Here is a 57671-nt window from a genome sequence, read left to right as displayed (position 1 = left end):
TCGTGATTCCCCGGTGTTCCAGTGCACGCCGTACCACAGTTTGATTCAGAATTTTCGCTGCGATTCGGGCATTCGGTTCGCCAGAGTGTCCCCCACAGGCGCCGCAGTCCAGGCCGGCTTTGAGAGGATTGTTTTCTGTTTGGCTGCCATGTCCGCAAAATACCACCAGTCGAGAAAAGTTCTCCGTCAAACCCAGATTCTTTAACATCGATTCGGCTAAGTCAGTCAGCTCAGTTATTGTGATTCCCTGCTGATTCAAACCATTCAAACTGGGTTCCAGTACCTCAAAGTTCTCGCGGAATAATCTCTGGGGATCGGCGTCTGAAGGTTTTGAAGTGGAACCGACGGATCGTTGCCAGAGTTTCAGTCCATAGAGTAAACCGGTCGTTTCTACAAACGGGAAGCAGCCCACGGCTGAGGTACGCAGGTTTTTCCAGAGTTTTCGCAATGATCTGGACAGGCCGCGTTGCTTGACGAGATGCGACTTCAAATCTGGATCTGCAGACTGAACATCTTCGTAAATCTGTATTTGAGGTTTTAATAAGACGGGGACCTGACTGTCTCCTGACTGATCTCCCAGTCGCACGAATTCGATCGGCAGGCCAAAAAATCCAGCAAATCCGAATGTTTCAATGTGGGAAGAGACTGATTCCAGTTGCCGCCGAATTCGCTCTGATCGGACATCGATGCAGAAAACCATCTGTGCTAATTTCCGTTCTGCTGGAACCGTTGAAAAATGAGTTGCTTGTTCGGAGTGTTGTGTGATGTCAGATGAGGCTGATGGAATCGCAACGCAATTGAGCAGTCGATCCCGGAACGCGATTTCAGAAGCACGTAACAGCGTATATCGCAAGAACTCGTTGTCTTGTGCGTCAGCAGATAACTTAAATGAAATCGGCTGGTGACTGGCGAAATCGCGCCAGTCCACTTCGAATGCCTGCGATTTTGAAAGTGCGGCATCGTAAGCGAGACGCATTGCCATTAGACCCGCCAGATCGTTACACAATGGATCTTCGGTTTCCGATTCTTCAGACTGATATTTGACCCAGGCGCTCCAGCCGGGGATGGAAAAGGCCTGACAAAGCAAATAGGTTTCCCACAGGGCGGGCGGAACATGCAAACATTGCAATGAAGCAATCATTGAGGCTTCAGCCGTGTGGGGAAGCTCCGAGACATAACTGCAGAAACCAGTCAGTCCGTGGAATTCCATATTTCGATCATGGACCGCCGCGGAACGCCAGGACTGGTACAAGGTCATCTCTTTCCAGGGGCTACCCCAGACGGCTTCTCCCTGGTCGTAGTGCATTGCACAATATTTAGAGATCTCATCACAGATCTTTTCGGACCAGTTCCCCTGAGTTTGATGATCCAGCATCTCAGACAAAGTGCGAACGGGTCTGTCCTGTTTCTGCTTCATCTGGTCAGTGTGACTGACTGGTTTCTCCAGGCTATGCAACAATTCTACAATTTCCTCTGCAGAGGGGATGGGGTGAGTGCTCAGATTGGTGCTCTCTAATTCCTCGACTGCAGATTGGATCTGTTTAACCCCGAATTGTCCTGAACGGAATTCTTCAGCATAGTGTTCCAGAGGCATCAGGTTTTCGCAGTCGGAGAAAATTCGTAAATAATTTCGTGCATTCAAGAATGAACGTTCAGAAATCCCGTGATAGGGATTCACTGCCACATAATCTTTTAAAGGCGAGACTGGCGAAATCACCTGAGAGACGACTTTGAGTGCTTCGGAAATCTGTTCTATCAGATATCCCTGTTCGGGAATGAATTGGTTGATTAGATCAGGCGAAGAAAAGTACCGCGACTCGGATTGCATTTGTGACATTGTTTTACTCTTTCTAAAGGTTTGCTTTAATGAGCGATCAACAAACAGGTCTCGAACTGGTTTATTCCCGGGTCAGGTTCTCGAAACGTTGCCTGAGCAGCGCCTCAACATAGAACCCGTTGAGGGCATGGATGTAGAGCTTGTTGATCCATGCGGGCTTTTGGGCTTGTGAGATCTTGCGCTGTAACAGCGACATGCTGCTGAATCCGACCACGATCAGAGCAGCAGCCGCCCAGGCTAGATAAGCGGAACTGGAAGTGCTTTGGTTCAGTCCTACAATTTTGTCGATCGCGACGAAACTGAGACTGTAGGCCAGGCAGAGTACCAGGGAGATGCCAGCGGTTCGAAGCAGCAGGGAACGATTGTTTGATTGTAAAGCCTGTCGCATCCAACCCAGCAGCGCGAGGCATATAATGAACCCCAGTAGAATGCCACCTGGTTTTGTGAGCGGGTTGATACCGAAGAGCGCCAAGCTCGCGCAGTAAACCATGACAATACAGACACCGGTTATCAAGAGTTTGCTTGAGGATACCTTCTCTTGGTGATGGTTTGCCTGATTCCAACCTGAAGCTTTGTTTTGATCGAGCACGCTACCACTATTCAGAAACGCATGCGCTTTGTAGAGCGAATGAGCCAGAATATGCAGCATGGCAGCGGAAAAAGCACCCAGGCCACATTGCAGCATCATGAATCCCATCTGCGCAATGGTGGAATAAGCCAGGTTTTTCTTGATACTGGTTTGCGTCAGCATCACGGTGGCAGCAAAACAGGTTGTGACCGTTCCCACCACAGCCAGACCAGCCATGGCGGTAGGATTCAAGAAAAGCAGGGGGCTGGTACGGATCATGAGAAAGCCTCCCGCATTCACGATTCCCGCATGCATCAAAGCCGAGACGGGAGTTGGTGTATCCAGTGTTTGTGGCAACCAGGTATGGAATGGGAATTGAGCGGATTTGGATATGGCTCCGAGTACCAGTAGCGAGACCGCCCACATGATCCGGGGAGAATCGAACCCGGACTGGTACTTGATGGATGCGAAGATCTCGGAAAAATTGAGAGTCTGAAATTCCTGGTAAATCAGTATTGTAGCGCCGATCAGGGCAATGTCACCAATGCGACTCACCGTGAATTTCGTCCATGCAGCCCGTTGAGCCGCTGGTCGATTTCTGTAAAATAGAAGCAGTTGGTGAAGCCCTAAACTGGAGATCGCCCAGGCAACGATGAACAGCAGCAAATTTCCCGAAATCACCATCAGGGAGACTGCTCCTACCGTAAAACCGGTCCAGCGGAAATAGTTGCCCTGTTCGGGTTCACCATCCAGGTATCGGATCGAAAAACGGCTGATGATCCAGCCGACAAAGCTGACCAGTGAGTACATCAAGCAAGAGGCACCGTCAAACATGACGAGGTTGAGATTGGTGAGTTTGACGGTTTCGGGTAGATTGTCCAGACGAGCGTCAAAAAATACCTGTGAGGAGTAGAGCAGAACAAAGAGAGTCGCGAGCAGGCATTGAATGCCTGTGACTAAGGTTGTCATTTGACAAAGTTGATTGCCCCGCGTGTTCGCCGCTTTTCTTGGAATTAACCCAAACATCAGCAGAAGGCAAGCAGGAAGGATCAAGATCAAACCAATTTCACCAGACATTGTATGATCTCCAGTTCATTAAAATAGAGTCGTGAAAACAGATACGTGTATTTAATAACGCGTATAATGATACACGAATTATATGTCGTCAATAGTTTTTCGTCATTTATTTTGAAATTCTTGAGGTCGCTTCCAGGAATGTGCGCGGAAGGAACCTGAATCGTAGCGTTTGAGAGGCGTAATTATTTTCGTGAATTTGATTTCATCTCAGGATCGGATACACTATAAAGGACTAAGATGCTCTTTTGCTCTAAATGCATTGATAGTATGAAGTAAGGCACGTGCCTTGCTTTTCGGGACGGGTAACAAATCGATGAAAAAAGCGTCAAAAAACAAACGCGGGAGTGGTTCCGACAGAGTCAGAGCCGGAAAACAGCAAGGGAAAGACGCGATGCGCGACGCGAAATCAGAAACAGCTGTCAGTCCTGCGACGGATTCCGGAAACCGTTGGACCTTCCTGACCAATCATGCACACGTTCTAATCGTGTTGCATCGCGAACCCTCGATTGTGTTGCGGGAAGTCGCTTTAAAAGTCGGCATAACAGAGCGTGCCGTCCAGCGGATCATCCAGGACCTGGAAGAAGAGGGGTTCGTTAAACGAGAGAAAATCGGTCGTCGGAACCACTACGAAGTCCTGACTGAGCAGCCGTTGCGGCATCCGATCGAAAAGCACAAATCGATTGGTGACCTGTTGAATCTGGTTTCGGAATAAGTGCTTGGGGGCTCTGAACTCTACTGATCCCGAGCCGGTTATCCAAACAATTCCATGATCGGCTTGCCCGTTGTCAGGGTACGTAAGAGCCCCGTGGGGTCTTGCGGATTACTGATCGGGATGTCCAGAGCGTGGTAGATTGTCGCTGCCAGTTCTTCGGGGCGGACGGGGTTGTGCGTGGGATATTGACCGTACTTGTTGGATTTGCCGTATACGTTCCCCCCTTTAATGCCGGCTCCCGCCAGAATGGATGAGAAACAGCGCGGCCAGTGCTGACGACCCGGCGGGTCTTGCTTGAGCACGTTGGGGGTGCGGCCGAATTCGCCGGTGACCACAACAAGTGTGTTGTCCAACATGCCGCGGTCCTTCAGGTCGGAGAGCAGGGCGGCCAGCGCCTGATCCAGGCGCGGCAGGCAGAATCCCATGCCGTAAGAACCGTTACCGAAGGCATTGCCCATCCCCATGTTGCCGCCGTGCATGTCCCAGCTGCTGCTCGGAGGGCCTTTCTTATCGTACTCTGCCTGTCCGGTCCAGCCGTTGACGGTCACAAACCGGACGCCCGATTCCACCATCCGCCTTGCTAAAAGCAGATTCTGACCGAGCGGATGCATGCCATATTTTTCGCGAACTTTAACCGGCTCTTCCTCCATGTTAAACGCTCTGCGCCCTTCGGCGCGCGTTAACGCTTCGTAGGTCTTCTCGCGCAGGTCCGACCAGTCTTTCATATTCTGGTTCTGGTCCAGACGTTTGGATTCCAGGTGACGCAGAACTGATTTGCGTTGTTCGAGTCGCTGCTCGTCATAAGGGGCATAAATTTCGGGCGGCTTGAAGTCTTTCATCGCGGGATGGTTGTTTGCCGCACCGACAAACACGGGAGCAAATGCCGAACCCAGGTAACCGCCAATTCCAATATTGGGCGCACAAAACACAGGTGGACCCACGCATTTGATCAGCCAGGCATTGGAGACGAAGTTGCGTTTGCTCGGCCTTATTTTGGAGACGATGGAACCGAGGTACGGTTGCTCGTTCGCCATGCCCTGTTGCACGCGTTTATTTGACTGGCCGCTAAGCAGATTGTGCATCGCATCGAAGTGATTGCTGATCGCGCCCGGATGCGACATCGAATTGATGAGCGTGAACTCGTCGGTCAGCTTGGCCAGCTTGGTATGCATCTCATTGATCCGCATGCCCGGCACTTTGGTGGCAATCGGCATGTAGGGCCCGCGGTATTCCAGCGGCGCTTCCGGCTTCATATCCCAGGTATCCAGGTGGCTCGGCCCGCCACACAGCAGGACAAAGATGCAAGACTTCTCCGCACGGACTGCGTTGCCCGAGGCGTCTACTTTGTCGCTCCCCATCACCACGCCCGGCATGCCAAGACTGAGAGTACCCAGGCCGCTCGCAATAAGGGCCTGCCTGCGGTTCATTTCCAATTCGTTCATGCGCAATCTCACTGAAAATCGTATAAACCTAATTTGATGTGTGGATTATACCATTTTCTACAGAGTTGCAACACTATTTTCCCTGTTCCGACAGAGATTGTCAGGAACTGAGATCGTTTGAGAATATAGGGGAGCTAATCTTTTTATTGATCCTCTAATTATTATCGTGAAGATGCAGCTTTGGTTCATTGTCTCCTGTAATCCGAATCAAGCGGTCCGGGTTCTGGTACTGGGCGACAAGGTACCTGGTCAGATCGACTTGCATCTCTCTCATCGTAGCCAGGTAACGACTTTGTTCTTCATTCGTTGCCCGCTGATGTTCAAGTTCAATCTGATTGACGCGGCGTTTTGTCTCTTCCTCGGCGATGTCTAATTCCTCCTGTTGATGAATCTGCTCATCATGTTCCAGTCGCTGCAGGTGAATGTTATGCGTGGTTTGTTGCGCTTCCATCTCCTGCCGTTTTTCTGCGCGGATGGCTTCTCGTGCCAGTTGCACATCGGCCAGTTCCTGGGCTTGAATTTCCGTCTCGGCATCCAGCTTCAGTCGGGTCCGGGCTTCGATCGCGCTATCGTGCATCGACTGCAGTGTCTCTCCAGCCGTGTAACCGCGGTACACGACTTTATTGATCTGATAGCCGATCCGTTGTGCTCTGGTCAGCAGATTCCGATAGGACTCCAGTTCGTTCAGGTTCTCAGTATCCTGCTTGAAGACTTCAAAGGAACGGGCACCCACAAAATCAACCACATCGGCAGTCACCGCATTGATAAAGTCGGCAATAGGGTCATGGGTCTGATCCAGCATCGTTTCGATGTCGGCCAGTTCGAAAAAGATCATCAGTTTGACCGTTAACAACGCATCATCGGACGTCCGAACATCGTCGACCAGGTAATACGTCTGATCTGGAATCACCCTCAATTTGTGAAACTTTAACGCTCGTGGCACTTTGTGAGACGGATACTCCGGATCTGCGCCGTGCCAGCGAAAATCATGCAGCCACTCGTTTTCAGAGGGAACGAATAACATCGGCCCCCGTTCCACGCGTCGCTGAACTTCACTTCCGTTACGTCGATAGACCACGATCGCTTCGTGAGAATCGAGTTCCAGTGCGTCTTTGATGTCAATCGATAAATGATTGACCGGGTCGTACCAGGCCGAGACGGGCCCTCTCAGGTGCTCGCAGTGACCGTCAGTGAATTCGATGGAGAGGTACTGGTCGGCACCCGCGCAATACTGCCGCAGGGGTTCAATCGTCTTACGAAACAGAATCAGGCGACGGGGACCATCGACGTAAGCTACTTGTCCTTTCACATTCCAGACTGCAACACGATCACCCTGCCGAACGGTTTTAATGGTAATCATTGAATTTCTCCCGTTATTGAGGTGTGGTTCATCTGTCGCGCCCGCATTACAAAGTGTTAATCATACACTTATGGTAGTGTTGTGAAGACACTAAGTCAACCAGGTTTTTAGAAAAGAAGAAATATTTGTGGCCAGGGGTGGCAGCAGAGGTAAGGCGGTGTGTTCGAATGCGTGTTTCAACTCGGCTCAATGTTGGATCAATTGCAGGGGTTGCTTGATTCGCTAAGTTTTCTCTCTTAACAAAAAGTCATAGTCAGGGAGAGCCATCCTATTCAGCAACGGCGTTCCTTTTTTAAATTCTGCTGGTCCCTCAGATTTTCATATATCTATTTAGACAATTTTGCTATAATACATTTTCAATAGAAGTGAACCTGTCTTTTTATCCCCTGTTCTTGGGGTCTTATTTATTTTCATTTCTTGAGAGGAGGCTGTTATGTCTGCGTCTGCTTCTCACCGCTCGGTCTTTAGTTACCTCTACAACCACAATCCGTTCTATGTTATTAGTGCGGTATTGATGTTGTTTGCCGTGCGGTCCGCTTACGGAACCATTGAGATCGGTTCCATCAACTGTTGGATCATGATGGGAGTGCTCGCCGGGTATACCCTGTTACTGGCGGGGATTGGCGTGCTGATTGTGCGCTGGGGCAAGGTCTGGGAAGATGCCCGCTCGATTCTGCTGATCCTGCTGCTGTTGTTTCTCGGGGTTTCGGTCAGTATGGATGATCTGTTTTCCCGGATCACCCCCCAAGAGGGAATGACCCTGATGATTGCCGGCTTTCTGTTTTCGGCGATTGTCTCCGAAGCCGTCTTATGGGGGACAGGTATCCGATTCGGAGCCCGTTATCGGATTCCCTATCACCTGTTTCTGGCGTTGTTTTATTTCGCGCCCTGGTGGTGTTCGCCTGAAATGCATCCGCGGTCGGCTGCGTCACTGGAATGGACGCTGTTTCTATTCCCGGTCGCTGCTTCTGTCCTGTTTTTGTGTCTGTTGCCTGCCATACGAGGCGGCGTCAGTTATGTCAAAGGGAACGGAACGCCCTGGGGCTGGCCTCTGTTTCCCTGGATTGCCTTTGGCGTGATCGCCGCCTGCGTCAGTCTGCGCTCGTTTGCCCTGTGCCTTACCTTCGGACCGGCGGGACCGATGTGGATCAAGGCGGGAAGTGGCCCACCACTGATTTCCTTTGATACGTTATGGGGCTTCTACTTTTTGATTCCGCTCGGGTTCGTCTTACTCCTGCTGTTGCTGGAAGGAAGTCTGGTGACACGGAATAAAAAGTTTCAGCTCGGCGTGATTCGCTTTTCTCCCTTGTTACTGTTGCTGGCGATGCCGGCGGTCACGGGGCGGGTTCACCTGAATTTTCTGTTTAAAGTGACGGATTCTATTGGCTCGCCTATCTGGATCACACTCTGGTTGCTGGTGGGCTTTTATCTCTGGGCGGCAGTGCGTCGTGTGCCGGGTGCCGTCGGGGCAGGGCTGGCAGCAGTGGCGCTCCTCTCGATCGTCGGCCCCCAGACGCTAGGGACGCGAACACTCATCGATCCTACACCCTGGCCTTTGCTTCTGGATGGAGTCCTGCTGCTGGGATTGGGGCTTCGCAAACGTTCCTCGGGAATCTGCACCGCGGGTATCGTTGCGGCGACAGTGGGGATCTGGCTCGTGATTCCGGAGACGATTCTGTTTGAGTACCGCTTCACAGTCTGTTTTCATTTGTTGTGGATCGCGGCACTGGTGCTGGGACTGACGATGAAGGATCCATTCAGCCGGGTTTTGCAATGTGCAAGTGCGCTGTTGATTCCGCTGGTCTCGGTGGTTGTGATCTGGAGTACGCGTGCGGTCGAAATTCCGTTCATCTGGCGGCTTTCTTACGTTGCGTCCTGGGCCGTCGGCTGTCTGTTAATCGCCCGCATCTGGTCCCTGCGCTGGTTCTGGTATTCCTTTACGGGTACGACGAGCATCTTAGTTTATACCAGTGCGGCGTACGGATTCCGGCTGGCGACCAAAGTCCTCAGCCCCGCGGCGGTGACCGCCTTTGTCTGGTCGGTGGCCGCACTCCTGATCGCCTTCCTGATCAGCGCCCACAAAGCCCGCTGGCTGCCGGAGTATGCCTGGTTATTACCCCGAAAAGAGACGCCGCCGGAAACAGATTTACTGCCGCCTGTAGCGGAGGAGTCTTCTGGAGAAGAGGAGTGATGTAAGTCCGAAGTGTTCAAATCAAGGGGCAGGTCTGGATGATCCCAGGCCTGCCCTCGATGATATTTCTGGGAAATGCGTTATGAGCTACATTCTTGACTCGATGTTTGTTTTGACATCTTGGTTTTTCCTGTATATGGCGTATTGCCAGCTTAAAGATTTAAAAAGCAATGAGTTTTGGCCTCTCCTATCTCGGTCAATATTATGTAGTAGTTTTGTCATCTCCCTTCTGCTTGTTCCCTGGTTTATCATTGAGGATTATGATCAAACTTTTCATCATCAATCCGTTGAGAGTATCATATTGACATACATAGGGGTATTTATCTTGTTCGAGTTTTTGTTTGTTACTTTCTTTGTTGTATCAAAAGAAAGTAAAACATAGTTTTGTCTTTGATGACCAAAACAAAGTTGGAGATTTACACGTGCGTTGTTGGGTAGTGTTATCGCTTTTGATTTTTGCAAATCTCAGTTGCAATTCTGAGCCAGGCACTAGCATTGCTGAGGGTAATCGGCCTCCCAACTCGACCGAAGAGGATTTCTTGTCTACCCGTTCTCCATCCAGCGAAGGAGAAGATTCCTCTCTCAAGAGTGCTGACGAAGTCATAGACCTGATTGAATCATCGACGAATGAGGAGACCGAAAAGCTACCGCCACCAATTCCCTTTGACCCACCACTGACGGCTATGGAAATCAATGGCATTCTCCAGCAATGTCTGGAACAGATTTTGACCTCCGCCGACTTCAAGAGACAGAGAGAATTCTATGGCACACCAGGCAGCAAGGACGTTCAGCTTGTGAACAGCAGTAAAACACCCTGGCCTGCGAACTTTCATCCGAAAGTGAAAGGCTACGATCTCCGTTTTGCGAAATCAAATTCCGTTGATTTGGACGGTAATCGGATACTGGGGATTCGACTCGATAAATTGGACGTTGTTGCACCGAATGCCGGTTTATTCGATGGGAATATCGTGCTTGCTTTGTCGAATGTGGGGGGGACGAAAAATGGGGCCGTGAATGGCGGTTGCTTCCTTAATTTTACTGTGCATCGTCAAGGTGATAACTATGTTGCAGCATTCTCCAGTTCGTTTGATCCGTAATACTGCGAGAGTTTTGTTATTTCCGTCATAAAGGATGTTGAGGGAACTGGTCTGGAGAAAATTGGAACTGTTTCCTGTTGTATGATTATGCTCAAGCAGCAATGTGAGCAATGCAATACCCCTTACGGCGATCTTCATCGCGCTGGCGAGGATCGTCTGTTTGCCTGCAAAGATTGCGGGCGCGAGGCGTGTGAGCGGTGTGTCGAACATGAACCTTCAGGACCACAGACCTGGTTTCTTCGCTGCTCCCATTGTCGTGGATATTCGCTCGAACAACGGAATCTGTCAGAACGCTTCAGTAGCTATTCCAGCCTGTCTGAACTCAAAGAATCACGGTATGCGATAGCGATGTTATTTGTGCCAAAGTCTGTGTACTCCAAACGGAATGAAACACTGATTCGAGAAGCAATTCCCGGACTGCAAGAGTTCAATCCATCCTTCTTCCTGCTAAACGAAAACGAGACTTCCATACGCAATGCAATCTCGGGCTGGTTCCCGTCAATCGGCAACCCGAGAGAAGCAACCGGCAATGGTGCTGTGATTTGGTTTAACGCTGGTCAACCGGTCTCTATATTGCACGGCGGACCCTACTTGACAGAGCTTGAAATTCTCGAACGTTCGCGAACCGACTGGTTCTGATGGATATAAAGGGGACTTGTCTCAAAAACTCTGGACCTGACCGTTTTGATATGATTCGACAGTATAAAGCATTCAGTTTGTGTCATCTTGGATGAATATTTATGCTACCAATGGAATAAAGGCATGAAATGATGTGGATAAAAGCATGTTGTTATCTGGTTGTTATTTCGATCGGCTTCTATGCCAATCCGCAGAATTCGCATAGGGAGTATACACAAGAAGAAAAAGCTGTTTTGTCTGAACTATGCGGTACAGTGTCTCTGGATATGATTAAGTCGGACGAAGTCAAAAAAGAGGAGCTCTGTTTTTTTTCGCATGGTCTCAAGAATGACAAGTTTGTACCGTTTAAAAAAAGCATCCTCAAACACCTGACGAAGCAAGGAGTAAAAGCATACCCATCGTCAGCAATGGACATGTCCCGCATCTGGGAGACAGATAAAACTGGCAAAAAACGAAAAAAGCAGGAAACTGCATATGTGCTAGATGGGACAAGCCTGGAGGGCAGACTCTACGTCATCAAATTTAAGAGCTTTGATGAAAACACAGCCAGTTTCACTGCCTATCGATTAAAGGGAAGCGACATGTTTGAGCGTCGTTATAAACTGAAGAAAACCGGCAATTCCTGGGGAATTCAGTCAAAGGTCCCGGTAATATATTAAAAAATGTTTTTTTGGGGTATTGGGGGGGCTTGTCTTGATAAACCTGGACCTGACTTCCTCTGGTATATTTTCGTGATTTGTGACGGGACGGCGTATGAATCTTTATCTCAAAAATATTTTCTTGCTTCTTTTTATGATAGTGGGGGCAGCCCTGTTAACGACCCTTTATAGCGGGTTCGCGATCTGGCAGTATTTTGATTCGCAAGCACGATTCAATTTCGCAGTCAGCTTTACCATCGTGACTAATCTGTTGATTTTAGCGAAACATCGTTCCGAGAGATTTCGAAGTAGTCCAAAGGATCATTCAGAATCTCGTAAAAAGAAGATTGAGTAGAAAAAGAAACCCGTCGCTTAATCTTCCTGTTCCACTTGAATACCTCCGTTCCAGAAATGTCCTGGCTCTTTAGACCAGTCGACAGCATGCAGATCAACCGCGAGTTGCATGAATCGGTCGCGCGAAATCTCTTGCCATTCGTGGACACATTCTTTTCTCTGGTCACTGGAAAACTTCTTGAACGGTCCTTTTTCGTAAATGCCTCCTTGAAGGCTTTCGCACTTTTCACAGAAATGGTAAGCCTGGACGACATATCCGTCACGTTCGGGCGGGCGATCTAATTTTGAAACACAAGACGAAACCAGCGTGACGCAGACCACTACGGATAACACGGATTTGCAGAGTTTCATAACGTAGCCTTACGAGAGGGTTATTCACCCAACGGTTTTGTATCCAACTTCGTGCTGCGAAATCTCGAAACCATTTGTGAGAGCAGTACATTTCATATTTTCGAGATTGTCTACGAGTTGGGATAAATTGACAAGATGGAAATAGGGCGTTGGCTGAATATCAAACTTTCCAAGAGATATATCAATCTATGGTCAATTAGGTCTATCTGTTCCAATCGGTCTGCTCATCGTGTAGTTTATAAATAGAACTTAGAAACGCATCCCGCCCTGCCAGAGAAGACCTGCTGAGGAAAATACCATGCGAAAACTCTTGCTGATCCTGATCTGCTGCTTGCTCCTGACGCCACTATCAGAGCTTTCTGCAGCAACAGAGAAACCGAGCCGGCCCAACGTTGTGATCATCCTCGCTGACGACATGGGCTACGGTGATGTGACTGCGCTCAACAAAGACAGTCGTATTCCGACGCCGCATCTGGATCAGCTGGCGCGGCAGAGTCTGGTGTTTACTGATGCCCATGCCGCAGGTTCGTATTGTGTGCCTTCCCGCTACGGTTTGCTCACCGGTCGTTATATGTGGCGGACCCGGTTGGGGTCGGGGGGTAACCTCGCGAACTTCGCCGGCACGCTGATTGAACCGGGACGCAAGACGATCGCGGACTTGCTTGAAACAGCCGGCTATCAGACCGCGCTGGTCGGAAAATGGCATCAGGGGCTCGACTGGAAGCTGCACGATGAAAGCGAACGGGAACAGATTCGCGTCGATCCCAATTACCAGAATTTCCAGAACATCGACTTCGCTTCTTCTGCGCTAAAAGGGCCGAAAGATTATGGGTTCGCCTACTCCTTCGGCACCGCCGGTTCCGCGGAGATGAACCCGGCCGCGTTCATCGAGAACAATCGCGTGACCGTGATTCCCACGCTCACTTCTGCGCAGGCAAAGAAAAAGCACGGCGAATGGTTTGGCCGGGATGATAACATCGTCGCCGAGGGCTACACGATGGATCGTCTCGTTCCGACACTTTCGAACAAGGCCTGTGAATTCGTCGAATCTGCGGCCCGCAAGCACCCCGATCAGCCGTTCTTTTTGTATTACGCGATGACCACACCGCACAATCCGATTGTGCCCAACAAACCATTCATCGGTAAAAGCCGCGCCGGCACGTATGGCGATTTCGTCGTCGAACTCGATCACCACGTCGGCCGGCTACTCAAGAAACTCGACGAACTCGGCATCGCAGAGAACACACTGGTGATCTTCACCAGCGACAATGGCCCCGTTGATCGGACCAAGGGCTATCGACAACGTTGGGTCCGCGGCGATACACAAATCTACGGTCACGACAGCAACGGCCCCTGTACTGGCTGGAAGGGGGGCCTCGAAGAAGGGGGGCACCGTGTGCCCTTTCTCGTTCGCTGGCCGAAAACAATCAAGGCGGGCGAACAGTGTTCGACTACGATTGTCTTCAACGATGTCCTACCCACACTGGCCGAGCTGTTAAACGTCCCGCTGGACGACAACACCGCAGAAGATGGGGAGAGTTTCTATCAGGCATTGACGGGCGCATCGCGGCCCGTTTCGTTTCACAAAGCGATCGTCCACAATCACCACAACGGCACCTTCGCGCTCCGCCAGGGACCATTCAAGCTGACCGTTCGCGGCCCGAAAACCATTGCTGAGGTTCTGAATGACAGTGTCCCCGTGACATACAAATTGTACAACCTGGATCAGGACATCGAAGAAACGACGGACGTTTCCGGTAAGCATCCACAGCAGATCAAAGAAATGCATGCCTTGCTCAAACAATACGTGAAGGAAGGTCGCAGCAACGGCGGGTGACCTTCTTTCTTATAAGTTTGTTTGAATGTATGCTGCAAATTGCGATAATATCAGTTTTAAGAAAAACGGTTTGATCAAATTAGAATCTGATTGGAATAGCGGATGATGCACGACGAAGCATACCTGATGTCAAGGCGCGCCTCCATTGCGATTGCAGCTGGTACTTTATATATGGGATTTCGTTACTTTTATAATATGAGCAAGTCTGGTGAAGAGAATCAAACGTCGAGATTTGAAGCGCCGCCGGAATCAGTCAATGGGTGCCAATTGATGATGGAACGGCTGAAGCCTTTACTACCCTGCATGGAGTGCTGCGGGCCAGATTATCCTCGAGACGCATGGAACCACAGTTGCATTCATCCACACACGGCAGCGTATTCCTGTGGTTGTTTGTATGTTCCCGGTAATCCGAATCAGCATGACCACGACGCGAACGAAGTTGCACTTTGTGAGGCGTTGTCTCTTGAAATGGCCGCGATTCTTAAAGGTGTGTCTGTCAATCTATCGGAGGGGGCCAGCAACTTTGACCCCTTGTTTTTTACTGCGAATCGGAGTGCGCTGAAACACAAGGTCGTATCCGCGGAACTCATCCGTTCTGCTTTTAACGGTGCGATCTATCCCAGTGCAAAAATCAGCGTTGCGAAATTGGAGGAAAACTGCCCGCTTTGGGAATCATTTGTCTGGTCAGATGGTGAAATATTAGAGCCGGAATTTGAAGAAAATATTTCAAAATGGCGAATATTAATCAACTGGTTTAAAACCCAAACGCAACTGCATTCCCCCGTTTTTGTAGAAGTGGGTGATGGTAACAAACTCAGCGAGATGAATTTTGGTTGTGTGTTTCCTCGACTTGTCGTTGCCTTAACAAACACTGGTAGTCTTGTTGGTGTCTGTGCACACGCTGTTCAAACTTAACAGACCTGAGAAATCCTTGTTTCAGCGTCAGATTTGGGGTGATTATTTTTAAAGTCAAAGATTATCACATGCTTTATGATTGTAATTGGTCTATTTCGATAACGGGGGCTACTCCTTCTAGCGTCTGCTGTTTCGTAGGGTTAGCACATGAATGAATCTGAGATACGTGAATTAGAAATCGCGACGGAATGTCAGCTTCCGTCAGCCTATCGTGAGATACTGCTTCATTATCCACAACGGCTCACCACGCTTGCAGCCAAACTCGATGACGATGAACCTGCGGAGTTATTTCATTCAATGGAATCGCTATTCAGGGCGAATGTAAACGATGCTGAATACACGAAGTCGATCTTTCCTAAGTCTTTTTTTGTTATCGGCGAATCGGGATGTGGTGACTACTATGCAATTGACACAGCCAGTGCTGATGCTCCCGTCTATATGGGGGGGCCGCACGAAGGTGAGTATCCGCAAGACGCTGAGGGAAAGTCACTGCCCATTGATGAATCAATTCGAGCGTATGTAGATGACCTCATCACGCAATTTGAGGGCCATGTTGCTGATCTGGATAATGATACGGTTTATTCTCTACCCGGTAAGCTGAGACTGTATCTGAGTATCTGTTTGAGTGTGCTGCTTGCTCCTGTTGTCCTCTTGTTGATGTTGCTTTCAATCATTCTGGCAGGGCCTTTCTCGCTGTTGATGCGATTGTGGGAAAGATGCTGTCCATCGCGGGAATGACTTGGACCCATCAGCGAATTTGACAGGTAACGAACTTCATATTCTTTCTTATTCAAGGGGGGAGCCCTTTCCAGTTTGTACTCTCATCTCCTTGCCGGCTTAGCACAGGCATGCTAAATTGCAGTTTCAGAATGATTATCTCTCACCCTCTAGATGCCGAGTCATATGATGCAGCTCGATCCTTTTCACCTTGCGTTTCAAGTGCGTGACATTGCTGAAGCCCGGGCCTTTTATGGCGGCCTGCTGGGCTGCAGCGAGGGCCGGAGTGCCGAGACCTGGGTCGACTTCAATTTCTTTGGACATCAGGTGGTTTGTCACTTGAATCCGGCGATTGGTCCGGAAGGATCGGTGGCCGCACACGTCAATCCCGTCGACGGGCACGGCGTTCCCGTCCCACACTTTGGCGTGGTGCTGACGATGGATCGCTGGCAGGCTCTGGCAGATCGATTGCGTGAGAACAAGATCGAATTCGTCATCGAACCTTACATTCGCTTTGTGGGGCAACCAGGAGAGCAGGCCACGATGTTCTTTCTCGATCCCAGCGGCAACGCGCTGGAATTCAAAGCCTTTCGCGACGTTGAAGGCCAGTTGTTCGCGACGTGAGCCCACGAATGGGCAGCATTGTTGAATTACCAGTAGTGAATGAAATATGTCCTGTAAAAGTAGGGGTAGCCCTATGTGGCTACCCGTGGTATCGACGTTATTGGTGTTTTGATGTGTGGCGTTTTTTCAGTGCCTTTCCAGGAGTAATTCGAGTAGGGACGTCACGAGGCGGACCCGCAATGAGGCAAGGGCTATTCATATCATCCAAGATCCTGAAATTTGCAAACCAGTTCTCCCGATCTCTAGTCAGGCCGGGGATTCAATTGTAAATTTGTCCGGTGATACAGATTCATTGATTCTTTTAAGAGACACGATCATGAAACGATTAACGGAAAAACAAAAGCGGATTCTGAGTTTCATCCGCGTCTTCCAATTCAAAGTTGGCTGCGCGCCGACCGTACGAGAAATCGGTCAGACGTTCGGGATCAAATCGACAAACGGCGTCTCATGCCATCTCAAGGCGATCGAGGCGAAAGGCAGAATCAAACGGAATGAATTCATGCCTCGGGGCATCGAAGTTCTGGACAATCTCCGCATCCGCTTTTGTGGCGAAGTGCATTAGCAGGCGCGAGGGCGATATCAGGGGGCGGTATCAGGGTCTGACTCCTATTCGTTTTCCATAAGTGAATGAAATATGTCCTGCAAAAAGTAGGGGTAGCCCCATGTGGCTACCCGTGATGTCGATGTTGTTTGTGTTTTTGTGTACGACTTTATTTCCGATTCCATTCTGGGGCGATCTAAAAATGAACGTCGCCAGGCGGGCAGGCACACAGGCACTGCCCCTACGAAAATAATTGCTTCATCTCGTTTGACGAATTTGCTCGCGTTCCGAACCATTTTGATTTACTGATGTCAATATCACAGGTGTCCCCAGCGGCGAACTACCTGCCTGTTCTGTTAGAAATGATTCCTACTCGTTAAAGGCATTGTTTGATGAAGATCCGACCGGCGGAAGTATCTGATCTGGATGAAATTACCGTCATTTATAACGAAGCGATTTTAACGACAACGGCGACCTTTGACCTGGAGCCGCAAACGCGCGAGGAGCGGCTTGAGTGGTTCGAAAGTCATGACGAACGGTTTCCGATCCTGGTGACAGAAGTGGAGGGACATGTAGCAGGCTGGGCCTCTCTTTCCCGCTGGCGGCTCCGCCGGGCCTACGATCGTACGGCGGAAACGTCGTTTTATGTCAAAGAGGAATATCGGGGGCAAGGGATCGGACGTCAGCTGAAGCAGGCGATTATTGAAGAAGCCCGCCGTCTGGGATTTCACACGCTGATTGCGGGCGTGGCACAGGGGAGCGAAGCCAGCCTGCATTTGAATGAAAGTTTCGGCTTCGAAGTCGTGGGCACATTCAAGGAAGTCGGGAACAAATTTGGTAAAATGTTGGACGTGACCTATCTGCAGAAAATGCTGGACTGACGATATGGGCGCCGACTGTTTTAATCCCCTGGGACATGAATTTTGAAGAGATATTATATGAGTCGTCAAATTACAATCGGATATCAAGAAGCAAACAGAAAAGAAATAACCGATATTGAGATACAGGCTCCTTACTTCTTGTTTGGTACACAGCAAACAAGCAAACGTTTTTGGTCGCTTCCAGATTGGGAAAGGATAGGCATAAAACACCTCTCGGAATTGGGCGAGTCAGACCCCATCTATTTCATCGGTTGGGATATGATGGCCGACTTATCGAATGAAATCGGATTGCTTCAGGACAATCTTGATACAATCGAGTTTTATCCAGAAATCAAAGCAGAATGGCTCGCACATTTAATCTATTGCTATCATCTTCTCGTGATGACGGCGCCGCGTACCTCGATTCCAAGTCTAGGAATTGGCTAGATGGATACCTTGAAGGTCGAACGAATGTAAATGGGGTGAAATTCGAAGACTGTCCCTTGTTTAGTTTTGATGAGAAGATCATCGATGAGTCGTATTATTTTTCTGATTCGAATACTGTGGACCTCTCCGAATACACTGCTCGGTCTGCTGATCGGCAGCGTGGGCCTGTGCTTCGGCGGCCGCGCACGCCTTCGCGGTCGAGCCATCGAGTTTTATGACGGCGGCACCAGGTGGTTCCTGCACCGACTGCCGCACGGGCAATTCACCCTTGCACTGACGCTGGGTCACACGATCCTGGGGCAGACGGATGCCTCGCTGGATATTTCACGCGATCATGAAACTGTCCATATCAGGCAGTATGAGCGCTGGGGCCCCTTTTTTCTGCCGGCCTACTTTCTTTCGTCCCTCTACATGTGGTTCGTCGGCCGTCGGTTCTATCGCGATAATCCCTTCGAACGCGAAGCCTATGACGCCGACGGTGGGGAACATGATTCGTGATTCCCCACAGGCAATAGGCAAAGGTCAGAGAAAGCAGACGATTTATAAACAACAGACCTGGCTAAATCATCGTAGGGGCCGACCCATGTCTCGGCCCGCCTGATGAGGTTCAATTTATAATTCGGTTGAGAGTGGGGTTAGAGTAATCTTCGCACGCTAGCCCAGAAACGACCCTGCCACTACGGGTGGCCACATAGGGCCGCACCCTACAACAACACGAGTTGGGAATCTTTTGCTGTTATTGTACCAGCACCGTCGGACAAGCCGAGCGGTGGCACACGGCAGCTTTCTCCTGTGTTCTGTGTGGGGTATCTCGAATATAAGTAGGGGATACCTTGGTCAGATTATTTCGTGTGGTTTTGTGTTTTTCGTGGTAGAAAAAAATCTGGTGTGGCACTGTTGGCTTGCCAACAGTGAAGCAGTGATTGCCCAATCGAATTAACTTTCAGTCCAGCTTTAACTGAACCCGCCGTGTCGTGCGATCTTTCACCGGTTCGCCTACCTGAATCACCACTGATTTCGCTTTACCCTTCGCCTCCGCATAATTCGGCACCCCTGGTGGGTAGATCGCTTCGACCGATTTGACCTTCGCGGCTTTCCCGTTCACTTGCAGGTTGCCAAACGTCACGGTCAGCTTCGGAATATCAGCGACCGGCTTGCGCGGGCCGTAGACTTCGACAAAGCTGGCGATTTTGGGGGCGAGTTTCAACTGGTCCCCTTTGAACCGCAGGGCACCAATGAAAATGTTTTCATCCTTACTGTGCGAATACACGAACGCACCAACCCACGTATACGGCTTGCCGTCGATGGCCTCTTGATCCATGCGAATGATCTTGTAGGTATAGGTTCCCTTGCTCCATTGGTAGGGGCGGCGGATGCTGACAAAATCCCCCTCATGCCCGGAGCTCTGGTAGAAGCCCCCCTGCGCGGGCCGAATCGCCGCGTGACTCCGTTCGCCCCACATCGACATCAACAGGCCGGGACCGATCTTGCGGAGTTGTCTGTTATCCCGCGTGTAGCCATCCGTTTGTGTCTGGATTCCGCCATAAAAGGGCGTTTTGCTGAGATGCCCAATCCCAATCGGCGCGATATACAGCAATTTCGTCGCGGGCACATCATCGCTGATGGTGACATCCACGCTGTAACTTTCGAACGCGGTTTCCTCGCCCAGATCCCACCACAGATCGACCAGATGCCACGGCATCGGCGCGTATTGTGTTTCATCCGCTGAGAGGGGGAAACTCGTTAAGCAGGTGGCTAACAGGAACAGGCTTAGATGAATTGATTTGTTTCCGATCACGAAAGAAACCTTCCTACGCCAAGATTGTGATGATGACTGAACTTCAATGCTACTCTTAAATGTTTTATGAGATCTAATCCATGCCTCGCTTGAGAGGAACGGTAAAATGTCAAAGTCGAAGCAATGGTCATGTTACTTTTTTACCTTCCAGCCAACAATTGACAATTTGCGGCACGTGGTCTACCGCTGTGCCTTTGATCCAACGAAAACCATATGGCTTATCCTCGATATCCAGGCTCACTAATATCTTTTCCGCATGATAGTGTGCCTCGTTTAGCAAGCCAGCAGCCGGGTAGACTGTGAGTGAGGTTCCAATTACCAGAACTTTCCCAGCATTTTTTATATGCTTTGCCGATAGCTCATAGTTTTGGATTGCTTCTCCAAACCAGACGATATGAGGCCTTAGCTGAGAACCTTTCTCGCAAACATCTCCCAGCTTAATTTCGTTACCACCAATTTCATAGATCAGTGAGGGATCTGTTGTGCTGCGGGCTTTTACTAACTCCCCGTGAACATGAATCACATTTGATGATCCACCTCTTTCGTGTAAGTCATCCACATTTTGTGTGATCACGACCACATCATATTTCTTTTCTAATTCTGCAATCGCTTGATGTGCTGCGTTGGGGGATGCTGCAACGGCTGTTTTTCGACGCTCGTTATAGAAATCTAAAACCAGCTGAGGATTCGATTCCCATGCTTCTGGTGAAGCAACTTCGGTGATGGAATATCGGTTCCAAAGCCCGTTCATATCTCTGAACGTGGGCAACCCGCTCTCTGCACTGACTCCGGCGCCCGTCAGAACGACGATTTTATTGTGATCCATCGATTCAGACATCATTTTCACTTTTCAACATAACATGTAATTTACGCGCACAAACACCATATCCATTTGAGATCTGACAAGCCAGTAAGCGAAACGGTTCATTGAAATGATGTGAAAAAGTGGTTGGTATTCGGTTCGTGATTTTTCAGGCTTGCTTAGGATGATCACTCGCATTTCAGAAAATTATGGTTTTCATGGAGAACTCATGGTATCTCCCCAAACGGGGCTGGCTCAAACTGAACGCCGGGCAGTTTACCTGATCCTCACCACCAGCTCGATTGTCACCACCCGTTCAGCCGTTTCCTGATACAGTCTTGGCTGGCGTTCTCTTTGCAAAATCCAGTTGACGTTTGCCAAGCAGGACGTAACTTTCTCGTAAGGCTTATCCCTCCTCAGGGCCTGCGGGGAGTGAGGGCCGTTGATTACGGATCGTGTTGTTGATTTGAGGATGTTTGGATGCATAAAGTCATTCAAGAGACGCTGGATATTCTTGATAACTGGAGCAGTCGGCTGGAAGGGCACTGCGCTCAGAAACGGGGCGAAGAACGTACGGATTATCGTCAGCTGGTGAGTCTGTACATTCCCCGGTCAGAACTGTATGGGGGAGAGGATGATGTCCTGGAGATGATTGTCGTCACCGCTCGGAATTTATCGCGCAGCGGATTGAGCTTTATTCATTCCAAAAACCTGCGATCAGAAAACATCATTGTGGGGCTGGGGCAGGACAAGAAAGATCGGATCTATCTGAAATGCAAGATTGTCCGTCGGCGTCAGGTCCATAACGAATTGTGGGAATTCGGCGTGCAGTTTACCGGCCGTGCGATTATGTAACGAGGCGGGAATGAGTTGGAAGACAGATCAGGGGCTGATTTCTTAGATCGCTCTTAGATGGGGCAGGGGATCTTGTGATGAGTCCTGTCCCTTTCTCATGTGCTGGCGGGGCTAGGTAGAGTTTATTTAATAGTTCTGATCCTGATTTTGAGTTCGACAGAGTTAGCGATGTAAGAATACGTCTTGTCCGACAATGTGATGTCGCCCTTGTATACTGGACTATGACCGCAGAAAAGACCCATTAGCCGCAGGGCGTTAGCCCCGGTTTATACCAACTTCGGTAAACGTCGCTTTTCTGAGAATCACCCTCAAAACGAGTCAATAAACGCTAGCTAGGTGTCTGCCACCAATGATCTCTCCCTATTTTAAAGTAGTTCTGTATTCATGGTAACTGAATATTGAAAACCAAATCTTTGTTGTCAGTCATCTGATTACCGGCAAGGGTCATTTTGATCTTCTTTGATTTTGGAGCCCAGTTACAGAAGAGTAATACTTCAGTAATCGCCTCCGAGGGGAGAAGTTGCCGCTTAAGGTTCCGACCATCGAGGTCAGAGCGAATCGGTACAACAGTTGAAGTGTTGCCATGCTCATCTCTGATAAAGGAAAAGAAGTCTGTAGAACCGACATCAGACCATTCAGGAGCAAAAGAGTGATACCATAACCTTTTTTGCTCTTGTAAATTATGAATCTTTAAGGATACTTGAAAAGCAGTTTCTACTGAAGAATTCATAACGATTTCAGTTTTGAAATCAGTGATTGCAATTGCGAATTGATCAGACTGGTAGAAGTTTCCATCAACTACAATCTGCCCATTACTGCTTGCAAAAACATTTTTTGGCTCAGTAAATTTACAATAGACCATGAATGAAATGGCAAAGAGAGCAAATAAGTAAAGTGGTGTGCGGAATGCTGGTTTCATATTATCAAAGCCTGTTGATTTTTATAGCTCGTCCGAGTCATCAATATCATAGATCGCTTTAAAATCATCTATGATTCGAAGCGTCTGGCTGACTTCATCGATAGTAACACCTCTCTAGATAAACTAGCCTATCAAAGTCTCACGCTTATTATTATGGTTTTTCAGCGATGATAGGTGGATTTGACCCCAATATCGTTTTCACAACAATACCACCTGAAACATGTTAGGACTCGACAGTACCACTCAGTCGCTACCCCTATAATCACCAAGCTCTATTTCAAAACGTGTGGATCAAGCCAGACGGCATGTGCTCCCCGATTAATTCCTGGCGTTTCCGTTCGAATTTCGAGTCGAGTAATGTTTTTGACAGAAACTTTACAGAAGACCACGTCCTTATCAAGTCGAATTGGGATGGATTTCCAGAGAACTCTGTTATCTCCCAACACTGTGAAGGTAACTGTACTGTTAAATTGAGTTTTAGCGTCTTTGAGGGCCACACCGGTCACAAAAGTATTGTATTGACCATCCAGTTGGTAACACACGCGCGCGAAACCTCTACTTGGTGGAACGAGTCCCAGACCATTGGGGAACTCAATCTGATTGACCGTAAATCTTCCGCCACTTCCAGGATCACCATTCTTTCCGAAAGGCCACCCACCTGAAATGACATCCTGTTCCTGCATGTGATTCAGATACCGCAGGGGCATCTCGCTTAACTTTTCATTGAGCGTCGTTCTATCTTCTCCGAATGATTGATTCCACGCTCGACTATACAAGTCATAAGCGTGCAATTCTAATTCTCGCTTTGTCAAACCTTTCTCTTTCTCAGCTAATTGATACCAGCCATTGGCAACCTCCAGTAGCGCGCCTTGTTTGTTTGAGTTCGCAAGTTCCTGCTTAGCCAGGGTTCGAAATTCCGTATCCTCGCCTCTGGCAAGCCAGACAAGCCCCTGTTTCCAGTCATTCAACTTTAAGGCGAGAAACTGTCCATATAGAAAAGCCGATTTTGCGTCGTTCGGATTCTGTTGCAGTGTTTTATGAAATCTTTCCACGTTGCGATATTCGCGAACCAGCATTCCACAGCGCTGTTTTAAACTGTTCGCCAGTGTAAATGCGTGGTTGTTTCCTGCTGATTTCCCCGCTTTGACGGCTAAAGCCGCGATTTTCAGTGCTGACGAATAATCACCTGCTTTGATCGCAGCCTGGCTGGTTTCGATCGCTTCAAACGCCAGTTCTTTCACAGATCCTGATCTCGAGTCCTGTAACAGTTGCTTGTATTTCTCAGCGAAATCGACTTTCTCTGCAGGGGGAAACGCCTGCAGGGTTTGAGCCCCGCCTGGAATGACTAAAGTACACAACACAACAAAGAATGTGTGAACGGGAAACTGATTTTTAAGCGTGAACATGTTTAATTCCAATCGAGAGTCTTGTCTGGCGTCGGTATAAATTAAAAAAGAGCACAGATTCTATTTTTCAGGTCTATTTTAAAACCCGTGGGGCAAGCCAGACAGCATGTGCTCCCGTAGCAATCCCCGGCGATTTAGTTTGAATTTCCAGCCTTTTAATATTCTTGACAGAAACATTACAGAAGACCACGTCCCCTCGAAATCGGATGAGCGGTGATTTCCAGAGAACCCTGTCATCTCCTATCACCGTAAAAGTTACTGAACGGCGAACTTCAGAAGAATGATCCATGAGGGCGACACCAGTCGCAAAGGTTTTGTATTGACCATCTAATTGAAAACGCACGCGTGCAAAACCATGATTTGGTGGATGTAGTCCCAGACCATTGGGATACTCAACATGATTGATTGTAAACATTCCCGCACCATTTCCACTCTCTCCGTTTTTTCCGAAGGGCCACGCACCTGGAATGACATCCTGTTCCTGCATGTGATTCAGATACCGCAGAGGCATCTCGTTCAACTTCTCATTAATCGCCATTCGATCTGTTCCAATTGAGTCCGCCCACGCGTGGCTGTATAAATCATACGCGTGCAGTTCCAATTCCTGCTTTGTCGAACCTTTCTCTTTACTGGCTAATTGAAACCAGCCATTGGCAACCACCAGCAGCGCGCCTTGATTGTTTGAGTTCGCAAGCTCCTGTTTCGCCAGAGTTCGATATGCCGCATCCTCGCCTCTGGCGAGCCAGACAAGCCCCTGTTTCCAGTTGTTCAACTTTAAGGCGACAAATTTTCCATATAGAAAAGCCGCGTTTGCATCATTCGGATTCTGTTGCAGGTTTTTATGAAATTTTTCCACGTCGCGATATTCGCGAACGAGCATCACGCAGCGCTGTCTTAAACTGTTTGCCAGCGTAGTGGCGTGGTTGTTTCCTGAGGTCTTCCCAAGTTTGACAGCGAGAGCTGCAATCTTCACTGCTGCCGAATAATCGCCTGCTTTGATCGCGGCCTGACTGGCTTCGATCGCGTCAAACGCCACTTCTTTCAGATATCCTCTGGAAGGGGCTGATTTGGATTCCTGTAACAGCTGTTTGTATTTCTCAGAGAAATCGATGTTCTCTGCAGGGGGAAACGCCTTCAGAACCTGTGTCCCGCCCGGGATGACCAAAGTACACAACACAACAAAGAACGTGTGAACGAGAAACTGACTTTTAAGCGTGAACATTTCTAAATCCGGTCGAGAGTCTTTTTATACGTCTGTGCCACATAAACAAAAGGTGCTGTCTCTATCGTAAGGGAACCGTTCAGGCTTTCCAACCTCTGATCAACGAATTTAACGGGGATTTCGCATTTGGGTAGATGAACGCTGCTTTAGCCACCCAGATGCTTAATCATTTTCGGATCGATGCTTGTGGCGCACAGCAGCCCGCCCCACAGCGCGCCGGGAATGCCGGGAGAGAAGACGTCCTGTCCGGTCAGATAGAGACCTTTGAGCGGCGTCTGCATGCGCAGCGCATCCGACATCAGGCGCTGCGGCGTTACGTCGAGACCGTAGAAAGCGCCTTTTGTATGACCGGTGATGAATGCCGTTGCCAGCGGAGTCGCGACTTCGCGAAAGACGACCAGTTCTGCGAGTTGGGGAAAATAGTGCTTGAACTGTGCAAACAGTGCTGTCTCGACCTGGTGTTTGAAATTCTGATAGTCATCGCCGCGTTGGTCGGGCGGGAGAGCGGCCCAACGTTCAACGGTCGACCAGTCTGCCCAGGCAATGATTTCTCCCGCATGTTTTTGATCGGGGCCCGGATCGTGTGCGGGATCTTTCAACGAAGCGAACGAGACGAACATCGCAGGGGGCGAGTCGTGGAACACGTCGGTCCAGACGGCGTCTGTTTCGCCTGTCGGATAAAGCCAGTGATTCGATTTCGTGGCCCCGGCTGATTCGATGTCGCCAGAGAAACCGAGGAACAGGGTAAAATGGCAGATGTTGGAGCCGAGCGAACGGATCGAATCTACCCACGCCTGCTGGCCGTGATCGTTCGGCAGCAGTCGGTCCACCGTCTCCCGTGCGCCGATATCGGAGATGACTTTGTCTGCGTTGATTTCTTCGCCATCCGAAGTCAAGACGCCGACGACGCGACCGTTTTCCAAACGCAGCGACTCAACGGTGACGCCCGCCCGTGCCTCTCCGCCTGCTGATGTGATTGTCTTCAGCAGATGTTCCGCGATCGAGGAGCCCCCGCCTTTGGGATAGAAACCGCCGTTTTCCAGATAGGACCCGATGACCGCCGCGTGATAAGCGAAACTGGCGGTGCCAGGTCGGCCGCCAAACGTGCCCCACTGTGCAGAGAAAACCGCAGCCAGCTCCGGATTGTCAGTCAGGTCATTGACGACTTCCGCGGTGGTGCGTTCACACCAGCGTTTGATCGACCGGCGATTCCACCATTTCAGTACTGCACCAATCGCCGCCGGCATCGCCCGCGCCCGGGTGAGGTTGGTCAGCGCCTCCTGGCCCTGTTGAATCGCGTGAAACCAGGCGTCGATGGCATCTCCTTCATTGGGAAAGCGTTCCTGCAAATCGAGCCTTTGAGCTGCGGTCGGTCGAGACAGCGAGATTGAGGGAGTGTCACCCATGTGAAGTGTGTCGTAGATCGTTCCCATCGATGCCAGTTCAATGGGGAAGTCCGCCAGCCAGTCGAGAATGGCTTTCTCCCGTTGATCCGGTCCCATACAGCCAAGATAGTGAATTCCGGCGGTCCATGAGAAACCATCGCGAGAAAACGTATGAGTCTGTCCGCCGAGGGAATCGTACTGTTCCAGCAGCAGCACTTTATGCCCCAGCCGCGAGAGGGCGGCGGCTGCCACCATTCCCCCCATGCCGGAACCGATGACAATGACTTCCCAGGTTGCTCGATTCGTGGTCATCGTTGCTATTCCTCTCACTTGTTTCGAGTTCTACTGGCATGGTTGTATTTTGCGCTGTACGTGCCGGTCTTACTCCATTATGCGGTGCATATCCGAGACTTTCAAATGAAGGAAACCAGTTCGGGTGTCAATCTCCAGAGTGAATGCGAACAGGTTCTGGTAATGTAGGGGCCGATTCATGTGTCGGACTGCCTGATGGGGAACAATAAACGGTCAAACTCTGAATGGGGCCAGTGAAGATTTTCTGAGAACCGGGTGGGACCGAATGCAATTCGGTCCGAGCGCAGCGAGCAGGAGGTCATTATGACGATACCGGTAGCACTGCCATCTCCTGATGTCTTTCGCGATCCCCCGTCTGTTTTTCAACGTAATCCAGGGAGTTCTTGAACGGTGAGTTTCTGCTGTTATACTGCATCTGAACAAGGGGGTGCAGGTGGATCACAATTTCTGACGTGAATTGAAGATGCTCCAATGGAATCTGAAAAGCCAATTCGATATTCTCTGACTCGACGCCGGCAAACAATGCCGTCACGATAGAACGAGGTCATCAGATTCAGACAATTCTCGAAGACGAACAAATGGTTCAGTAAAACATGTACCAAACCAAATATCGGTGTCTGGTCCTTTAATCTTACCCGTTCGCAGAGTTCCAATGTGTTGCAAGTGTCTGTGGAACTTCAACTTGTCCTACTTTGTGATTCTGTGATAGTATCCGGCTCGTTTAATACAAGTCGCATGAGATCGATCTACTTTCTGAATCCCATGTTGCGCAACCATTCCGATTGATCGGGAGAGCATTTCTTTTGGATACGCTGATCTTCCTGCTGATCCTGTTGACCTTCCTGGCGATGTGGATCCGGAAACGCTGGCTCGTTTATTCCCTGTTTCTGACCTCTCTGGTCGCGACCTTTCTCCTGTTCTTGTGTCATGCGTCGAATTCGCTGGAACTCAACTTCTGACCGGAGCGTTGCTATGAAGAAACACCTTGGTTTGTGGATCGCTCACTTCAATGTGCTGGTGGTCTGTCTGGTCCTGCTGGGCGCCTTCAGTATTCAGTTGATCGAACACGAAATTCCCTGCCCGCTCTGTATTCTGCAACGCATGGCGATGATGTTGTGTGCCCTGGGATCGACATATGTGATCCTGCAGTCAAGAGCCGGCGTGTTGTCGCTGAATGATTTCGCCGCGGGTTACGGCATGAGTATCCTGGGCGCGGTTTGCGGTGCGGCAATCTCGACACGCCAGATTCTGATTCACATTGTGCCCCCCGATCCCGGATACGGCGATCCGGTACTCGGCCTGCATTTATATACCTGGGCACTGGTAGTCTTCATGGTCGTGCTCATCGATAGTGGGCTGAATCTGATGTTTGCACGGGAATTGGTTTCGGAGTCACCGCTTGAATTCAATTGGCCCTCGAAAGCGATCGTTGGTTTGATGGGAGCCGTGATTCTGGCGAATACGATCAGTATCTTTTGCCAGGAAGGATTGCACTGGATCCTTCCCGACGATCCGACACGGTATGAATTGTTCTACGATCTCAGCCTTTTTTCGTGAGATGAAGTGATTTATGATTCTCATTCAATGGTTTCGGTTGGCCCTCTAATAGAAAGGAACACAGGATGACGGATGAACCTGAACCGCTGAAAGATGCCAGTCACCTGTATGAAGTTGAGCGGACAGAGTATCATGCCCAGCGCCCCGGCTTCCGCATTATTGAACTGCAAATATCCCCTACGCAAAATGTGCCCTGGCATTTTCACAGCCAGATTCAAGATACGTTTTACGTGATCGAAGGCGTACTCAAGATCTATCTACAAGATCCGCAGGAAGAAATTACTTTGAACGCGGGCGAGACCTATTCGGTGCAGCCCCGTCGTCCCCATCTGGTGACCAATGCCGCCACATCCTCGACCACGTTTCTCGTGCTGCAAGGCATCGGCGAATACGATTTTGTTCCGCTGAATGAAGAGGCTCATTAGCGTCTTCTCCCTTTCCTCTCAACGTAAATACAAAAGGCGTGAAGCCCATGTTTCGTAAGCTGGCCGACAAATTTAAAGAACTGACTGCCGTGCACGAGCATCAATTTGATCCGGCGACGCTGGACGATCCGATCGCGCTGAAAACAGAATGGTCGCCCCTCAAAGGGGGCGGGGCCAATTTCTGTACGCGGAAGCTGGTGCAGGTCTCGCCGCTGCGATATGAGTTCCGCGCTTCATTGGGGGCCAAGGCGTTTTACCTGATCTTCTTTTGTGTCGGTTTGCTTGTCGCGGGGATTGCCGTCTATGAAGCCATCGACAGCGGCAAAATCTTTACTTCGGAAGCGTTAATTCTGACCTCCGTCGGGCTGATCTTCACGCTGGCGGGCGGCCTGATGTTTTATTTCGGCACGAAGCCGGTCGTGTTTGATAAGCAGTACGAGTGTTTCTGGACAGGCAGGATTCCGACTGACGAATTGATGTATGCTACCGCCAACGAGTTGTTGATGCCGTTTAAGGAGATCCATGCGATTCAGCTGATTTCGGAGTATGTCAGTGGTAATAAAAGTTCGTATTACAGCTACGAAATGAATCTCGTCTCCACAGAGGGGGTGCGGACGAATGTCGTCGATCACGGCAAGCTGGACCAGATTCACGAAGATGCGAGAACGCTGTCCGAATTTTTGGAAGTGCCAATCTGGGATGGGATCTAAGGCAAACTGTTTCAGCTACCACGAAAAACACGAAACCATACGAACAGTTAACCGGTCGGCGGGTGGCACCGTTGGCTTGTCCAACGGTGAATGGGCCAGGCTGGAAATGGATTGACCCTGTTTGTGGTGAGCTTGAACTTCCCCTACAGAATCGGCACTGTCGGGCAAGCCGAGCAGTGGCACACGCAGGCGTGGGTGATTGAAATTGAGTGGATTCCGGTTCACCTCAAACAGTAAATATCGGTATCTTTTTATACATAGTCTGTGTATCATGTAGGACATTCAACGGAGTGTGGGTTTAAGTAGTCTTGGTTTTCTGGAACATGCATCATGCTGAGAATTGAAGGTCGTGCCACGAAATTCTGTGATCGGATCTCCCGCCGCTCTTTCATTCAGATTGGCGGGCTGGCGATGGGGGGCTTAACGTTGCCTCAATTGCTGCAGGCAGAGCAGCAGAACCAACGGCCTCAGTCTCACAAAGCGGTGATCATGATCTTCCTGAATGGAGGCCCGCCGCATCAGGACATGTTCGATTTGAAGCCTACAGCGCCCGCCGAAATTCGAGGTGAGTTCCAGCCCATTGCAACCAATGTGCCCGGCATCGAAATCAGCGAGTTGATGCCCCGCGTGGCGGGGATGATGGATCAATTCACCATCATCCGTTCCCTCGTTGGTTCGGAAGGTCGGCACGATTCCTTTCAATGCTGCACCGGCCATCGATTTCGAGATCCGAAACCTCAAGGGGGATGGCCGTCAATGGGTTCGGCCCTTTCCAAACTGCAGGGGGCCGTTGATCCTTCCGTGCCCCCTTATATCGACCTGTCGCAAAAGATGGCTCACGACCCCTACAACATTAAAGGCCCCGGCTTCCTGGGGATGGCACATTCACCGTTTCGCCCTGATGGCGAGGTGATGAGCAACATGACCCTGAATCAGATTTCCACAGTCCGCTTGCACGAGCGTACCAGTCTGCTGGAGAAACTCGATACGTTCCGGCGAAAGGTCGATCATAAATTAGCATCAGAGACCAGCGATAACTTTACCGAGCAGGCGTTAGGGGTATTGACTTCATCCCGGCTGGTGGAAGCGTTGGATCTGGAGAAAGTCGACCCGAAAGTTCGGGCCCGGTACGGAATCGACGATCCCAAAGTGCTCGGCTTTGATCCCAAGATGGGTTATCAGGCGCTGATGTCCCGATTTTTGCAGGCGCGGCGTGCTGTGGAAGCAGGGGCCCGGATGGTGACTTGCAGTTTCGCTGATTTCGACTACCACAGCGATAACTTTGGCAGAGGACGTAAAGTGATTCCTTTACTGGATCAGGGTGTGGCTGCCCTGGTCGAAGATCTGCACGAACGCGGCCTGGAGCAGGACGTGACGGTCATCGTCTGGGGCGAGTTTGGTCGGACTCCCAAGATCAATAAAAAAGCAGGTCGCGATCATTGGCCGCGCGTGCATGCCGGCCTGCTGGCGGGCGGTGGTATGCAAACCGGACAGGTGATCGGCTCGACGGATAAATGGGCCGAAGCAGCCGTCGACCGCCCCGTGCACATGCAGGACGTCTTCGCCACGCTCTATCACAACCTGGGCATTGATACTGTCACTACTACAATCCCAGACAACAATGGCCGGCCGCAATATCTGATAGAACGCCAGGAACCGATTCGAGAACTGATCTGACGGCAATCGGTTGTGTTGCCTGTGTGTAACCCGACGCTGTGCAGAATATTCTTTATCAATCAGGAGCAGGTGCCAAAAACTTAAAAGGGGGCAGGACTGAATGGTACTGCCCCCTTTTTAATCGTCCAAAGAAATGAAAAAATGAACCCAGATCTCAAATTACTCTCAGAACTCGTCCCGCCTCCCACCTCACCTGTGTGCGCAGATTCTGGTTGGCAAGAAGTCGAAACAAAACTGGGGGTAGAACTGCCCAGTGATTATAAAGCCTTCGTTTCGATTTATGGGTCTGGATCTTTGCAGGCAATTATTCACATTGTGAACTACTCGGACAATCGCGTGTCTTCTGAAGAACTGATTTCGGTTGTATTTTCACAGCTTGAGTCCTACAAGGATTCTGGCAAATGCGAGGAATTCAAAGCATTTCCTGAAGAAGGAGGACTGTTGCCATTTGCCAGCACTGACGATGGCAATTACTTGTTCTGGAAAACAAAAGAGACATCGCAACAGTGGGCTGTCGCTGCGTATGACTTTACGTCAGGGACTATCGTGTATGTACCTGACATGGGCATGGTGAATTGTCTTCTTAGACTTGTCCAAAAAGATAATCCGTTTGGAGATCGATTCTGTAATATCGAAAACTTTAACCCCCCTTGCACTTTCGTGCCTTGGCAGGGAGAATGATTCCTGACCCCTTTTTGTGATCCCGCAGGCTGGGAATTGAAAACGGGGTTTGCCCCCTTTCAGGTTCCCCTTACTTGAGGTTTCACACTTCGTTTTCTACGCTCACGTTGATATGTCATGCGCTATTGTACTATGCTTAGGCAGGTACAGAATGAACATAGTCTGTTTGTGTCGATCATTTATTCTTTTAGGTTCAATAAAATCACAGGGATGAAAACGATCGAGTTGCCATTGAAGTCTGCACAGCGTTTGATGGTGGCGAGTCAGAAGCTGACAGGACCCGCATTAGATCCCGTGGAAATCATTGAGCATTTGGGGTACGTTCAGATTGACACCATCTCTGTCGTCGAACGTGCCCATCATCATGTGTTTTGGAGTCGAAATCAAAAATACAGTCCAGTTGACCTGGACCTTCTCATTAAATCACGAGACGCGTTTGAGTACTGGAGTCATGCTGCCTCTTACCTGCCTATGAAAGACTACCGGTATTCTCTACCACTGAAACGAGAATTTCAGAAACGCGAGACATCCTGGTATCCCAAAGACCTGAAAATGATGAAACAGGTTTTAACCAGGATACGCAAAGAAGGTCCACTTCGATCAAAAGACTTTGAGATGACAAAGAAGGGGAAATCGGGATGGTGGGATTGGAAACCAGCCAAAAAAGCGTTAGAGCGACTTTTTCTTGAAGGCAAGCTGGAAATCACTCGCCGTGAGGGATTCCAGAAAGTATACGATCTCCCCGAGAATGTGATTCCAGGTACTGTTGACACCACTCTACCGAGCGAAACCGACTATGCCCGATACCTGATTCAACGAACGCTTCAGCATCATGGCTTAGCCACTGTAAGCGAAATTGCCTACATGCGCAAGTCTCGAACCAAAACAACCGTTTTGACAACCCTCGACCAGATGCTAGCTGCTGACGAAATATCTCAAGTCTCTGTTGAAGGAGTTGAACAGACTTATTATGCCCTCAAACAATCACTGGAGAACATTCCCAGGGTCGGTCAAAAAATACACATCTTGTCACCGTTTGATAATTTGGTCATTCAAAGAAATAAGCTCATCACCTTATTTGATTTTGAGTATAAAATTGAATGCTATGTACCGGCGACAAAAAGAAAGTATGGGTATTTTTCTCTGCCTGTCCTCCAGGGCAGCCGATTTGTCGCCCGGATCGATTGCAAAGCGGATCGAACCAATCAACGGCTGATGATTCACTCAATTCACTACGAAAAAAACGTAGATCAGCTTTTATTACAGAAAATAATGGAATCAAAATTGGTAGCATTCGCCAAATTCAATGGCTGTAATGCGGTGGAGTACAACATGAAATGAGATATTCGCAACAATAAGAGACCTGGTCCATTATTGTTTTTTTTCCACTTGGAAAGCACCAGAAACCAGATCAGCCGCGCCGCGTTAGCCGCGGTTAAACCCGATTTTGGTAATGATTACGCAGCGGCTCTTCTCCTGCTTGACAAATTGGCCGTGATGATCAGGGAATCCACGGGGGAATAGATGCCTGAGAATCACCCTCAAAGTGATTCAATCAACAATCCCTGACGCCGAACCGCTTAGGATGCTTGATGTCTGATGTTGATTGCTTGAAAGGTGAACCTCGTTTGGTGTACGATGTCTAGACAAATGTCTGCATGTGGGTTCTGAGCATGCTGCTGTTATCGACCGACTCTTTCTTTCCAAACAGGCTGCCTTGATGCACGTAACCGATCCTTCCGTTGACCAACCCGACTCGCAGATTCCTGTGCCGCCGTATCCGAAAGATTCACCGCAGGGAATTATGGGCCGCCGATATATCGCGGGTTGTTTTGATAACCTGCTGGCGATGATTCTGGCTCTGGTGGTCGCGAATCAATTACCCGATTCGCAGCCTGCAATCCAGGTGGCTGTGATGGTGGCGACCTATCTGGCGTATTACCTGGTCTCGGAAGGCCTGTTCTATACCTCCCCGGTGAAATATCTGACCGGACTCACGATACGAAACTTCGACGGAGGTCCCAGCACGTTTCGTCAAACCATCATCCGTACGCTGATGCGTATTCTGGAAGTCAATCCGCTTCTTTTGGGTTGCATCCCCGCCGCACTGGCCATTTTCTTCACGCGAGACAAACAGCGCTTTGGCGATCAACTCGCGCGGACCGTGGTGGTGCGCAGAAAATAACCATGTACTGACACGACTGGAGAAGTCGCTTTTTTTCTCTACACGGAAACGGAATCACGTATGGCTCAAGTGACTGGAAAACAGATTACGAAATCGATTTGCCTGACTCTGATCGGTGCCGCACCAGGCACGATCTGGTTCTTCAACGTGGGAACCACACAGTCGATTGTCATCGGTTGTCTCGGTGCACTCATCGGCTTCGGCTTGTCTCTGCCGGGCGTATCCGCGGCTCGCGTCGCTGGCGGCACCGTCGGCATGATCGCCGCCAACAACGCACCCCGCCGCATGCAGGGGCAGATTATGGATACATTTGTGGGTGAAAAAGAAACGCCGGAGAGTCAACCAAACCCCGAATCAGATGACGAAGTGGATGAATCAAAACCGGAGACGTAAGAAGAGGTCGGAAAGTATTTGGGTATTGGTGGCGTGCCCGTTCAGCCTTACCCATCTATACTTTTAGCTCTTAGCCAGTTCAAGTTTTGGAGACAAAATTCACAATGAATCAAAGTAAACCAACCAAGTACGATGAGTTTATAAATTGGTTCAAAAATCATCGTTTGTTTCATTATATCATTCTCGCTGGTTATTGATTTTCCTGATTGGACAACTGTCTAGAGCTGTGTTAGACACGCAGTCCTTGTTTAATGGGGGGCGAAATAATCATCGCGAAATAGGAGGATATTAAAAGGGTCAGGACTCATATTATAGAGTCCTGACCCCTTTATTCTCTCTTGTTGAGTGAGGGCTCGCAACCCTGATATGAAATCGGCACTGTCGGACAAGCCGAGCAGTGGCACACGCTCGCGTGATCTGTCTGGAGAATGCATCTGAAGATTCCCGCGAATGAACCGGGGGATCTTTCTTACTCGGGAATTGTGCAGTGCTTTTGTAATCTAACAAACTATTCCACTGCGGGATGTTCATCTGCGTCGAATCTTCCCCCTTTAATCTTCGGAGAGCCCAACAGCAGTTTGAGCGGAAAACTGTTTAGAAATGTTCGATGCAGAATTCTGTGTATTTTTTAAATAAAAATTCCAACGAACCGTTGCTCTCAGCCACCGAAATCAAAGGAGAATAGAAAAGGTGTGCCCATTCTTCAAGTTCAGGATTTGCAGGGGGCCCATTAGGGTCATATACAATGGCGGCGGCTGGGCCAATGCTAATAACATAAAACATTAGCGAAAATGCAATTACATAACCCGATAGATGAATGAGTTTTGAACGCTTAGTTTCAGACATTGCGAAGCCCCCTGGGCATAGGAATCTGACAAACACATATTAAACGATTCAAGGCGAAAAGTCATCTAAATCTTAATCATGTTCAAAACAAGTCCAAAGGGAACTTAAAAAGAGACCGGGAAGGGTATGAAAAGGGGGCAGAAACAGAGTTCTGATTTCCTGTAATCTTCCCCCCTCTTATTGGCAACACGGCCACCGTTGATGGTGTGAAGCTCGTTGCTGGCTTGCTGGGGAGCAAAAAGAGCAGAACACGCATGGGACTCATGGATTCACTGAAGGATGTTCATCTGAGTCGGTTCGGTTCTATCTGGTAGGATTTGTTTTGACTGGTGTTGGTTGCTCCTGGGAGGAGCAAAAGCGCTGGCTGGCGCCGTGCCGCTCAGGGGGGGACGCTTTCTTTGCTCGCTCACTGTTGGCAAGCCAACAGTGCCACACCGAACGTTGATTGGGATCGGGGGGATACTGATTTGTTTGCTTTTACTGGGACTTCCTGCTCGCTGCGCTCGGCCCGGATGTGCATCCGGGCCCACCCCTTGTTTGTTTTCTCGGGAATTGTCTGCTTCGTTTGATGTTTTTTCATTTGGACTTTTATTTTGGATGGAAGGTTGCCAGGCGGGCGGTCCCATAGGGCCTCGCCCTACTTTTTTCTGGTATGTCATTGTGGAAGATTTTCTTGAAGGGCGTGGGGTGGTCAAGGGGGAGAGAAAAGAAATGGTTGGCGAAGGAGTGTTGATGTGTGTCGATGTGGTGACGAGCGTGGTTTGTTGTGTGGCCATTGTGCGGCGAAGTGTGTCGACCCGCATAACTTTTCGAGGTTGTTTTTTGCTAAAAGTGGCTGAAACAAGAGGGTTTTATGGTGCTGAATTTTTCAGTGCGTTCGGTTCTTCACCTGAACCAGTAGTGTTTTCGCGCGCGACGCATAACAGGGATGATCTTGATGTGCACGACGGCGTCAAGAGGATTTTTTTCAGGTAATACTCACTCTGGTCAGGTGAACTTCAGGAGGAAGAATCATAATGTCAGGATTGATCACGCTGACAGGCAGGCAGCCGGGGGCTCGGTTATGAAAATGGCTCCCGCGCTCTGCTTCGGAAACTCAGCACTTGGCGGTTTTTCGTTTCTTGCCGATCGTGCCTCGCTGCTCTACTTTCTGGATGTAGTCGACGGCGGAGGGGACGCTGCAGGATGTCTGGCCCATGTCGACGGTGACGGTGCCGATTTTCTTCGCGGTTTGAATGGCTGTTTTTGTCAGACTGTCGATATAGCTGCCTGTGGAAATGATAAAGTTATTCATCGCGTAGCGGAGCATGTTCGGTTGCTCGTGAATCGTTCGTTCGATCTGTTTCAACAGCTGTTTGATTTCTGTCAGATCCAGTTCGGAATCGTCTTTGATGGAGACGAGGCTGCAAAGAGTCATCCAACCCGCCTGGGCTTTGGCTTCTTTTTTGGCGGCAATCCATTCCAGCGCCAGATCGTGGCCAAAACGGCTTTCGGCAGTGACCCAGGCAACAGTGGAGCCGCTGATGGGCATACAGTTGGCTCGGGTGAGCCAGCGACGCAGATTGGTTTTTGTCATCTTGGCGTCATCGGCGATCAGGCCGGCGAGGTACTGTGCGTCGTAGATGCCGGTATCAAACAGATCGAGGGCGATCTGGTAATCCTGTTTGATCTGCTTCTGGATTTTCTTCAGGTCGGCCACTTTAACGCCGAGCACGGGGTCTTTGGCACCGTGGTTGATCAACACCTTTTTCGTGGAATCAGATCCCAGTTTTTCCAGTTGCGCTACGATTTCGGTTGCCGTCATCTTCGTTCTCCCGCGTTGGTGCGACGGTTAATGGGGCTTACATTAATCAGAACGGTCAATCGAAATCAGTATACCCACTTTGATTATTTAAGCCAGCAAATCTTTGAGCAAATGATCTTCATCCGCGGGGCCGATGAGCCGTTGGTCCAGTCCCTGGTAAGGGACTTTGAGTTTGCGGGCGTCGAGTCCGGTGAGGTGCAGGATCGTCGATTGCAGATCGCGGACGCTGGTTTTCTTTTCGGCGATGAAGTAACCGAGTTCGTCGGTTTCGCCGTAAGATGTGCCGCCTTTGATGCCGCCGCCGGCCATCCAGATGGTGTAGCAGTGGGGGTGGTGGTCGCGTCCGAGGAATTTGGAGCCGTTGCGTTCTTCATTCATCGAGGTGCGTCCGAATTCACCGCTCCAGACGATGAGTGTTTCATCGAGCAGGCCGCGCTGTTTGAGGTCGGTGATCAAGGCGTACATCGGTCGGTCGATGTCTTTGGTTTTCTTAGGAACGCCGGTGATCAGGTCGTTGCCCGAGCCGGTGCCGTGCATGTCCCAGCCGTAATCAAAGAGTTGAATATACCTCACGCCGCGTTCCACCATGCGACGGGCGAGCAGGCAGTTGTTCGCGAAGGAAGGCGCGCCGCCGGTTGTGCCATACAGTTCGTGGGTTTCTTTGGTTTCACTGGCGAGATCCACGGCTTCGGGGACCGACATCTGCATACGGAAGGCGAGTTCGTACTGGTTGATGCGGGTCAGTGTTTCAGGATTGCCGAACTGTTTGAGTTCGAATTCATTCAGCGATTTGAGGGCATCCAGACTGCGACGGCGGACATCGCGGTTGATGCCTTTGGGGTTGGTGACGTAGAGAATGGGGTCGCCTGTGGTGCGGCACTGGACTCCCTGGTAGACGGACGGCAAAAAGCCGCTGCCCCAGAGACTTTTCCCGCCACTGGGGTCACTGCCGCCACTGAGCAGGACCATGAAGCCGGGCAGGTTTTTGTTTTCGGAACCGAGACCGTAGGTGATCCAGGATCCCATCGACGCACCCCCGAAGCGGGGGGCACCGGTATACAGGAACAGTTGGGCGGGCGCATGATTGAATTGATCGGTGTGCATCGACTTAACGACGGCAACGTCGTCGGCCACCTTCTGGAAGTTCGGCAGGAGTTCGCTCATCCACGTTCCCCCTTCGCCGTACTGTTTGAATTTGTAGGGCGTGCCCAGCATTTTGGGATGCCCTTTGATGAAGGGGAAGCCGCGTCCTTTCAGAAAGGAATCGGGGCAAGGCTGCATGTTGCGTTTGACGAGTTCCGGTTTGTAATCGAACAGTTCCTGCTGCGGAGGCGAGCCGGCCATGTGTAGGAAGATGACGTGTTTCGCTTTGCCGGGAATGCGGAATTTCGGCGCGGGGGCTTCGGTGTTTTCGGGTTTCTTGGCAGATGCACTCTGGTTGTCAGCCAGCATCGCACCAAGGGCCATTGCACCGATGCCGGTGGAACCCTGGGCGAGGAAGTGGCGGCGGGTGATCGCCTGTAATTGTTGTTGGTGTAGGTTCATGACTTTATCCTTTGGTGAGAACGCCATCCATGTTGAGCAGAACGTTGGCGATGACGGTCCAGGCTGCCAGTTCAGATTTATTGTATTGATCCGGCAGAGGTTTCAGCGGGTTCTCCAGGAGTTTCGCTGCTTCCTCGGGATGCGATTTGTAATAGGCTAATTCAGATTCATAAAGTTTTAATAACGGCTCGATCTGTTCGGGCCGGGGAGGACGTATGAGGCAGAGTTTCAAACCATAGGCGATTCGTTCGCGTGGAGTCGAACCCCCTTCTTTGAAGATGCGTAGTCCGAGTGCCTGCGAGATTTCGATGAAGACCGGGTCGTTCATCGTGATCATCGCTTGTAACGGCGTGTTGGTGTTGATGCGGCGGATCGTACAGATTTCACGGCTCGGTGCATCGAAGGTCGCCATCGAAGGGTAGGGGACGGTTCTTCGCCAGAAGGTGTAGAGACCTCTGCGGAAACGGTTTTCATCTTTGCTGGTCGCCCAGGTGCGTTGGCCGTTGAATGCGGCTCGCCAGATGCCCTCGGGTTGAACCGGATAGACCGACGGGCCGCCGATTTTTTTGTTGAGTTGACCGCTTAGGACGAGCGCCTGATCGCGAATCATTTCTGCTTCAAGACGGTAGCGCGGACCACGTGAGAGGAGCTGGTTGCGCGGGTCTTTTTGAAGGTGTTCGGCTGTGGTTGTGGAATCCTGCTGATAGGTGTTCGACATGACGATTGTTTTCAGCAGGGCTTTCCTGTCCCAGCCGTTCTGGATGAATTCGGTGGCCAGCCAGTCGAGTAGTTCGGGGTGGCTGGGGAGTTCGCCTTGCGTCCCGAAATCTTCTTCCGTCACGACCAGGCCGGCACCAAATAGTTGAGACCAGTAGCGATTGACGGCGACGCGTGCCGTGAGCGGATTCTCTGGTGACGTGAGCCATTTGGCGACGGCGATTCGGTTTTGAGGCACCTGTTTGGGAGCGGAGTTGAAGGCGCTCAGCAGCGCGGGTTCAACGACATCGCCGGGAGAAAGAAAGCTGCCGCGAACCATCATGCGCGTTTCACGTTGTTTGTCGGCCGGCAGTTCCTGCATGATCGGGAGTTGCGGATATTTGGGTTTGGATTTCTGGAGCTGCGCGATTTGATCTCGCGTTGGCTTCAACAGAGGAGCGATGCCGCGATAGTAGGCAGCGAGTTTCTTTTGCTGCGCCGGCGTTCTCTCTTTGCTGTCAACGATTGCCAGAATGTCATCGGGGACTTTGAGGCGCGGCTCCAGTTTGGATTCGGTCGTGTAAGAGAGACGGAAGTGGCCTAATGCGTATTGTGGATCTTTATAATTGTGGGAAAGTGTGATGGTTAGTCGCTGTTTGCCTGTGGCGGCGACGGAAGTGCTGTCGGGAATAAAGTAGGCGCTGTTTGCTTTGCCGAATTGCGGTGCGATGCCCCAGCCTTTTTGATTCTTGCTGGCCGGGTTAATGGCAGCACTGACGGGGAAGCCGGTTTGAGAGAACGAAGCAAATGCACGTTTGATCGGAATGGTTCGACGGCTGGAGAGTGCCAGCGTTGTGCTTGGTTTGGGGGGAGTCGCGACGACGGTTTGCCAGACCAGTTTGCGTTTGGCATCGAGCAGGCTGACTTTGAAGTTGGCGAGTCGTTCGCCCGAACCATCGGTGCGGTTCCAGATTTTGATTTGCTCAATCGGCGTGTTTGCTTTCAGATTGAGTTCCCACCAGGGTTTGACAGTGGTGTCGGTGTGGGTGGTCGATTTCGCATTAAAGAAATGGCCGTCGGTATTGCCATCGATGGCCAGTTTGGCTTGTCCGTCATGCGTCGTGCTGGACTGAGAAGCGATACCTTGAGCGGCAATGTTTTTGCCTGCCTGGAAGACCTGGACTTCAGCCAGAGAGAGAATCTGTTTTTTGTTGCCCTGATGTTCAATTCGCAGGAACTGCCCTTTGACGGGCGTGTCTTCGGCCTGGGCGGGCCGCGATTCGACTTTGATTTCTGATAAGACAAAATTGCCATCCGTGGCGCGGCCCGGTCCGTTTGATTTTAAACTTGTATCAGGCAGCACTTCGAGACGCAAGGCTTTGAAGGCCGGAACATCGAGTTCGGTTTCGATGGTGTAGGTTTCTTTGGCGGCTGGTCCCGAGGCGAGAATGGTGCCGTCTTTCTGAATATGGAATTTTGTTGTGGCGGCCGACGATTTGACGGTCAGCGGCGTAAGTGTTTTCCAGTTCGGTTTGGCGTGCAGCGTGCTTTCCCACTGCTGTTGTGCCTGGGCGAGTTCTTTGGTGGGCGTTTGCAACTTTTGATTCAGCGTCGCGATTTCGGCGTCGATGCGTTTGTTTGCTTGCAGCATTTCCTGAGTGGGGGCAGAGATGGTGGGGGCATCCGTGGGTTGATCATTGTCAGCCGTCTGGTTGAAGAAGGCGTAGAGCTGATAGTATTCTTTCTGCGAGATTGGGTCGTATTTGTGAGAATGACATTTCGCGCAGCCCATCGTCAGACCCATCCAGACCTGGATGGTGGTATCGACTCGGTCCGTGATGGCGGCGACGCGAAATTCTTCATCGTCGGTGCCCCCTTCGGTGTTGGTCATTGTGTTCCGGTGAAAGGCAGTGGCCACTTTTTGTTCGAGCGTGGGGTTAGGCAAAAGATCGCCGGCCAGTTGTTCAAGCGTGAATTGATCGAAGGGCATGTTCTGGTTGAACGCGGAGATCACCCAATCACGATAACGCCAGATGTCCATCCGGAGCGGATCAGAGCCATAACCTTTTGAGTCGGCATAACGGGCGAGGTCGAGCCATTTACGGGCCCAGCGTTCGCCGAATGCGGGATCGGCTAGAAAACGATCGACCAGTTTTTCGTAGGCGTTGGGCGATTTGTCTTTCAGAAACTGATCGACTTCTTCCAATGTTGGTGGCAGCCCGCGCAGGTCCAGGCTCAAACGGCGGATGAGTGTGTATCGGTTGGCCTGGGGACTTGGTTTGAGGCCCGCGTGCTCGAGTTGTGCGAGTACGAAGTAATCGATGTCATTCGCTGGCCAGCTTTGTTGTTTGACGGAGGGACGTGCGGGGCGCGTGGGCGGAATGAAAGACCAGTGCCGGGCGTATGGGGCACCCTGTTCGATCCAGGCCTTGATTTTTGCGATCTGGGCTTCGGTCAGTTTCTCGCCCACATCAGGGGGCGGCATGATCAATGATTCATCGTCTGTAATGATGCGTTGAAAGAGTTCACTCTCCTCGGCATTTTTGGGAACAATGGCGTGCTCGTCGCTTTCCAGTTTCGCGGTTGCTGAGGTTCGCTGATCGAGCCGGAGGCCGGCTTCGCGCGTTTCTTCATCGGGGCCGTGGCAGTGAAAGCAGTTTTTGGACAGGATTGGTCGGATATCGCGATTGAAGTCGACCTCGATCGTGGCCTGGCTTTTGTCAGTTGGTTTTTCTGCAAAGATGGCGGCACTGCTGTGGATGACCAGCAGGAGGACCAGTCCAATCAGAGAGTTGATTCTGAGGAAGCGATCAAACATCGGTATTCACCTTCGGGAAGGAGAGCAATGCAGATGCACCTGGGAACGCTTCATTGTCTGAGGCGAAGCGGAGAGTGTGGCACATCAACCATTGCGAAATCAGGTTTGGTGACACCAGTCCGTCAGTTTAAAAACCAACGGTAGCCAACTGCCAGGGAGACAATCAGCAGGTAAGTTAAATTCATTTAAGTGGCGCAATCGCCAGCCTTTATCTTAACTACCTGCGAGGGCAGATGCAAGAAAATGTCGCATTTCCGAGAGAGGCATCCCCGAGATGCCTGATCAGGACCCCGAGATCTTATTCAATACCCAGATTCCGTTCGATATTGCGTGCTTTGGAGCTCATGACGTATTTATACCACCAACGATCGGGTTCGGATTCTTTAGGGCGATCGCCGCGGGCTTCTTCACCCACGGAAGCCCACTGGTCGACTTCTTCTTCATCGCCCCAATTGGCGTCAAACGGTTTCGGCTTAAAGGCTCGCATGGTTTCGCGGTTTAATTCTGAGATCGGTTCCATGATTGATGCACAACCGGAAATGAGAAAACAAGACGAACCACAGACGATACACGTCAAAACGAAGGATTTCATGAGATGTTCCTCCATACAATCATCTCCAGATGAGGACAGAAACCGCCTCAGCTGTTAAGATTGATGGTCAACAATGTAGTGATGTGAGAGATTTGAGTAGGGATGAAGATCCCTGTGAGAGAAGAGAGCCGGCATTTTACTGATTTGGTAAACTGCGCCTACCCCTTTTTTCGGGGTGGTTTTTCGCTTTAATTCCGGCATATATCGAGGAGATCACGTGGATTCTGGTTTAGATATACTTGTTGTTGCTCCCCATCCGGATGATGCCGAGATCAGTATGGGGGGGACGATTCTGGCGTGTAAAGCCCAAGGCTTGCGGGTCGGAGTCATCGAATTAACCAATGGTGAACCAACACCTTATGGAAGCCCGGAGATTCGAAAACGAGAAACGGCGGCAGCGACTGCAGTGCTGGATCTGGATTTTCGCGAAAATCTGGAGCTACCGAACCGGAGTCTGGAATCGAGTCTGGAAGCACGGCGGAAACTGGCGATTGTATTTCGGACTCAGCGGCCGAAAGTGATTCTGGCTCCCTATTGGGAAGACGTGCATCCCGATCATGTCTCCGCCAGTCATCTGACCGACGCGGCTCGATTCTGGTCGAAACTGAGTAAGACGGACATGCCGGGGGAACGGTTTTGGCCGCCTCAGATCTATTATTTCTGGAGCATCCATCTTAGGATTCATCCGAAACCGAGTTTTGTGTTCGACATTTCCGGCCATATCGACCAGAAAATGCAGGCGATTCGCAGTTATGAAAGCCAGATGATTACGGGCCGGCCTACTGAACATCCTACGGTCTTAGACGACATTAAAGACCGCGCGCGTTACTGGGGTTGGACGATTCAGCGGGCTTATGGTGAACCCTTTGCCAGTCGCGAAGAGATCGGAATTCAAAGTTTTCTACCATTATCAGCTGAAGAACTGACGTAGAGAGTCCTAGTTATCTGGATTTCATTAATGGGGAAAGCGAACGCGGTTCAGGAGGAAAAGTACCCTCTTGGCGCGAGGTTTTTAGGTTCAACCTTGAATGTTCGTACTTTCATCGGTTAGACTTTGCTTAACTGAATTAAAAAATACGACTGATGTAGCAACCGTATGGCACAGTCCTGATGCAACGGGGGGGGGAATGAAGAATTCATCTCACCACCATCTGGTTGAATGACTGTGATACCACCCCACCCAAACGTGCAGAGTGCAATCCTTCCATCTGACATTACATTGAGGAGAAAAAAGAAGATGTCTCAACAATCTCGTCGCGAATTCCTTGAACAATCGATGTTTGCTGCCGCTGGTGCAGCAGCCTTGGGCGCTTCAGTTCCTCAACTCTCGGCAGCAGACAAACAGTCGAGCAGCCCGAACGAAAAACTGCGTGTGGCTTTGCTGGGTGTGAACGGCCGCGGACAGTCTCACCTGGGGGCATTCACTGGTCGTAAAGATACAGAAGTAGTAGCTGTTGTCGATCCGGATGAAAGTGTCGGGATGACCAAAGGTGTCGGAAATGTTTTCAAGAAAACGGGCAAAAAACCTGCCTACTACAAAGACCTGCGAAAAGCATTCGACGATCAGAAAATCGATATCGTCAGCATCGCGACTCCTAACCACTGGCACGCACTGGGTGCGATCTGGGCGATTCAAGCAGGCAAAGATGTCTATTGTGAAAAGCCCGTCAGCCACAATGTGAGCGAAGGCCGTCGCATTGTGGAAGCGGCTCGCAAGTACAACAAAATTGTCCAGACCGGAACACAGTGCCGTTCACAACCTGGTCTGATCGATGCGATTGAATTCATCAAAGCCGGTGGTATCGGCGAAGTCAAACTGGCTCGTGGTACCTGCTACAAACGACGTAAATCAATCGGTCCTAAAGGCAACTATGATGTGCCTGCCAGCGTTGATTATGATCTCTGGCTGGGGCCTGCACCGATGGGGCCATTGACCCGTCAGCGATTCCATTACGACTGGCACTGGCAGACACCAACTGGTAACGGTGACCTGGGTAACCAGGGCATTCACCAGATGGATGTCGCACGCTGGGGCTTAGGTGTAGATAATGTTGGCGAGAGCGTACAGGCTTACGGCGGTCGTCTGGGTTATACCGACGCCGGTGATGTAGCCAATACTCAGGTCAGCATTCACCAGTTTGGTGACAAACGATTGGTATTCGAAGTGCGTGGTCTGGAAACTGAGCCTTATCGGGGTGCTAAAGTGGGAGTGATCTTCTACGGCTCCGATGGTTATGTTGTCATTCCCAGTTACAACAGTGCCTCGGCATTTAATAACGATGGCAAGCTGATCAAGAAGTTCTCTGGTTCGGCAGATCACTTCGCGAACTTTGTGGATGCTGTTCGCAGCCGCAAAATCAGCGATCTGAATGCGGATATCGAAGAAGGTCACATTTCCAGTGCCCTGTGTCACCTGGGTAATATTTCCTACGAACTCGGTGAAACAATGCCGGTTAAGGAAGTTGCCGGTGAAATGAAAGGTGATAGCGAAGCTCTGGAAACCCTGGGCCGCTTCCGTCAGCACCTGAGCAACAACAAACTTGATGCTGATGACACTGTGGTCAGCATGGGCCCCAAACTGTCTCTGGACGGTAAGAAAGAAACCTTCACTGGTGGTATGGCTTCGACTGCGAATCCGAAATTGACTCGCGAATATCGCAAGCCATTCGTCGTTCCTACCACTGCGAATCTGTAAGTCTCAACTGAGACCTGAAAAGTCTTTCCAAGCCTCCTTCCCTGTGAAGGAGGCTTTTTTGATTTAATGGTGGGAGTCGTCGGGCGAATCTGATTTCCGTGTCGCTTTCAGCAGGTATTGAAGCTGTGGAGATTCCAGAACGTGTTTTGCCAGGCATTCTCCCACATGCTCTTCTTCGTCAACCACGACATCGGCTCCAGCCGCCAGCAGTTGCCAGTGGTGCAGGTGGTAACGACATCTGACATACAGGGCTGTTCCGGGAGAGAGTTGACGAACCAAGTAGATAATCTGTCTGCAGACGGTCGTACTGGGGAGTGTTGTGATGACTAATCGTGAACGATAGAGACCCGCATGTTCGAGGACTTCAATTTGTGTGGCATCTCCCAGCTGAGAACGCAGGCCGTATTGTGCCGCAATTTGCAGATTTTCATGATTCAGATCAATGACGACAATTTTTTTCAAGCCAACCTGTAGCAGCTCACCGGCAACTCGTTGACCGGCCGGTCCAAAACCCAGAATCAGAATTAGATCGGAATCAGTTTCGCTGCTGGATTCAAGTTCTATTGCCTGGATCGCATGCTGTGGTGGTTCAATGTTCTGGTTACGCCGGCCTAATTTCCGAATCAGGTTCGCTGCTGCCGGAGCCAGTTGAATCAGATAGGGAGTCAGAAGCAGAGTAGCGATGGTAGTAGAAACGAGCAGTCGAAAAGTGGATTCGGAAAGGATTCCCGGATTGGCCGTTGTTCCACGTGCTACCGTCGCCAGCACGAAAGAGAATTCTCCAACTTGAGCGAGACAAAGTCCTGTGCCGAGAGCGAATTGCCAGGGTTGCCCACAAAACCAGGTAACACCAAATGTGATCAGCATTTTTCCCAACACAATCGCTGCAACGGTAGCGAGTACGAGAGCGAGATGGTCGACGACCCAGTTCAGATCACCAAACATGCCGACCGCAGCAAAGAACAGTGTGACGAGTACCGTTTTCAGAGGTTGGACATCCGATCGGATTTGAGTAGCAAAAGGAGAAATTGCCAGTAAAACACCGGCAACGAATGCGCCAAGCGCAGGACTCAGCCCCAGTCGATGAGCAGCCCAGGCAGAGCCGGCGGCCATCACCATCGCGAGGAGAATCGGAAAATCTCGATTCCGACGCAGAGAGGACAATTCCAGCAGACGTGGCAAAACATAATTGAACAGTCCGTAAAATACGGCCACAAAAAGAACTGCGAGGGTCAACGATACAGAGAGTTGAACTGTAATATCGGCAGCGGTTCCTTTGCCGACCAGAGCAGTGATAATCAGCATCAGTGGGATAACGGCCATATCCTGAACCAGTAGAATTCCCAGAGCCGTCCGTCCGTGTGGTGCATCGAGTTCGGCCCGATCATTGAGCATTCTGACTACACAGGCAGTGCTGCTCAAGGCAATCGTGGCACCGATGGCCAGGGCTTCCGAGACCGAAAAACCCAGCAGGATGGAAACAGCCAAACCGGCCAGCAGTGTGAATAGAATCTGGAAAATCCCTGCTAAGAGCGGAATACGTCCCAGACGCCTGAGTCGGGGCAGTGAGAATTCGAGTCCAATGGCAAACAGGAGTAGGGCCACCCCCAGTTCTGCCAGATCGAAGATGCTTTGACGGTCAGAAACCCAGCCCAGTAAGTTAGGGCCGACCAGTGTTCCTGCAGCGATATATCCCAGAATGGCGCTCTGTCTCAGTTGCTCGGCGATCGTTCCGAGGACAATGGCGGTGGCCAGCAAGATCAGCACGTCTGCCAGTGAATGCCACATCCTTCCGTCGGTCACGCCAAGAATCAGCGACATATGGGACGGGACGTTTTGGAAAAGACATTCGGTCATTGCTGCTCAATCCTTTTGTTCGGGCACTATCTCAAAGGATCTTATACCAGTTCTAACATGGTGGAAAGATCGGGAATGAAGCCAGGTGGGCTTGTGCTAATGTTATTTTCACCTTTGAGGGGAAGGGGAGCGAATCTGGTTGAATTCAGACGAATGCTTCTGAAAAAAGCTATCACTAATGGAGCCGCTGGCTATAATCATCTTCGAGTCGGAAATACGGATTCCCATTTTTGTATGGATACAGGTGTATGTTTCAGTTTTTCTCAGGTGCAAAAAAACACGTTAAGAATAAAGTAAAGCGTACGGTGATTCGGCATCATCGTCGTTCGGGTAAGGTTTTATTCAGCGACACGACCTTGCGCGACGGCGAGCAGATGCCTGGCGCGACTCTCGATCCGATCGAAAAACTGCAGATTGCCAAATCGCTCGAAGCCGCCGGCGTGCATTCTCTCGATGCCGGTTTTCCCGCTTCCTCGCAGGCGGATATCGATGCCATTCAAAGCATGGTGGGCGTGATCAAAAAGCCGGTGCTGACAGCTTTGTGCCGTACGTTGCCGGGTGATGTGGATGCCGCAGAGGAAGCGTTGGCGGGAAACCCGCCGCACAAACGGGGGGTCAGTCTGTTTTGTGGGACCAGCCCGTTGCATCGCCAGTTCAAACTGGAGAAAAATAAAACGGAAGTCTTAAAGCTGATTGTCGACAGCATTCAGTATGCGGCGGAGAAGTTTGACATCGTTGCATTCAGCCCGGAAGACGCGAGCCGCACCGAAGTTGATTTTCTGTGTGAAGTGTATCGAGAAGCGATCGCTGCGGGAGCAACGACGATTGGCTTTCCGGATACAGTCGGTATTTTGACACCCTACAAAGCACAGGAATTCATTTGTCAGATACAGGATCAGGTGCCGGGCATTGAGAATGTCTTACTGGCGGTGCATTTTCATAATGATCTTGGTCTAGCGGTTGCAAACACTCTCGCTTGTATTGACGCCGGGGCAAACGTGGTACAGTGCACGGTGAATGGGATCGGCGAACGGGCCGGGAATGCCGCGCTGGAAGAGGTGGCGATGGTGCTACATCTGCATCAGGACGAGTATGAACGGCCGCATCATCTAGATGTTTCGAAATTAGCACCGCTCTGCAAGCTGGTTTCAGAATTGACGGGCATTCCGCTTTCTCCCATGAAACCGGTTTCCGGCAGCAATATCTTCGCGACCGAAGCGGGCATTCATCAGGACGGACTGCTCAAGAACCCGGATACCTATTTGCCTTATCGCCCGGAAACAGTTGGTGAGAGCGGAATCAAACTGGTTCTGGGGCGACACAGCGGCAAGAAAGCCATCCTGCATCGGCTGCACGAACTGGGCAGAGAGCCGAACGAAAAAATTGTGCAGCGCGTGTTACAGGCGATCAAGGAACTTCCCAAAGGGGAGCTGGTCGATGATGACCTGCTGCTGAAGCTATCGAATTAAAGTGAACGTGACCGCAGCTTACTCGAAATAGTTGACAGCATTGCGGAAGAGTTGCATGCCGGCTCCTTCGCCTTCCAGTCCCAGACGCGTCCATTGTGGATGCTGTGTGGCGAACAGAAAACGTTCCGGGTGAGGCATCAGCCCCAATACGCGTCCCGAAGAATCACTCAAGGCGGCGATGTTATAAGCCGAGCCGTTTGGATTCACGGGGTAAGGCAGGATGTCTTCCTGCAGGACGGTTTCCGAGTCACCTGCTTCGCGATAGCACATGGCGATTTGTTGATTTTCCTGCCAGCCGGTGATCATCGAATCGTCGCTGACGGCAATGCGGCCTTCCGCGTGTGCGATGGGAAGTTCAATCTGGTCGATGTCTTTCAAAAAGACATTCTGCGGTGCCAGTACTCCCAGGTTGACCCACAGGGATGTGTATTTACCGTTCGTGTTCCAGGTCAATGTGGCATTGCGGTCTTGATCCGGTTTGGGAGGCCAGTCTGCAGCACCGCCGGGTAGAATTCCTGCTTTGAGCAACACCTGAAAGCCGTTACAGATCCCCAGCACCAGTTTGTCGGCTGCCAGGAAGTTGCCAATAACGTCAGCCAGTTGTCCCTGCAGATGGCTGGCGAAAATCACCCCGGCGCCTACGTCGTCCCCATAGCTGAACCCGCCGGGCAGGCAGAGAATCTGATACTCATCAAGCTGACTGGGGTTTTCCAGCAGTTTGAGGAGATGAATCCTGGTTGACTCGGCTCCACAGAGATCAAATGCATGTGCCGTCTCAATATCACAATTGGTTCCAGGGGCGCGTAACACACAAACTTTGGGGGGAGTTGACATAAGAGCAGAATTAATCCTTAATTTTCAATTTCCGTGTGGCGAAAGGAATGGTCTCCGATACTGAGGATGCTATTCCGAAAACCGCTTTTGTTCCAGCGTCAGGACAGCGATACCCTCTGAAAAACCGGGTTTTCCTGATCTCGGTAAGGTTGGATTGGATTGTACCGTCCTAAGCCTTGAAATACGAGCAGTTTAGAGCGTTCTTTGCTGATTGGGCGGCTGAAAAATCAATCTGTGCGCTGTCTGATGAATTTGCTATAGTCCCACCCCCTTTACAGAGCCCGTCCTGGCCCGATCTTCTTCTAAGATGGTACCAGCTATTTTTTTCCGAGTCTGACATTTTCATGAACCGTCTGTTTCAATTGTTCCTGATTGCATTCTTAATACCCGTCTGTTCCGGGTGTTTTAATGCTTATAATACGCGGATTCCGCGTGTTTTTTCGGGACGCCAAGGGATGACGCGGAGCCAGAAAATGGAAGAAAAAAAGATGATGGAACTGGAAGATCCGCTTCCCTCCAGTGCTCTGGGACCTGGTGTTGTCCGACCGCGCGAATTCGGAACGCAACGTACCGAGTCTCGACTAGCGATTGAGCAGTCTTTACTGAGTCGCCCTTTTGTACAGCCTCGACCGGGTCAGACCTTACATCGGATTCCCAAATTGTCAGGCGGCAACTCAAAATATCCTGAAGTGATCCGTCCTTAATCGTGTGTTCAGACGCTGTTTTTCTCTGCTTCTGCTTTTCATTCGTTTCTCTTTGCGTACAATGAAATTCGGAAAGAAACGCATTCAACTCTGTTCAGGGCAAGTGGCTATCTTGAGATATCGATGCTCCGTGGCAAAACTGATTCCCGTATCTCATCTTTTTCCGCGGGGAATACTACTGCTTTTGAGTCTGGCTTTCACTCTCGGCGTCAGACCTGTGCTGGCCCAGGTCGAAGTCAATCGTTCCGTCGATGCGCAGGGTAAGAAATACTATACGCCCCCCACACGGAATGCCGTCAATCGTGGCTTGAAATTTCTGGCAGAACGCCAGCACCCCGATGGTTCGTTTGGATCTGGTTCCACCTTTAAAAATAATGTGGCAGTGACGGCTTTGTGTGGAATGGCATTTCTGGCCGAGGGGAGTACACCCGGCAGAGGCAAATATGGCGGGCAGGTGCAAAAGGCGGTGGATTTCATTCTCGCTTCGTGTAAGCCCTCGGGATATATCATTTCGCCTGACAGTATTTCACACGGACCGATGTATGGACATGGTTTTGCGACTCTGTTTCTGGCAGAGGTGTATGGGATGACGCACAGAAAGGATGTACGCATCAAACTTGAGAAAGCTGTCGAACTGATTGTCAAATCGCAAAACGCGAAAGGGGGCTGGCGGTATACCCCGGAGAGTAAAGACGCGGATCTTTCAGTGACGGTTTGTCAGATCATGGCGCTCAGGGCAGCACGAAACTGTGGTATCTTTATCTCTAAAGAAGTCATCGATCGCTGTACAAAATACGTCAAGGAGAGTCAGAATCCAGATGGCGGTTTTCGGTACCAGTTAGTGCATCAGGCAGAGAGCGAATTTCCCCGATCCGCCGCAGGTGTTGTCGCCTTATATAGCGCCGGGATTTATGAAGGTGCGGAAATCCAAAACGGGCTCGGTTATTTAATGCGGCATCTTCCCAATCAACGATATTTCAGGGGCAGCCATTACTACTATGGCCAATATTATGCTGTTCAGGCAATGTGGCAGGCTGGTGCCGGGTATTGGGATGACTGGTATACCGCAATCCGGGAAGAACTGGTCGCCGGTCAGATGACAAGTGGCAGTTGGAGACCGGGCAGTGCAAACTGTGTTGAATACAGTACTGCCATGTCTTGTATTGTTTTGCAGATCCCTCGAAATAATATCCCCATCTTTCAGCGCTGAGTTTCTTCGATTCCTTTGTATCTTCATCGTGCGGTGTGTAATGCGTTTGTCTTTCCAACTGTTTCTGATCTGCTTCCTGTTCTGCGGTATGGATCGTTTCGTCGCTGCCGAAGTTCTTGAACAGACAAATGGTACGGTTCTACAGGGGACGTTGTTGCAAATCGACCAGAATCAATTTCAGTTCCAGACAGAAACTGCAATTCATACCGTTCCCGCTGCTGAGGTCATCCGGGTTACGCTGGGGAAACCGCAAGCCAATTCGCCTCGGGGAGGACTTGTCATTCTGGCGAACGATGATCGCATTCATGCCGAGATCTTGTACTCGGAAGAGGAATCTATACTTGTGCGTCTGAATTCCTGTCCGGAAGTGGATAAATGGAAAATTCCCCTGGAAACGATTCAGGCGGTTTTTTTTCAATGGCCCGCGTTTCAAAAATCTCAGGTACAATTAATTCGAAAAATTGCTCAGCTCAAAAAAAAATCAGATCTGTTTTATTTGAAAAACGGGGATTTTCTGGAAGGGGAATTTCTAGGATTTGATGCGCGCACATTTCGTTTTGATTCGAATGCCGGCGAAACGGCAGTCCCTCGATCCGGAATTGCCTATTTCTGTTTTAATCCGGAGCTCATCAATTTTCCGCAGCCGAACGAGTTACGATATCGAATTGAGCTAACTGATGGTACGCGTTTGAGTGTATCTTCCCTGGTCTTGAACAAGAGTATGATTGCTGCGAAAACCTTATTTGGTGCAGAGTTAAAATGTAAGCTGGATCAAGTTGTTTCCATTACGCCATTAGGAGGACTGGTCGTTCCTCTAGCGCAACTTGAGCCGAGCGAATATCAATTTACGCCGTATTTCAACCAACAGTGGGGCTGGCGTCGTAATCGCAATGTGGTCGCAGGTCCCTTGCGTGTGGGAGACAGAGAGTATGCCACCGGACTGGGAGTACATAGCGCCGCGGAATTACACTATGCACTGGATGGAAAATACAAAGCGTTTCAGACAGAAGTCGGAATTGATGATTCCACAAATGGCAACGGAAATGTGGACGTCTCCGTCCTCGTCGATCAGCGTGTTGTTTATCAGCAGACGGTCCGGGGAACAAAACAGATGTCCGCGACCACTGTGCCACGCATTGATCTCAGCGGTGCCCGTGAACTGGTATTGAAAGTTGAGTTCGGAAAGAATGCTGATATCCAGGATCTGGTCGACTGGTGTCGGCCTGTTTTGATTCTGAAAAAATGAGTCGGTTTTTCTGAAAGACGCATCAAAGTTGACTGTTCGGTCAGTAGCGTTGACAGGCGGTTTTCTCTATTCTTGTGATTAACGCTTACTGTTTTTCCCACCCGTAAAATCAATCCCTTGCAAAGAAGACATCTTATGAAAACGATCCCCTTGCTGTTGTCCATCGTATTGCTTGCCGTCACCCAGCAATTATCGGCTGCAGACAAAGTCGATACGTCGCCGGCACCGGTGAAAATTGTCAAAGTATTTCCTTATCTGAAAATTGATCGTCCAATTGTGATTACGCATGCGGGCGATGGTTCAGACCAGCTGTTTATCGCATCGCAAAAAGGAAAAATCTACGCAGTTCCTAATACTCCTGATGATGAAGATCTGGAAGAAGGCAAACTGTTCCTCGATATCTCTGACCGGGTGGTCTACAACGATAAACAGAACGAAGAGGGCCTGTTGGGATTTGCGTTTCATCCAAATTATAAACAGAACGGCGAGTTCTTTATATATTACAGTACGGCGGATAAGCCTCAGAATACGTCGATCATTTCCCGCTTTCGCGTGTCAAAGGATAATCCGAACAAAGCACTCGCTGATTCGGAAGAAGTTCTGATGCGTGTCAAACAGCCTGCCTGGAACCATAACGGCGGAACGCTGGCATTTGGCAAAGATGGAAAACTCTACATTGCCTTTGGTGATGGGGGAGGTGGAAACGATGTGTTTAAGAATGGTCAAAATTTGACTACGGTTTTGGGAACAGTTTGTCGGATTGATGTCGATCATAAAGATCCGGGATTGAACTATGCCATTCCCAAGGACAACCCGTTCGTGGAAGGGAAAAGCGCTGAAATCAAAACGGCCCGTAAAGAAATCTGGGCTTATGGATTCCGCAATCCCTGGCGAATCGCCTTCGATTCCAAAACCGGCCTGTTGTGGGCCGGTGAAGTCGGGCAGGGCATCTGGGAAGAAATCGACATCGTCGTCAAAGGCGGAAACTATGGCTGGTCAGTACGGGAAGGAAAACATCCTTTCGGTCCGAACGGCGTCGAAGCCCGCGAGCATTTAATTGAACCCATCTGGGAGTATGATCACAATGTCGGCAAGTCGATTACCGGCGGGTCAGTATATCGTGGCAAAACGATTCCGGTCATCGTGGGGTCTTACATTTATGGCGACTATGTTTCCGGAAAATTCTGGGCTTTAAAGTATGATGTCGAGAATAAGAAAGTCACCGCCAACCACGTGATTGAATCCCCCAGCATTCCTGTGATGACCTTCGGTGAAGGTCCGAACGGTGAAATGTTTCTGTCGTCTTCCTTCAGTGAAATTTTCATGCTGAAAGCAAAATAATCAGCGGAAGATGAGTGAAAACGACCATCACAAAAAAACACGGAGCCGCGAAAGACGTGGCTCCGTGTTTTTCTTTTTTCGCTAACTAAGAATGTTAAATCGCGTATTGCTGCAGGTCTTCCAGGTCGACAAATTCAAGAGTCGAAATGTGACAGGATTCCAGTTTCACACGCGGCGCCATCCCTGCTTCCAACGCTTCTTTCCAGCGCTCGACACACAGGCACCAGCGATCGCCGGGTTTCAGGCCGGGGAAATCAAACAGAGGATGCGGCGTACTTAAATCGTTGCCGCGTTCTTTAGAGAATTCCAGGAATTCCTCTGTGACTTGAGTACAAACCGTATGCAGGCCCATATCGGACCCGCCGGTATTGCAGCACCCATCCCGATAGAACCCGGTCACTGGTTCCAGCGAACAGACTTCAAGCTCAGTGCCTAGTACGTTTTTTGCTTTTTTGTCTGTCATATTAAAACTGGTCGACCTCTCTGTACGCTTCAATTACGGCCATGTCGCCCTCTTTTCCGGGCTTGGAATTGCCGTGTTCCATTCCAATCACACCATCGAAGTCTTTGGAATGAATGTGCTTGAACACGTTCAAGTAGTTGATTTCACCGGTTCCTGGTTCTTTGCGTCCTGGATTATCGCCGGACTGGAAGTAACCAATTTCGTCCCAGCAATTGTCGATATTGACAATCAGGTTGCCTTCGGTGATCTGCTGATGATAAATATCAAACAGGATCTTACAGGCCGGGCTGTTAACGGCTTTGCAGATGGCATATGCCTGGGGAGAGCCTTGTAAAAAGGTTCCGCCGTGGTTGGCGTACCAGTTGAGTGGCTCTAAAACCATGACCATGCCGTGTGGTTCAAAAATCTCGGCACAGCGTCTGAGCAGTTCGATGACATTGGCTGTCTGATAACCTTCTGCCAGTCGGCTGCGCGGGTTTTCATCCACATTTCCGGGAACGACCGTCATCCATTTCGCGTTCACGCGTTTGGCGACTTCCACTGAATCCTGAATGTCTTTCAGAACTGAGTTCCAGACATCTTTGTCTTTGCGGACGAAGGTGGTTTTACCAATGGAGCCATGAGCCACAAACACGCCCATTTGCATGTTGCGTTTTTCCATCGTATCAGCAATTTTCTGCTGCAGTTCCTTAGGCTTCTTTTTCATGCCATTGTCTTCCCAGGCGGTAAAGCCCTGGTCGGCGGCGAAATTGAGCTGGTCGATGGGATCATTGCCGGCGGCATTTTTAAACATGCCGAAATGCGGTGCATATTTGAGTTGGAACGATTTACTTTTTTCGACTCCAGCCGCTTGCGCCGCTGTTCCCGCTAATACGGCGGTACTACCAGCGATAACACTGCTTTTCAGAAATTCTCGTCGTTGCATATGAGGGACTCCTTGTTGTGAAATTCAAATCAGGTGATCAGTCTTTGAGGTTTATTCTAGTCAATGCCGACAGAGGATGCACCTGATTTCGCAAGGAATCAATTTGAGTATGCAAAAGTCAATTCCGAAGTAAAAAGAGACCGTCTCGGAATGGAAACTTGTTTTATGAGCCTATTGCGATCAAGGCAAGTGTGGCAGCCGCGTGATGACTAGAATACCGATACTGGCGAGCAGCACCAGTATGATCTTGAGAAACACCGAGAGCGGAGAGAAAATCAGTGTCGCCGTAATGATCAGGACGACGATTGTGATCGCCTGAATTTTGACACTCATTCTTACACCACCTGCCTGTTGCCAGTCTTTTAAAACTTGGCCAAGCACGGGAGAACGTAATAAGGCCTGATTCAGGCGGGGAGAGGTTCTGATCAGAAAAAAACTGGTTAACAACAGAAACGGTGTCGTTGGCAGTACGGGCAATGCTACGCCAAGAACTCCCAGAACGAAGAACAGTCCCGCCAGGCCAAGATAAACCACTTTTTTGAATCCGGTCACTGTGGGAACGGCCGTCTCATCCAGTGTATCCAGAAACGCAGGATGAATCTCATCAAAGGCTATCCGCTCGAGAGTCAGGCCTGGGGCATCTGTATCTTTCGAGAGTTTTTTTTGCGGCTGCGAATTACGGATCATGAAATCGAAGATCTGAACTGGTGGAGTGAATGGAGATCTGAGACGCCAATTCTAGCTGAAACCGGTTTGGGAACAAGATCGATTTCACCAGAGAAGATTTGAGGTGAATGCCCCATGTCGCACAACCGTTGATCTCGGTTCAACGGGCGGGCTGCATGCCGCCACGTATTGCGCCCGCAGCCGTGTTCCCATAATTATCTGCAAAGAGCGGGGCCAGAGGGCGACTGTTGGGAACAGACAACCACGCCCGCAGCAGATGTCGTTTTAAACTGGCTTCCTCGGAATCTTCGAAGTCATCCCGCCGATGAAATGTGACCCAGTTATTGAGAAAGAGTAAGTCGCCCGGTTCCTGCCGAAAGGTCACACTGAATTCCTGCGATTCCGCCAGTGCTTCCAGTTGATCCATCGCCTCTTTTTGCAGGGGAGTCATCTCAGGTAGATCTGGAGACGCGTAGGCACGTTCGATCAAGACACGCAGGAAGCTGCCTGCAAAATGACCGTCCTGAACAGAAAAGACAGGTTGCTGGCAGAACGGTTTGGCATTTCCCTGATCCACATTGTGCCGCAGATAATAAAAGGGCTGCATCAGAACCTGGGTCAACAGAGGCCAGCGATCTCGCATTGCATTGAAGAGGGCGACGGAACTGACCAGCTGATTATCGCCGCCGGAAATCGCCTGTTGGATGCAGAGGAATCCGATTACATCACAACGGTCGGTATGAAAACTGAGCCGTTTACGGGTATTTGGCCCGCGGGCTTGTGCCTGTCCGACCTGATAACCTTCATCGCGAACGTGAAAGAGTTTTTCACCGGTTGCACTCTGGGAAACGGGAGTTCCGAGATGGACCGAAATCAACCAGAACAGCAGTTCCAATTCCTGGGGTGAATATTCTTCGACGGGGATTCGTTTGAGCTGACAGGCCCCGGAGCCCTGTTCGAGCTGACTTTGGATTTGCTTTAATTCCGGTCCCAGGTGTGGAAGTGGGAATCGATCAGCGGTTATCTGCTCCAGGCTCAGCTCTTTCGTCGAAATTTCCTGAAGTGCTTCCTGCAGATCCTGCAGGTGTTGCTGCTTCAGGTTGATTGACCAGTCCGGACTCTGAAACAGTTCGGCACCTTTCCAGGCTGCAGGAATCTGAAACGGGCCGGGCAGGGGATCGGGATTCGGGCTGTCACTCACGCTTTGAACACTCCTGTAAGACGATCTTTCATCTAAATCGTTGAAAAGATGATCTTAGCAGAATGAAAGCAGAGTGAAAAGTTTCTGTACGACTAGTCTGGCGATCCGAATCTGTCTTAGCAGGGAATCGAAACTATTTTGCCACCAGATTCTGGTTTCGTGGTTTTTTTAGAAACGAATTGATGATGCTGATCAATTTTTTTCGCTCAAGCGGCTTGCTCATGT

General features: G+C 50.3%; 54 protein-coding genes (2 of these 54 cut by a window edge). 31 read left to right on the top strand and 23 right to left on the bottom strand.

Annotated elements, in window-relative coordinates:
• Positions 1–1837: the 5' portion of a YbcC family protein gene (locus Pan241w_RS17725; protein WP_145218420.1), read on the bottom strand. Its footprint begins 755 nt before the window's first position; only the first 1837 of its 2592 coding nucleotides appear in the window; the start codon lies at positions 1835–1837; its stop codon lies beyond the left edge, outside the window.
• A gap of 61 nt (positions 1838–1898) precedes the next feature.
• The gene (locus tag Pan241w_RS17720) at positions 1899–3482 is read right to left on the bottom strand and encodes a proton-conducting transporter transmembrane domain-containing protein (RefSeq protein ID WP_145218418.1); all 1584 of its coding nucleotides are present in this window, start codon (positions 3480–3482) and stop codon (positions 1899–1901) included.
• 313 nt (positions 3483–3795) lie between these two features.
• Between Pan241w_RS17720 and Pan241w_RS17715 the strand changes: the two genes are divergently transcribed.
• Entirely contained in the window at positions 3796–4194 is a 399-nt protein-coding gene (locus tag Pan241w_RS17715) for a helix-turn-helix transcriptional regulator (protein WP_145218416.1), read from the top strand.
• Positions 4195–4232: 38 nt separating this feature from the next.
• Here the strand turns inward: Pan241w_RS17715 and Pan241w_RS17710 are convergent, their stop codons facing one another.
• Together Pan241w_RS17710 and Pan241w_RS17705 are read right to left on the bottom strand one after the other, a co-directional pair.
• On the bottom strand, positions 4233–5621 hold the full coding sequence (locus Pan241w_RS17710) for a DUF1501 domain-containing protein (protein ID WP_232107182.1): 1389 nt from the start codon (positions 5619–5621) through the stop codon (positions 4233–4235).
• Positions 5622–5790: 169 nt separating this feature from the next.
• Entirely contained in the window at positions 5791–6996 is a 1206-nt protein-coding gene (locus Pan241w_RS17705) for a hypothetical protein (protein WP_145218414.1), read from the bottom strand.
• Between the two features lie 433 nt (positions 6997–7429).
• Here Pan241w_RS17705 and Pan241w_RS17700 point away from each other — a divergent pair, with 433 nt between their 5' ends.
• The 4 genes from Pan241w_RS17700 to Pan241w_RS17685 all read left to right on the top strand — a co-directional run bounded on the left by Pan241w_RS17700 (position 7430) and on the right by Pan241w_RS17685 (position 11582).
• Entirely contained in the window at positions 7430–9187 is a 1758-nt protein-coding gene (locus tag Pan241w_RS17700) for a hypothetical protein (RefSeq protein ID WP_145218412.1), read from the top strand.
• 539 nt (positions 9188–9726) lie between these two features.
• Positions 9727–10284, top strand: a complete 558-nt coding sequence (locus Pan241w_RS17695) for a hypothetical protein (protein WP_145218410.1) — start codon at positions 9727–9729, stop codon at positions 10282–10284.
• Positions 10285–10365: 81 nt separating this feature from the next.
• The gene (locus Pan241w_RS17690; protein ID WP_145218408.1) at positions 10366–10923 is read left to right on the top strand and encodes a hypothetical protein; all 558 of its coding nucleotides are present in this window, start codon (positions 10366–10368) and stop codon (positions 10921–10923) included.
• Positions 10924–11051: 128 nt separating this feature from the next.
• On the top strand, positions 11052–11582 hold the full coding sequence (locus Pan241w_RS17685) for a hypothetical protein (RefSeq protein WP_145218406.1): 531 nt from the start codon (positions 11052–11054) through the stop codon (positions 11580–11582).
• A gap of 351 nt (positions 11583–11933) precedes the next feature.
• On the opposite strand, the gene Pan241w_RS17680 is transcribed toward Pan241w_RS17685, so the two are convergent.
• Complete coding sequence (locus tag Pan241w_RS17680; RefSeq protein WP_145218404.1) at positions 11934–12266, bottom strand: hypothetical protein; 333 nt, start codon at positions 12264–12266, stop codon at positions 11934–11936.
• A 298-nt stretch (positions 12267–12564) separates the two neighbouring features.
• Between Pan241w_RS17680 and Pan241w_RS17675 the strand changes: the two genes are divergently transcribed.
• From Pan241w_RS17675 to Pan241w_RS17640, 8 genes are all read left to right on the top strand, one after another.
• The gene (locus Pan241w_RS17675) at positions 12565–14103 is read left to right on the top strand and encodes a sulfatase family protein (protein WP_145218402.1); all 1539 of its coding nucleotides are present in this window, start codon (positions 12565–12567) and stop codon (positions 14101–14103) included.
• A 102-nt stretch (positions 14104–14205) separates the two neighbouring features.
• A complete protein-coding gene (locus Pan241w_RS17670) occupies positions 14206–15018 on the top strand; it encodes a hypothetical protein (protein ID WP_145218400.1) in 813 nt (270 codons plus the stop codon).
• Positions 15019–15165: 147 nt separating this feature from the next.
• Positions 15166–15756: an SMI1/KNR4 family protein gene (locus Pan241w_RS17665; RefSeq protein ID WP_145218398.1), complete on the top strand. Its 591-nt coding sequence runs from the start codon at positions 15166–15168 to the stop codon at positions 15754–15756.
• A 165-nt stretch (positions 15757–15921) separates the two neighbouring features.
• Positions 15922–16359: a VOC family protein gene (locus tag Pan241w_RS17660; protein WP_145218396.1), complete on the top strand. Its 438-nt coding sequence runs from the start codon at positions 15922–15924 to the stop codon at positions 16357–16359.
• Positions 16360–16675: 316 nt separating this feature from the next.
• Positions 16676–16921 (top strand): LexA family protein, encoded by a 246-nt coding sequence (locus tag Pan241w_RS17655; protein WP_145218394.1) that lies wholly within the window; start codon positions 16676–16678, stop codon positions 16919–16921.
• Between the two features lie 371 nt (positions 16922–17292).
• Positions 17293–17781, top strand: coding sequence for a GNAT family N-acetyltransferase (locus tag Pan241w_RS17650; RefSeq protein ID WP_145218393.1), 489 nt, complete (start codon positions 17293–17295; stop codon positions 17779–17781).
• Positions 17782–17838: 57 nt separating this feature from the next.
• Positions 17839–18207: a hypothetical protein gene (locus Pan241w_RS17645; protein ID WP_145218391.1), complete on the top strand. Its 369-nt coding sequence runs from the start codon at positions 17839–17841 to the stop codon at positions 18205–18207.
• Positions 18208–18291: 84 nt separating this feature from the next.
• The gene (locus Pan241w_RS17640) at positions 18292–18705 is read left to right on the top strand and encodes a hypothetical protein (RefSeq protein ID WP_232107181.1); all 414 of its coding nucleotides are present in this window, start codon (positions 18292–18294) and stop codon (positions 18703–18705) included.
• Between the two features lie 445 nt (positions 18706–19150).
• Here the strand turns inward: Pan241w_RS17640 and Pan241w_RS17635 are convergent, their stop codons facing one another.
• Together Pan241w_RS17635 and Pan241w_RS17630 are read right to left on the bottom strand one after the other, a co-directional pair.
• Positions 19151–20005 (bottom strand): DUF3472 domain-containing protein, encoded by an 855-nt coding sequence (locus Pan241w_RS17635; RefSeq protein WP_145218389.1) that lies wholly within the window; start codon positions 20003–20005, stop codon positions 19151–19153.
• A 127-nt stretch (positions 20006–20132) separates the two neighbouring features.
• Entirely contained in the window at positions 20133–20843 is a 711-nt protein-coding gene (locus Pan241w_RS17630; RefSeq protein ID WP_390621023.1) for an SIR2 family NAD-dependent protein deacylase, read from the bottom strand.
• A gap of 444 nt (positions 20844–21287) precedes the next feature.
• Between Pan241w_RS17630 and Pan241w_RS17625 the strand changes: the two genes are divergently transcribed.
• Positions 21288–21662 carry a PilZ domain-containing protein gene (locus tag Pan241w_RS17625; protein ID WP_145218387.1) on the top strand — a complete coding sequence of 125 codons (375 nt, stop codon included), beginning with the start codon at positions 21288–21290 and terminating at the stop codon, positions 21660–21662.
• A gap of 382 nt (positions 21663–22044) precedes the next feature.
• On the opposite strand, the gene Pan241w_RS17620 is transcribed toward Pan241w_RS17625, so the two are convergent.
• From Pan241w_RS17620 to Pan241w_RS17605, 4 genes are all read right to left on the bottom strand, one after another.
• Entirely contained in the window at positions 22045–22581 is a 537-nt protein-coding gene (locus Pan241w_RS17620; RefSeq protein WP_145218385.1) for a hypothetical protein, read from the bottom strand.
• A gap of 272 nt (positions 22582–22853) precedes the next feature.
• Positions 22854–23987, bottom strand: coding sequence for an NPCBM/NEW2 domain-containing protein (locus Pan241w_RS17615; protein WP_145218383.1), 1134 nt, complete (start codon positions 23985–23987; stop codon positions 22854–22856).
• Between the two features lie 73 nt (positions 23988–24060).
• A complete protein-coding gene (locus tag Pan241w_RS17610) occupies positions 24061–25209 on the bottom strand; it encodes an NPCBM/NEW2 domain-containing protein (protein WP_145218381.1) in 1149 nt (382 codons plus the stop codon).
• 146 nt (positions 25210–25355) lie between these two features.
• On the bottom strand, positions 25356–26906 hold the full coding sequence (locus Pan241w_RS17605) for a phytoene desaturase family protein (protein WP_145218380.1): 1551 nt from the start codon (positions 26904–26906) through the stop codon (positions 25356–25358).
• An 803-nt stretch (positions 26907–27709) separates the two neighbouring features.
• On the opposite strand from Pan241w_RS17605, the gene Pan241w_RS29445 reads away from it, so the two are divergent.
• The 9 genes from Pan241w_RS29445 to Pan241w_RS17565 all read left to right on the top strand — a co-directional run bounded on the left by Pan241w_RS29445 (position 27710) and on the right by Pan241w_RS17565 (position 34534).
• Entirely contained in the window at positions 27710–27865 is a 156-nt protein-coding gene (locus Pan241w_RS29445; RefSeq protein WP_197999994.1) for a DUF5993 family protein, read from the top strand.
• A 13-nt stretch (positions 27866–27878) separates the two neighbouring features.
• Positions 27879–28463, top strand: a complete 585-nt coding sequence (locus Pan241w_RS17600) for a disulfide bond formation protein B (protein ID WP_145218378.1) — start codon at positions 27879–27881, stop codon at positions 28461–28463.
• Between the two features lie 65 nt (positions 28464–28528).
• Positions 28529–28888, top strand: coding sequence for a cupin domain-containing protein (locus tag Pan241w_RS17595; protein ID WP_145218376.1), 360 nt, complete (start codon positions 28529–28531; stop codon positions 28886–28888).
• A gap of 47 nt (positions 28889–28935) precedes the next feature.
• Positions 28936–29598, top strand: coding sequence for a hypothetical protein (locus Pan241w_RS17590; RefSeq protein WP_145218374.1), 663 nt, complete (start codon positions 28936–28938; stop codon positions 29596–29598).
• 330 nt (positions 29599–29928) lie between these two features.
• Positions 29929–31275, top strand: a complete 1347-nt coding sequence (locus tag Pan241w_RS17585) for a DUF1501 domain-containing protein (protein ID WP_145218372.1) — start codon at positions 29929–29931, stop codon at positions 31273–31275.
• A gap of 141 nt (positions 31276–31416) precedes the next feature.
• Positions 31417–31956 (top strand): SMI1/KNR4 family protein, encoded by a 540-nt coding sequence (locus Pan241w_RS17580; protein ID WP_145218370.1) that lies wholly within the window; start codon positions 31417–31419, stop codon positions 31954–31956.
• Positions 31957–32073: 117 nt separating this feature from the next.
• Positions 32074–33297, top strand: a complete 1224-nt coding sequence (locus Pan241w_RS17575) for a winged helix-turn-helix domain-containing protein (protein WP_315940496.1) — start codon at positions 32074–32076, stop codon at positions 33295–33297.
• 319 nt (positions 33298–33616) lie between these two features.
• Entirely contained in the window at positions 33617–34141 is a 525-nt protein-coding gene (locus Pan241w_RS17570) for an RDD family protein (protein WP_145218366.1), read from the top strand.
• A 60-nt stretch (positions 34142–34201) separates the two neighbouring features.
• Positions 34202–34534, top strand: a complete 333-nt coding sequence (locus tag Pan241w_RS17565; RefSeq protein WP_145218364.1) for a hypothetical protein — start codon at positions 34202–34204, stop codon at positions 34532–34534.
• A gap of 594 nt (positions 34535–35128) precedes the next feature.
• Here Pan241w_RS17565 and Pan241w_RS17560 read toward each other — a convergent pair.
• A complete protein-coding gene (locus Pan241w_RS17560; protein ID WP_145218362.1) occupies positions 35129–35380 on the bottom strand; it encodes a hypothetical protein in 252 nt (83 codons plus the stop codon).
• Positions 35381–35917: 537 nt separating this feature from the next.
• On the opposite strand from Pan241w_RS17560, the gene Pan241w_RS17555 reads away from it, so the two are divergent.
• Positions 35918–36355 carry a hypothetical protein gene (locus tag Pan241w_RS17555; protein WP_145218360.1) on the top strand — a complete coding sequence of 146 codons (438 nt, stop codon included), beginning with the start codon at positions 35918–35920 and terminating at the stop codon, positions 36353–36355.
• Positions 36356–36476: 121 nt separating this feature from the next.
• Here the strand turns inward: Pan241w_RS17555 and Pan241w_RS17550 are convergent, their stop codons facing one another.
• From Pan241w_RS17550 to Pan241w_RS17535, 4 genes are all read right to left on the bottom strand, one after another.
• Complete coding sequence (locus tag Pan241w_RS17550) at positions 36477–37184, bottom strand: DNA alkylation repair protein (RefSeq protein ID WP_145218358.1); 708 nt, start codon at positions 37182–37184, stop codon at positions 36477–36479.
• 87 nt (positions 37185–37271) lie between these two features.
• Positions 37272–38729, bottom strand: a complete 1458-nt coding sequence (locus Pan241w_RS17545; RefSeq protein ID WP_145218356.1) for a DUF1501 domain-containing protein — start codon at positions 38727–38729, stop codon at positions 37272–37274.
• A 4-nt stretch (positions 38730–38733) separates the two neighbouring features.
• Entirely contained in the window at positions 38734–42243 is a 3510-nt protein-coding gene (locus tag Pan241w_RS17540) for a DUF1553 domain-containing protein (protein ID WP_145218355.1), read from the bottom strand.
• Between the two features lie 298 nt (positions 42244–42541).
• Positions 42542–42835, bottom strand: coding sequence for a hypothetical protein (locus tag Pan241w_RS17535; RefSeq protein WP_145218353.1), 294 nt, complete (start codon positions 42833–42835; stop codon positions 42542–42544).
• A gap of 217 nt (positions 42836–43052) precedes the next feature.
• Between Pan241w_RS17535 and bshB1 the strand changes: the two genes are divergently transcribed.
• The gene (gene bshB1 / locus Pan241w_RS17530) at positions 43053–43766 is read left to right on the top strand and encodes a bacillithiol biosynthesis deacetylase BshB1 (protein WP_145218351.1); all 714 of its coding nucleotides are present in this window, start codon (positions 43053–43055) and stop codon (positions 43764–43766) included.
• 306 nt (positions 43767–44072) lie between these two features.
• Positions 44073–45530 (top strand): Gfo/Idh/MocA family protein, encoded by a 1458-nt coding sequence (locus Pan241w_RS17525; protein WP_145218349.1) that lies wholly within the window; start codon positions 44073–44075, stop codon positions 45528–45530.
• Positions 45531–45593: 63 nt separating this feature from the next.
• On the opposite strand, the gene Pan241w_RS17520 is transcribed toward Pan241w_RS17525, so the two are convergent.
• Positions 45594–47387: a cation:proton antiporter gene (locus Pan241w_RS17520; protein WP_145218347.1), complete on the bottom strand. Its 1794-nt coding sequence runs from the start codon at positions 47385–47387 to the stop codon at positions 45594–45596.
• A gap of 248 nt (positions 47388–47635) precedes the next feature.
• Here Pan241w_RS17520 and Pan241w_RS17515 point away from each other — a divergent pair, with 248 nt between their 5' ends.
• Positions 47636–48856, top strand: a complete 1221-nt coding sequence (locus Pan241w_RS17515; RefSeq protein WP_145218345.1) for a homocitrate synthase/isopropylmalate synthase family protein — start codon at positions 47636–47638, stop codon at positions 48854–48856.
• Positions 48857–48874: 18 nt separating this feature from the next.
• On the opposite strand, the gene Pan241w_RS17510 is transcribed toward Pan241w_RS17515, so the two are convergent.
• Positions 48875–49690 (bottom strand): phosphoribosylformylglycinamidine synthase subunit PurQ, encoded by an 816-nt coding sequence (locus tag Pan241w_RS17510; RefSeq protein WP_145218343.1) that lies wholly within the window; start codon positions 49688–49690, stop codon positions 48875–48877.
• Between the two features lie 473 nt (positions 49691–50163).
• Between Pan241w_RS17510 and Pan241w_RS17505 the strand changes: the two genes are divergently transcribed.
• From Pan241w_RS17505 to Pan241w_RS17490, 4 genes are all read left to right on the top strand, one after another.
• Positions 50164–50394, top strand: a complete 231-nt coding sequence (locus Pan241w_RS17505; protein WP_145218340.1) for a hypothetical protein — start codon at positions 50164–50166, stop codon at positions 50392–50394.
• Positions 50395–50524: 130 nt separating this feature from the next.
• On the top strand, positions 50525–51604 hold the full coding sequence (locus tag Pan241w_RS17500; protein WP_232107180.1) for a prenyltransferase/squalene oxidase repeat-containing protein: 1080 nt from the start codon (positions 50525–50527) through the stop codon (positions 51602–51604).
• Between the two features lie 40 nt (positions 51605–51644).
• Positions 51645–52850 carry an NPCBM/NEW2 domain-containing protein gene (locus Pan241w_RS17495; RefSeq protein ID WP_145218338.1) on the top strand — a complete coding sequence of 402 codons (1206 nt, stop codon included), beginning with the start codon at positions 51645–51647 and terminating at the stop codon, positions 52848–52850.
• A 135-nt stretch (positions 52851–52985) separates the two neighbouring features.
• The gene (locus Pan241w_RS17490; protein WP_145218336.1) at positions 52986–54191 is read left to right on the top strand and encodes a PQQ-dependent sugar dehydrogenase; all 1206 of its coding nucleotides are present in this window, start codon (positions 52986–52988) and stop codon (positions 54189–54191) included.
• Positions 54192–54285: 94 nt separating this feature from the next.
• Here the strand turns inward: Pan241w_RS17490 and Pan241w_RS17485 are convergent, their stop codons facing one another.
• The 5 genes from Pan241w_RS17485 to Pan241w_RS17465 form a co-directional block, all read right to left on the bottom strand.
• On the bottom strand, positions 54286–54654 hold the full coding sequence (locus Pan241w_RS17485) for a DUF2237 family protein (protein WP_145218334.1): 369 nt from the start codon (positions 54652–54654) through the stop codon (positions 54286–54288).
• A 1-nt stretch (position 54655) separates the two neighbouring features.
• On the bottom strand, positions 54656–55579 hold the full coding sequence (locus tag Pan241w_RS17480; protein WP_145218333.1) for a TIM barrel protein: 924 nt from the start codon (positions 55577–55579) through the stop codon (positions 54656–54658).
• Positions 55580–55759: 180 nt separating this feature from the next.
• Positions 55760–56266 carry a YbaN family protein gene (locus Pan241w_RS17475; RefSeq protein WP_145218332.1) on the bottom strand — a complete coding sequence of 169 codons (507 nt, stop codon included), beginning with the start codon at positions 56264–56266 and terminating at the stop codon, positions 55760–55762.
• Between the two features lie 139 nt (positions 56267–56405).
• Complete coding sequence (locus tag Pan241w_RS17470) at positions 56406–57446, bottom strand: TauD/TfdA family dioxygenase (RefSeq protein WP_145218330.1); 1041 nt, start codon at positions 57444–57446, stop codon at positions 56406–56408.
• A gap of 133 nt (positions 57447–57579) precedes the next feature.
• A protein-coding gene (locus tag Pan241w_RS17465) for a PAS domain-containing sensor histidine kinase (protein WP_145218327.1) crosses the window boundary here: on the bottom strand, positions 57580–57671 show its 3' portion. 1906 nt of this gene lie beyond the right edge of the window; the window shows 92 of its 1998 coding nt (coding positions 1907–1998); its start codon lies off the right edge, out of view; it ends in the stop codon at positions 57580–57582.

The sequence above is a fragment of the Gimesia alba genome (genome assembly GCF_007744675.1).
GTDB classification, from domain to species: domain Bacteria; phylum Planctomycetota; class Planctomycetia; order Planctomycetales; family Planctomycetaceae; genus Gimesia; species Gimesia alba.
The sequence above is the reverse complement of the archived record's forward strand: the minus strand, read 5'-3'. Positions and strand labels throughout refer to the sequence as shown.

Coding starts and splice junctions, on each gene's coding strand:
- Pan241w_RS17720 (WP_145218418.1), bottom strand. CDS start 3,482: ATGTCTGGTGAAATTGGTTTGATCTTGATCCTTCCTGCTTGCCTTCTG.
- Pan241w_RS17715 (WP_145218416.1), top strand. CDS start 3,796: ATGAAAAAAGCGTCAAAAAACAAACGCGGGAGTGGTTCCGACAGAGTC.
- Pan241w_RS17710 (WP_232107182.1), bottom strand. CDS start 5,621: ATGAACCGCAGGCAGGCCCTTATTGCGAGCGGCCTGGGTACTCTCAGT.
- Pan241w_RS17705 (WP_145218414.1), bottom strand. CDS start 6,996: ATGATTACCATTAAAACCGTTCGGCAGGGTGATCGTGTTGCAGTCTGG.
- Pan241w_RS17700 (WP_145218412.1), top strand. CDS start 7,430: ATGTCTGCGTCTGCTTCTCACCGCTCGGTCTTTAGTTACCTCTACAAC.
- Pan241w_RS17690 (WP_145218408.1), top strand. CDS start 10,366: ATGATTATGCTCAAGCAGCAATGTGAGCAATGCAATACCCCTTACGGC.
- Pan241w_RS17685 (WP_145218406.1), top strand. CDS start 11,052: ATGATGTGGATAAAAGCATGTTGTTATCTGGTTGTTATTTCGATCGGC.
- Pan241w_RS17680 (WP_145218404.1), bottom strand. CDS start 12,266: ATGAAACTCTGCAAATCCGTGTTATCCGTAGTGGTCTGCGTCACGCTG.
- Pan241w_RS17675 (WP_145218402.1), top strand. CDS start 12,565: ATGCGAAAACTCTTGCTGATCCTGATCTGCTGCTTGCTCCTGACGCCA.
- Pan241w_RS17670 (WP_145218400.1), top strand. CDS start 14,206: ATGATGCACGACGAAGCATACCTGATGTCAAGGCGCGCCTCCATTGCG.
- Pan241w_RS17665 (WP_145218398.1), top strand. CDS start 15,166: ATGAATGAATCTGAGATACGTGAATTAGAAATCGCGACGGAATGTCAG.
- Pan241w_RS17660 (WP_145218396.1), top strand. CDS start 15,922: ATGATGCAGCTCGATCCTTTTCACCTTGCGTTTCAAGTGCGTGACATT.
- Pan241w_RS17655 (WP_145218394.1), top strand. CDS start 16,676: ATGAAACGATTAACGGAAAAACAAAAGCGGATTCTGAGTTTCATCCGC.
- Pan241w_RS17650 (WP_145218393.1), top strand. CDS start 17,293: ATGAAGATCCGACCGGCGGAAGTATCTGATCTGGATGAAATTACCGTC.
- Pan241w_RS17645 (WP_145218391.1), top strand. CDS start 17,839: ATGAGTCGTCAAATTACAATCGGATATCAAGAAGCAAACAGAAAAGAA.
- Pan241w_RS17640 (WP_232107181.1), top strand. CDS start 18,292: ATGAGTCGTATTATTTTTCTGATTCGAATACTGTGGACCTCTCCGAAT.
- Pan241w_RS17630 (WP_390621023.1), bottom strand. CDS start 20,843: ATGTCTGAATCGATGGATCACAATAAAATCGTCGTTCTGACGGGCGCC.
- Pan241w_RS17625 (WP_145218387.1), top strand. CDS start 21,288: ATGCATAAAGTCATTCAAGAGACGCTGGATATTCTTGATAACTGGAGC.
- Pan241w_RS17620 (WP_145218385.1), bottom strand. CDS start 22,581: ATGAAACCAGCATTCCGCACACCACTTTACTTATTTGCTCTCTTTGCC.
- Pan241w_RS17615 (WP_145218383.1), bottom strand. CDS start 23,987: ATGTTCACGCTTAAAAATCAGTTTCCCGTTCACACATTCTTTGTTGTG.
- Pan241w_RS17610 (WP_145218381.1), bottom strand. CDS start 25,209: ATGTTCACGCTTAAAAGTCAGTTTCTCGTTCACACGTTCTTTGTTGTG.
- Pan241w_RS17605 (WP_145218380.1), bottom strand. CDS start 26,906: ATGACCACGAATCGAGCAACCTGGGAAGTCATTGTCATCGGTTCCGGC.
- Pan241w_RS17600 (WP_145218378.1), top strand. CDS start 27,879: ATGAAGAAACACCTTGGTTTGTGGATCGCTCACTTCAATGTGCTGGTG.
- Pan241w_RS17595 (WP_145218376.1), top strand. CDS start 28,529: ATGACGGATGAACCTGAACCGCTGAAAGATGCCAGTCACCTGTATGAA.
- Pan241w_RS17590 (WP_145218374.1), top strand. CDS start 28,936: ATGTTTCGTAAGCTGGCCGACAAATTTAAAGAACTGACTGCCGTGCAC.
- Pan241w_RS17585 (WP_145218372.1), top strand. CDS start 29,929: ATGCTGAGAATTGAAGGTCGTGCCACGAAATTCTGTGATCGGATCTCC.
- Pan241w_RS17580 (WP_145218370.1), top strand. CDS start 31,417: ATGAACCCAGATCTCAAATTACTCTCAGAACTCGTCCCGCCTCCCACC.
- Pan241w_RS17575 (WP_315940496.1), top strand. CDS start 32,074: ATGCGCTATTGTACTATGCTTAGGCAGGTACAGAATGAACATAGTCTG.
- Pan241w_RS17565 (WP_145218364.1), top strand. CDS start 34,202: ATGGCTCAAGTGACTGGAAAACAGATTACGAAATCGATTTGCCTGACT.
- Pan241w_RS17560 (WP_145218362.1), bottom strand. CDS start 35,380: ATGTCTGAAACTAAGCGTTCAAAACTCATTCATCTATCGGGTTATGTA.
- Pan241w_RS17550 (WP_145218358.1), bottom strand. CDS start 37,184: ATGACGGCAACCGAAATCGTAGCGCAACTGGAAAAACTGGGATCTGAT.
- Pan241w_RS17545 (WP_145218356.1), bottom strand. CDS start 38,729: ATGAACCTACACCAACAACAATTACAGGCGATCACCCGCCGCCACTTC.
- Pan241w_RS17540 (WP_145218355.1), bottom strand. CDS start 42,243: ATGTTTGATCGCTTCCTCAGAATCAACTCTCTGATTGGACTGGTCCTC.
- Pan241w_RS17535 (WP_145218353.1), bottom strand. CDS start 42,835: ATGAAATCCTTCGTTTTGACGTGTATCGTCTGTGGTTCGTCTTGTTTT.
- Pan241w_RS17525 (WP_145218349.1), top strand. CDS start 44,073: ATGTCTCAACAATCTCGTCGCGAATTCCTTGAACAATCGATGTTTGCT.
- Pan241w_RS17520 (WP_145218347.1), bottom strand. CDS start 47,387: ATGACCGAATGTCTTTTCCAAAACGTCCCGTCCCATATGTCGCTGATT.
- Pan241w_RS17515 (WP_145218345.1), top strand. CDS start 47,636: ATGTTTCAGTTTTTCTCAGGTGCAAAAAAACACGTTAAGAATAAAGTA.
- Pan241w_RS17510 (WP_145218343.1), bottom strand. CDS start 49,690: ATGTCAACTCCCCCCAAAGTTTGTGTGTTACGCGCCCCTGGAACCAAT.
- Pan241w_RS17505 (WP_145218340.1), top strand. CDS start 50,164: ATGGAAGAAAAAAAGATGATGGAACTGGAAGATCCGCTTCCCTCCAGT.
- Pan241w_RS17495 (WP_145218338.1), top strand. CDS start 51,645: ATGCGTTTGTCTTTCCAACTGTTTCTGATCTGCTTCCTGTTCTGCGGT.
- Pan241w_RS17490 (WP_145218336.1), top strand. CDS start 52,986: ATGAAAACGATCCCCTTGCTGTTGTCCATCGTATTGCTTGCCGTCACC.
- Pan241w_RS17485 (WP_145218334.1), bottom strand. CDS start 54,654: ATGACAGACAAAAAAGCAAAAAACGTACTAGGCACTGAGCTTGAAGTC.
- Pan241w_RS17480 (WP_145218333.1), bottom strand. CDS start 55,579: ATGCAACGACGAGAATTTCTGAAAAGCAGTGTTATCGCTGGTAGTACC.
- Pan241w_RS17475 (WP_145218332.1), bottom strand. CDS start 56,266: ATGATCCGTAATTCGCAGCCGCAAAAAAAACTCTCGAAAGATACAGAT.